Consider the following 57,671-nt stretch of genomic DNA (forward strand, 5'->3'; position numbering starts at 1 on the left):
TTAAAGAACAACCTTCAAGTCGGCTCGTCTTATGCCTGTCGCCGATAAACGGGCGCCTTGCGCTTTTCTTAATAGTAATTTTACATAAGGTCTGTTATAATTTTAGAGGAAAAACTTGGGCTAGCTACCTGAGAAAAGCTATGCCATTGGTGTTTAGTCTGTTATCGTAATAAACTAAACAAGAATATGGAAATCTTAGGGGTAATGAATGATGAAAAAGGATTGGACAATTGTCGATGTTCTGAAGCATTCCCGTCATGATTGGTTGAATAAGATTCAATTAATAAAAGGGAATATCGCTCTTAATAAATATGACCGTGTAAAAGAAATTATTGATGAGATTGTCATGGAAACTCAAAATGAGGCTAGATTGACAAATTTACAGCTTACTGAGCTTGCCTCATTTTTTATGACTTATAATTGGGAAGAGCATAAGTTTCCAATTGAGTATGAAGTGATCGGAACTGCACGAGATTTAGCGAAATATGATGATGAGTTAACTGCTTGGTGTGAACAGTTCTTTCAATTAATTGAAAATAATACTGTGCTGAATGGTGAAAATCATTTAATGATTACAGTTGAATTGTTTGATGAAGAAGTTCGTTTTCTTTTTGATTTTAGTGGAATAATAAATGATACAGAGTTGGTAATTGAATCACTAGAAAAAGGAAATGAATCAGATCAAATTCAACTGATTGAATATGAGGTGCATCCTCATGAGCTAATAGCGAGTATTGCTGTTATTTAGTTGTAGGGTGCTTATTAGACCGGAGGGAAATTATGTTTGTCGATCAAGTCAAAGTGTTTGTAAAAGGTGGCGATGGAGGTAACGGTGTTGTTGCTTATCGTCGTGAAAAATATGTACCAATGGGTGGACCTGCTGGTGGTGACGGAGGAAAAGGTGCTGACGTCATTTTCCAAGTGGAAGAAGGTTTACGTACATTAATGGATTTCCGCTATCAGCGTCATTTTAAGGCGAAGCGTGGAGAACATGGAATGAGTAAAAATCAGCATGGAAAGGCCGCTGAGCCAATGGTTGTTAAAGTTCCACCGGGAACCATTGTAACGGATGTCAATACTGGAGAAGTTATCGCTGACTTAACACAGCATGGACAACAAAAAGTTATCGCTAAAGGTGGCCGTGGTGGAAGAGGAAATTCTCGTTTCGCAACACCAGCAAATCCTGCACCAGAGATTTCTGAGAATGGTGAACCAGGACAAGAACGTGATATCATGCTTGAGCTTAAAGTTTTAGCTGATGTTGGTCTTGTAGGGTTTCCTAGTGTAGGAAAATCGACTCTTTTATCAGTTGTTTCTTCGGCAAAGCCGAAAATTGGTGAGTATCATTTTACAACAATTGTTCCTAACTTAGGTGTAGTAGAAACAGAAGATAATCGTAGCTTTGTTATGGCAGATTTACCTGGCTTAATAGAAGGCGCGCATCAAGGAATAGGATTAGGTCATCAATTTTTGCGCCACATAGAAAGAACGCGTGTTATTGTCCATGTAATTGACATGTCTGCATTAGAAGGGCGTGATCCTTACGAGGATTACTTAACAATTAATTCAGAGCTTAAGGAATATAATCTGCGTTTAACAGAAAGACCGCAAATTATTGTTGCAAATAAAATGGATATTCCAGAGGCAGAAGATAATCTTGAAGCGTTTAAAGAAAAATTACAGGACGATGTTCCAATTTTTCCAATCTCAGCGATTACACGTCAAGGGTTAAGAGATTTATTATTCACAATTGCAGACTTAATTGAAACAACTCCTGAATTTCCACTTGATGTGGTTGAAGAGGATGAGGCTTCAAAACGAGTGCTTTATCGTCATGAAAAAGCAGAAAGTGACTTTTTTATTAGTAGAGATAGTGAAGGTGCATTTGTTCTTACAGGTGATAAAATAGAGAAATTATTCAAGATGACGAACATTGAACGTGATGAATCAATTAAGCGTTTTGCAAGACAAATGCGTGGTATGGGAATTGATGATGCTCTTCGTGAACTTGGGGCAAAACACGGGGATATAGTTAAGCTGTTAGAATTTGAATTTGAATTTATAGAATAAATGTCAGGTGGGGAACTGACATTTATTCATATGGAATGGTAAGTGTGTTTTAGACATAGGGTACCTGTTTGAGGGGTGGGGAGAAACATGACAAATAAAAATAGTTTAGATGAGAAGTTCTATCTGGTACGCGAGGATGTTTTACCAGAAGCGATTAGAAAGACATTACAAGCAAAAGAATTGTTAGAGCGTGGTAAGGCTGAATCAATTGCAATTGCAGCTCAACAGGTTGATTTAAGCAGAAGTGCATTCTATAAATATCGTGATACGGTATTCCCTTTTCATGCTATGGTTAAGGAACAAATTATCTCACTATTTTTTCATTTGGAAGATCGCTCTGGAACCCTTTCAGAATTGCTATCGATTGTGGCAAAGGCAGGATGTAATGTTCTTACCATCCATCAAACCATTCCACTAAGAGGAAAAGCAAATGTAACACTGTCATTGAATACTTCGGGAATGTCTATGGAAATTACTGAACTGATTTCCAAACTGAAACGTCTAGAATTTGTGGACAAGGTAGACATCCTTGGTACAGGCGCATAGGGGAGGAAGTAGGAGTGAGAGAATTAGAGTTAATTGGTTACTTAGGACCAAGAGCAACATTTTCTGAACAGGCTGTTAAAACATTTTTTCCAAACAGTACACGAATTTCATATGATACGATTCCAGCATGTATAGATGCTGCAGAACTGAATGAGGTTGACGCAGCAGTTGTGCCTTGGGAGAATACGATTGAGGGTTCAGTTAATTTAACTTTGGATTATTTGATACATGAGCAACCACTTCGAATTGTAGGGGAAGTGGTTGTTCCAATACGTCAACATTTAATGATTCATCCTAATCATGTTCAACATTGGGAAGACATCGAAAATGTGTACTCACATCCACATGCGATTGCCCAATGTCATAAGTTTTTACATAAGACATGTCCTAGTGCTGCGATTGAATTCACAAAGAGTACAGGAGCAGCTGCAGAGTTTGTTAGTAAACATCCAGAACGACCGATTGCGGCTATTGCAAATGAGTTAGCAGCAGCAGAATATGGATTAACGATTGTTCAACGAGATATTCATGATTTTGATAATAACCATACTCGTTTTGTTGTTCTAAAGAAAACACCATTAGCCCTAGAGGTTGAAGGACTTAAGGTAAAAGGACATAAGACAACCTTGATGATTACATTACCATCAGATCAAGCTGGTGCCTTACACCAAGTGTTATCTGCTTTTGCATGGCGAAAACTAAATCTATCAAAAATAGAATCAAGGCCAATGAAAACAGGATTAGGCAATTATTTCTTTATAGTAGATATTGAACAACAAATGGATGAGGTATTGATTCCAAGTGCTATTGCAGAACTAGAAGTATTGGGTTGTTCTGTTAAGGTACTCGGTAGCTATCCCTATTTCTGAAAGAACCAAAAAGAAGCTGTCCCACTATAAGTAGAGTGGAATAGCTTTTTTTTTTTGCTTTTTCGTAAACTATGTTGCTATTTGACTAGGTTAGGTTGATTTGCACTCCAGGTATGTGCTTTCCGCGGGGCAGGTGATGAGCCTCCTCGTCCCTGCGGGGTCTCATCCTTCCTGCGCATCCCGCAGGAGTCACATACCTTCCGTTCCAATCAACGAGCTCTACCAAATTAAATAAGTATTAAAACAACAATCTTATAGAAAAGAGCCTTTATTTTTCACATAAACGTTATTATGATTCAATCAAAAATCCAGCTTTACCCAATGCCTGGCAAGCTGCATCGAGCTTTGCAAGAGAGTCTGCTTCCAATGTATGCAGATGAGTTCCGTCTGTTAGTTGTGATAAATAAGAAGCATTTGTTTGATTAATTCGTTCAATAAATTGTTCAACTTCTTTCCGGTTACTCACCATAATGGAAGCTGTTAAGTCACCATATACAGGGTGCTCAATGATCACATCCTTGATTGTTACGCCATTATCTACAATTAGATTCAACTCTTCGATTGTTTGCTCAGGTGGATGAATACATGCAACCACTCGTTGGTGCTGTTGCTCTGGGCCTTGATTCAGGTAAAGATATCCTTGACTTGTAGCGATAATGGGTTCATTTCTTGCTTTTAAGAGCGAGATATCTTGGACAATGATTTGTCTGCTCACATTTGTTTGTGAAGAGAGTTCTCCACCTGTGATAGGTGCTTTTCTCTCTTTTAGGAGTCTTAAAAGTAAATCTCTACGTTCTTCTCCTAATATTTTTTTATCAGTCAATCTTATGCACCGTCTTTCCTTTTAACGTTCAGTCAATTGCTTACATAGTGAAATAACTTTGTCGATGGTTTCTATTGTTGTTGATTTTCCAAATGATAACCGAATGAATTGTTTAGCTTCTTCAGGTGTTTTTCCGAGTGCCAGAATGGTTTTTGAAGGTGCTTGTTGCCCTATCGCACAAGCACTTCCAGTTGAAACTGCCAGACCATGTCGATTAAATTCAAGCATTGAGTATTGTCCTTCTATTCCATGGAAACGGAGTCCAACGATCTGTTGAAGCTGGGAGTTTGGATGTTCAATGAGCTCGATTTTTTCAAAATATCGATTGATTCCATTTTTAAGATGCTCTCGTAGCATGGTTACTTTCCTCTGATTCTCTTCCATCTCACTTACTATTTGCTGTGCAGCTGCGACAAAAGAAGCAATTCCAGGCACATTTACCGTTCCTGACCGAAAGCCATTCTCATGTGTAGTATTTGGATATAATGGAATCCAATTAGTGTTTGGATTAATATAAGCTGCTCCCACACCTTTTGGACCATAGATTTTATGACTAGAAATCGAAATACTGTCTAAATTCATTTTTACCACATCAATCGGGATTTTACCAAAGGTTTGCACACAATCACTATGAAATAATACTGAATGCCTTGATAGAATCTCACCAATCGCTTCGAGATCCTGGATGACTCCAATTTCTGAATTAGCATGCTGAATTGAAGCAAGAATAGTTGTTGGTTTTATGCTCTGTTTTAAGTCAGATAAGCTAATTTTTCCGGTATGGTCTACAGGAAGATAGGTTACTTCAAAGCCTTCTTGTTCAAGCTTCCTGAAAAGATTAGACAGTGAGGAATGTTCGATTGATGTTGTAATCAAATGATTTCCTTTACCTTTAAATGATTGGATAAGTGTTTGGACGACTAAATGATTAGATTCAGTACCTCCACTTGTAAAATAAATCCCATCGCTTTTGCTATTAACTAAAGACCCTAACTCTATTCTGCAGCTTTCTAATAGTGAGTGAGCTGTACTTCCTACATCATGTAAGCTATTCGTATTTCCATATATATTTTTTGCTACTTCAGTATAAACATGTATGGCTTCATGGCTCATTGGCGTAGTTGCTGCATAATCTAAGTAAATCATACGAACCTCCTGCAAGAACAATAAGTTCTCAGCAAATTTTATCTATAAAAATTGTAGCAGATTTTCATTTTAAAAAAAGTCTTGTCATTTGGAAAGATATATGTAAATATAGGTGACAAGACACTTGGTATTGGAGGCTTTCATCATGCCTTTTTCGGATGTTGTAATTATTGGAAGTGGAATTGCTGCTTTGTCAGCAGCTAAAGAAATTTGTGAACATAAGAATGTGATTATAATCACAAAGAAAAGTGTAAGAGATAGTAACTCAATGCTCGCTCAAGGTGGAATCGCTGCTGTGATTGACAGACAAGATCATTGGAATGAGCATTTTCGCGATACTGTAGTAGCGGGCTGTTTTCATAATAAAGAAGATGCAGTAAAAGAATTAGTTGTAGAAGGAACGAAAAGTATCCAAAAACTAATCGATGAAGATATGTGCTTTGATAAGGGTGAGACTGGAGCGCTTGACCTAGGTAGGGAAGGTGCACACAGTCGAAATCGAATCTTACATGCTGGTGGAGATGCCACAGGTAGGTTACTAGTTGAGTTTATGTTGGACCAACTTCAAGGAAAAGTAACCTTTGTGGAACAAGAAATGGCAGTTGATCTAATCGTAGAGCAAGGACAATGCATTGGAGTCCTAACGGTGGATGATGCAGGGATGACTAAGGTCTATGCATCAGGTAGTGTCATCTTAGCAACTGGAGGCTGTGGTGGGTTGTTTGAAGTATCATCAAATGTAGAAGGTATAAATGGTGATGGATTCAGTATGGCCTATCGAGCGGGAGCTCAACTAGCAGATCTTGAATTTATTCAATTTCACCCAACTATGCTCTGTACTGAACAAGGTGATAAAGGATTAATCTCAGAAGCGGTAAGAGGTGAAGGTGCAGTCCTTGTGAACGATCAAGGAAATAGATTCATGAAAGGGATTCATGAACTAGAGGATCTTGCACCTAGAGACATTGTGTCACGTGCCATTCAAAATGAACGACTTCAAGGTAGGGCTGTGTTTCTAGATATTTCAATGATCTCGCGATTTAAGGAGCGCTTTCCGACCATTACTTCGTTATGTTGTGAAGCAGGGATTAGAGTGGAAGATGGATTTATCCCAGTCTCTCCTGGAGCACATTTTATTATGGGAGGCATTAAAACCAATTTAGTTGGTGAAACCACACTCCCAGGGTTATATGCAGTTGGAGAAGTTGCTTATACAGGTGTACATGGAGCAAACAGACTTGCGAGTAACTCACTACTCGAGGGTATTGTGTTTGGGCAAAAACTAGGAAGCTATATTCTATCACAAGAGAATAGTATTCTCCCATTCAGTCTAAAGTTGACTAAAAAACGATTGAAAATGGAGTTCGCTCTTCCATCCAAACAAGAAGTTCAAAAAGTCATGACCATGTATGCTGGAATTGAACGAAATCATGAGGGATTAACTCAAGCAAGAGATTGGTTACAAGGATTTATTCGTCCTGAATGGTTTTCTGGTCCGTTGCAGGAAGGTACTAAAGACGACATGATCATGATTAATATGTTAACAACGAGTTGGCTCATCATTACTTCGGCATTAATGCGAACAGAAAGCAGAGGGGGGCATTTTCGAAATGACTACCCGATGACATTGGATAAATGGAGAAACAAAGAGATTATTAGGCAAAACAACAGGGTCTCTACTGAGGCATTAATAGGAGTGAAATAAATGAATACATTAAAAATATCAGAAATGCTGCAGCAATTCTTTAACGAAGATATTGGAGAAGGAGATTTAACAAGTGAATCCATTTTTCCTCGCTCTATGATTGGAGAGGGGAATTTTATTGTAAAGGATCAGGGAGTTTTGGCAGGCTTAGAATTAATCTTAATCGGATACTCTTTATTAGATTCTTCAATAGATATTCAATTACTAAAAAGAGATGGCGATTTTGTTGAAAAAGGAGAGAGGATTGCAACTGTTAAAGGACCGATGGGGCAATTACTTACAGGAGAACGAGTCATTTTAAATTTACTTCAACGTATGAGTGGAATTGCTACACTTACAAACCAAGCGGTAACATTGCTTGATAGTGAATACACAAGAATTTGTGATACGCGTAAAACAACACCAGGTTTAAGAATGTTTGAAAAATACGCTGTGAGGTGTGGTGGCGGTTATAATCATCGGTTTGGCTTATATGATGGGGTCATGATAAAAGATAATCATATTGCATTCGCAGGTTCAATTACGGAAGCTGTACAAAGTGTTAGAGCAAAATTGGGGCATATGGTGAAAATTGAGGTTGAAACCGAAAATAAAGAGCAAGTGCTTGAGGCTATTGCAGCAAAAGTGGATGTAATTATGTTTGATAATCGCTCCCCAGAAGAGATAGAAGAGTTCGTAAGGCTTGTTCCAGAGGGGATTCTTACAGAGGCATCAGGTGGGATCACACTTGATGTGTTATCAGATTACAAGAATACAGGTGTTGATTATATTTCACTAGGTGCATTAACACATTCTGTGAGAGCACTCGATATTAGTTTTAATGTAGGAACAAAGGGGGAGATATGATGAATATTTTAGATGTTTTAAAAAAAGAAACTAGTGGGATGATGCCTGAATCTTATAAAAAGCTAACAATAGAAGAAATGCAAATGCGAGTAACCGCGATAAAAGAAAGACTAGGTAATGCTTTATATATTCCAGGACACCATTATCAAAAAGATGAAGTGATACAATTTGCGGATTCGACCGGGGATTCGTTGCAGCTTGCACAAGTGTCTGCAAAGAACCAAGAAGCAAAATATATTGTTTTTTGTGGTGTGCATTTTATGGCAGAAACAGCGGACATCTTAACAAATGATGAACAAATTGTCATCCTTCCAGATATGCGCGCAGGCTGTTCGATGGCTGATATGGCAAATATGAATCAAACCGAAAAGTGTTGGGAAGTGTTAATGGATACTTTTGGTGATACAATCATTCCTTTGACCTATGTTAACTCTACAGCTGAAATTAAAGCGTTTGTTGGGAAAAATGGTGGGGCAACAGTCACATCTTCAAATGCAACCGATATGGTGAAATGGGCTTTTACCCAAAAAGAAAGAATTCTCTTTTTACCTGATCAACATTTAGGTAGAAATACAGCATATAGCCTAGGTGTGCCTTTAGAGCATATGGCTGTTTGGAATCCGATTCAAGGTTGTTTTGAACATGACGGAGATTTAGAGGATGTGAAAGTGATTCTATGGAAGGGTCATTGCTCAGTTCATGAAAACTTCACTGTTCATAATATTAAAGAAGTTCGTGAAACAAGGCCAAACATGAGGATTATCGTTCACCCGGAATGCTCACGAGAGGTGGTTGCACTTTCTGATGATGCTGGTTCAACTAAATATATTATAGATACGATTAATTCTGCTCCACCTGGTAGTAAGTGGGCAATTGGTACAGAAATGAACCTGGTGAAACGAATTATCAATCAACACCCTGATAAGGAAATCATCTCCCTTAATCAAAGTATGTGCCCATGCCTAACAATGAATCGAATCGATCTTCCTCATTTACTATGGACATTAGAAAATATAGAAAACGGGAAAATCGTAAATCAAATAAAAGTCGATAATGGAATTGCAGTGGATGCTTTGCTGGCTCTAGAAAGAATGCTACATCATTAATTTCTAAATGCAGGAAGGATTAATCAAAGAATAATAAATTTTAAGTAAAAAATCATTTGCTTCTTATAAACAAAAGAATAAATACTGTACAAGGCTAAATCGTTGGTACTTCAAACATTTAGCCTTTTTTAATATCACGATACTCTAGTTATATTAAGAAGTTTGCATGTGAAGTTAATCATATTCTCCTCTTTTTAAGCATAAGTTTTGTTGAAGAATAGTGGCATAATGCCTAACGTCACATACAATGTATAGACTTATGTACAGGAGGGGAAGACACGTGAAAATCCATATAGTTCAAAAAGGGGACACTCTTTGGAAAATATCTCAAAAATATGGCGTTGATTTCGAAGAATTAAAAAAACTGAATTCCCAACTGAGCAATCCTGATATGATTATGCCAGGGATGAAAATCAAAATCCCTAGTGGGAATGTTCATGTGAAGAAAGAAGCTGTTGTGAATAACAGTCCGGTGAAAGAAAATATCCAAAAAGAAGCACAAGTAAAAAAAGAAACTCAGGTAAAAAAGGAAAATATTAAAGCTGAGCATCCATACAAAGATCTATCACCAGAACCTAAACCAGTGATGGATGTTGAAAAAATGCAACCGAAAAAAGAAGTTGCAAATAATGCTCCACCAAAAACTCCATACGTACCAAAGATGCCAACTCAAATTGATGTGGATATTAATAATAGTTGGAACGTCAATGCTCCTGAGATTAATATGCCACAGGCTCCAGCTAATATTTTGCCTGGAATGATGAAGCCAGAATTTGATGAAGTGGAATCTGTTCAAGAAGTAGCTCCACCAAAAATGCCTGAAATGCCAAAGTTGCCTGAGGTACCAGCAGGATACACGCCTCAAATGCCAGTGGCACCTGCTCAAGATACAGATCCATATTGTGAACCGATAACACCTGTAATGCCAGGAGATGGGTTCAATTGTTACCCAGAGGCACCATTTCATGGTGCACCAGCAGGAGTTGGTTTTCCAGAAGGTTATGCACCAGTTCCGCCAGCTCAAGGTTTTCAACCAGCGGTACCTTCAGAATATGATGATGACGATATAGAATTACCACCTGCACCACCTTGGAATTTAGGAGCACCAACGACAGGTGCACCATTCACACCAGCACCATATGGAGGATTTGCGGGTCCACAAGTTCCAGGTGTAGGAGCACCAGGTTACCCAGGTCCAGAGGCTCCAGGTGGATATTCAGGTTACCCAGGTCCACAACAAGTTCCAGGAATGGACTATCAAGGATACCCAGGACCTGTTGATACTGATGAAACAGATCTTGATGAAGTAGGGTATCAGGTTCCTCAAGGGATGCCAATGGGATATCAACCAGCACCGTTTCCACAAGGTGGCCAAATGGGATATCAACCAGCACCGTTTCCACAAGGTGGTCAAATGGGTTATCAACCAGCACCGTTTCCACAAGGTGGTCAAATGGGATATCAACCAGCACCGTTTCCACAAGGTGGTCAAATGGGTTATCAACCAGCACCATACCCACTAGGCGGACCTATGCAGGTACCAGGGCAAGGATTATCACCAGCACCTGGAATGCAAGCTCCACCAGCTACAATGCGTGATTGTGGATGTGGTGGACCACAAGGTTATCCTGGTTACGGTCCTTTGCAAGGAGGATATCCAGAAGCAATGCCAGGATATGGAGCACCAATGCAAGGAGGATATCCAGAAGCAATGCCAGGATATGGAGCACCAATGCAAGGAGGATATCCGGAAGGAGTGCCAGGATATGGACCACCAATGCAGGGTGGTTATCAAGGTGCAACGCCAGGATATCCAACACCAGTGCAAGGTTATCCAGGAGCAGTACCAGGATATGGGGCACCAGTACAAGGAGGTTACCCAGAGGTAGCGCCGGGATATGGAGCACCAACCCAAGGATACGGAGCACCAGTTCAAGGTGGATATCCGGGAATGGCTCCAGGATTTGCAGGTCCGACCCAGGGTTATCCGGGTTTAACACCACAAGGTATGTTTGGAACTAGTCCTTATGATCCAACACGTCATCCTATGTTTGAATTCCCAGACTTTGATGATGAATCTGATGACTAAGATAAGGCAATATATAAGCTAAGCTGAGGAGTAAAATCAGCTTAGCTTTTTTGTTTTTGAAATTGTTTAGGTAATTCGATGTTCTTTGTCCGATAAGTGTCTGTCTCTTTTACATTAAGTTGAAAGACTTGTTCAGTTTGAGGAGCTCTTTTGGAAGGATCCAAATAAGTAAATGCGATGCCTAAAAGATAACCAAATAGCATGATGTATTTTTTTGAATCACGAGAATAGCGCTTTTTTCGTTTAAACAAAGTAAACATCCTTTTCATTAACTTATGTTAACATTTTAAACTAAAAACAATTTTTTATGCCTTAATTAAATCTCCTTTAGCTGGTTTCAAATAACTAACAACTATAAAATTGACCACAATCAGACATGCTAAATATGAGCGTCAAAAGAGACTTTTTGATGTGAAGTCAAAAGGGGGTAATTGCGTTGAGGAAAACACTTTTTACATTGTCTGCAACGGCAATCATGATGGGTGGTCTTGTTGGATGTGCTGGTAACAACGATGGTGCAATGGATGCTAGATATAACGATACTGCAAGTCCATTTGGTTATTACTCAAACGAAAACACGAACCGTAACGGCAATTCACGCACAATGACAGACAATGACGGCCCGATTCCTGAAATGATGGATCGTACAGTTGGCGATAATGAAAATAGTAACAAGGATAACAAGGGGTCAAAAACAAACAGAAATACAAACAGAAACAATTTCGGCACATTAGGTGAAAATCGTGATTCACAAGCACGAATTAATACGACAGAACCGCATTTAAGTAACAATTTCTTTAGTGGGATTAGAAATAATCCTAACAATAGATTTGGAACTGCAGGTGCCGGAAGAGCTGGAGATTATGGGGCAATACCATTTAGTCGAGGATATAACAATTATGCAACACCAGGAAACCCATATGTTAATCATGGTAACCGAACATTAACTCATAATGGCCATGGTTATGCTGACACAAATTATCATGGTCATATCAATGATACAACAGATCAAGCAAGATCTTCAGCATATTATAGCAACTATAATGGTGAATTAACGGATCGAATTGTTGAGAAAGTTGAAGATATTAAAAACGTTGAAGACGCTCATGCTGTCATGATGGGAGACAACGTGTTGGTTGCTATTGACACAAATGATGACAATGATAAAAATGTGATCAACCAAGTTGAGAAAAAGGTTAAATCTTTAGCAAAAGGGAAAGACGTTAGAGTAGTAACAGATGAGGCTACCTATACTCGTGTTCGTGATATCAACAATGACATGAGAAACGGTGAAACAACAAGAGATACAATTAATGAGGACCTTGGTGATTTATTTGAGAATATTGGGCAAACACTTCGCCGTCCTTTTGAAACAAATAACGGATAACGTTGAAAAGTAGTCAACCAAATTGGTTGGCTATTTTTTTACATAATTTTGGATAAAACTATAATTAATGGTCAAACTATCTTTATCAAAGGGTAATTGTAAATAAATATAGCAAATGAACGGGTTAAAGGTTAATGTCTTGTCGTAAAGTACTAATTGTATGAGGTGATAATATGTTACGAACGATTACATATTCAATGATGGTAGGAATCCTTTTGATTTTATCAGGATTTATTTCAGATACAGAGCAACAAAGCTTAAATCAAGATAAAAATCAGAAACAAGTAGAATATGAAGATGGTAACGGATTGAATAATCCTCAAGTCTTAACCGTCATTTTAGAACGAGTGTATTTGGATGGAGAAGTTAGTGAAGAGATTATGGAGGAAACCATTTGGGCTATGGAGGATTTCCTAGCACAATATGAAAACTGGCAGCTCATCTACCAAGATGAAGAACAAGTTGTGTTTCAGCAGCATGTAGATGATATATCTCCACTTTTAAAATCAAATGGATATTTCGGAATTAGCGATGAAGGTGTACTTACGATTTTTGATGGTCGACCAAATTCATCGAACAAAGTAATTCAATCTTTTTTTCAAATTGATATCGAAAGGCTTGAAAGTAGACAGCATGACTTGTTGAAAAAAGGAATTAAGGTCGGAAATAAGGCTGAATATATTAATGTGCTCGAAACCTATCGAACATTTACATCATCCCCATGAAATTCTATTGTGAAGAGAGACTAGCATGTCTAGTCTTTTTTCTATTTCGCTTTCTTTATAGATTGCTACTTTGAAAGCCGCAGGCTGAATACACTTCGCGTCTGGCGGGTGACCAGTGAGCCTCCTCGTCGCTAAAGCTCCTGTGGGGTCTTACTTTGGCCACTAGTCCCGCAGGAGTCTACGTGTATTCAGCCTGCTAGAAGTCAACTTTTCATCGTTTATGTCAATAAAAAGAAATTGTGAGAAAACAGCCTTCTATTTAATCATAACAATTCTTCTCTTATCGTTTTCTATGTCTTTTCTGAATGAATATGATAAAATGGGGTACAGCAAAGAAGAGGAGAGATCATTGTAAGTGATAGAGTTTATTAGAGGTTATATTGACTATGTGAATCCAGAATATATAGTAGTAGAAAATAATGGAATAGGTTATTTGATTTATACGCCTAATCCTTTTGTATTTAGCAAAAATGATAAAGACATAATAACGATTTATACATATCAACATGTACGTGAAGATGTTCTAGCACTCTATGGTTTTAAGACAAGGGAAGAAAGAGCATTATTTATGAAGCTTCTAAATGTGTCTGGTATTGGTCCTAAAGGTGGACTAGCTATTTTAGCTTCAGGCCAACCACAGCAAGTTGTTGCTGCAATCGAAAATGAGGATGAAACATTTCTTGTGAAGTTTCCTGGTGTAGGAAAGAAAACAGCGCGACAGATTATATTAGATTTAAAAGGAAAGCTTACAGACTTACTTTCATATACGGATATTGATTTGTTTTCAGATGATTATGAAGTAGAAACAAAGACACCAGCCTCTTCAACTGCTCTTGAAGAAGCAGTCGAAGCGTTAAAGGTATTAGGATTTGCAGAGCGAGAGCTAAACAAAGTTGTCCCAAAATTAATTGGTGAGGTAATGACAACTGATCAGTATATTAAGAAAGCCTTACAAATGCTTTTAAAATAGGGGGTGAAGAACGTGGAGGATCGCCTAGTATCTGGTGAAACAGACTTTGAGGAATCATCGTTTGAACAAAGTTTAAGACCCCAGACTCTTGACCAATATATCGGGCAAACAAAGGTGAAAGAAAATCTGGCAATCTTTATTAAAGCCGCGAAAATGAGAGAAGAAACTCTTGATCATGTATTGTTATATGGTCCACCAGGCCTTGGTAAGACAACGCTTGCGACTATCATTGCCAATGAAATGGGTGTAAATATACGAACCACTTCAGGTCCAGCGATTGAGCGGCCTGGAGATCTTGCTGCGATTTTAACGGCATTAGAGCCTGGAGATGTATTATTTATAGATGAAATTCATCGCCTGCATCGAACAATTGAAGAGGTGCTATATCCTGCAATGGAAGACTTCTGTTTGGATATAGTCATTGGAAAAGGACCAGGTGCTCGGTCAGTTCGGCTCGATTTACCGCCATTTACGTTAGTTGGAGCGACGACTAGAGCAGGATCTTTGTCAGCGCCTTTACGAGACCGGTTCGGAGTATTAAGTAGATTAGAGTATTATAATGAGCATCAATTATCAGATATTGTTGAGCGAACTGGTGTCATTCTTGATGTGGAAATTGATGAGAATGCTGCAAGTGAAATTGCTAGACGATCTAGAGGAACCCCCCGTATCGCAAATCGCTTATTAAGGCGTGTTCGTGATTATGCGCAAGTAAGTGGCGAGGGGATTATTACGGAAGAAATTGCACAATCCTCCTTAGAATTACTGCAGGTTGACCGTTTAGGATTAGATCATATTGACCATAAATTACTTAAAGGGATCATTGAGAAATTTCGAGGTGGTCCAGTCGGTCTTGATACAATTGCTGCTACCATTGGGGAAGAATCACATACAATTGAAGATGTATATGAACCTTATTTATTACAAATTGGTTTTTTACAGCGCACACCAAGAGGACGAATTGTAACGGAAGAAGTCTATCGACATTTTCAGTTGGACTTGCCAAAGGAGTGAGATAATGGGAAAAATGTTTATCGTCATTGGCATTGTTTTCGTTTTGATCGGATTGATTTGGCAACTAATTGGGAAACTACCAGGAGACATTGTCTTTAAAAAAGGAAATACAACCGTGTACTTCCCGATTGTTACCTCAATTGTCGTTAGCATTGTCTTATCATTAGTCTTTTATGTAATTGGTCGTTTTCGTTAAAATAATAAAGCGGGACTAAATAGGTCCCACAAGTGGTGCCTGGCACCGTTAGTGGGACGGATGTTGTCCCGTCATTAAGGTTATAGGAATAGGTGAACATGATGAAGGTTGAATTATTTGATTTTGATTTACCAGAGGAGTTAATTGCACAGACACCACTTGAAGATCGTGAGGCTTCTCGTCTAATGGTTTTGGATAAGAACTCAGGGCAAATAAGACATTCGCACTTTAGGTCCGTTCTAGACTATTTACAAGAGGGAGATTGTCTTGTTTTGAATGATACAAGAGTCCTTCCTGCAAGATTATTTGGGACGAAAGATGATACTGGTGCGAAGGTAGAAGTGTTATTATTAAAACAAACTGAAGGAGATAATTGGGAGACTCTTGTGAAGCCTGCCAAACGTATTAAGGTTGGCTCGGTTATTTCATTTGGTGACGGATTATTAAAGGCGGTTTGTACGGCTGAAAGTGAACATGGTGGTAGATATCTAACATTTCAGTACGATGGCATCTTCTATGAAGTGTTAGAGCAACTGGGTGAGATGCCATTACCACCATATATTAAAGAGCAGCTTGATGACCGTGAGCGTTATCAAACGGTATTTGCCAAGGAACGTGGGTCAGCTGCGGCACCAACGGCAGGGTTGCATTTTACAGAACAGCTACTCCAAGATATAAGGGATAAGGGTGTTCATGTGGCTTTTATTACCTTACATGTGGGTTTAGGAACTTTTAGACCAATGAGTGTGGAAAATATCGATGAGCACGAAATGCATGCTGAATTTTATCAGATGACTGAAGGCACTGCACGTCTTTTAAATAAGGTGAAACAAGATGGTGGGAAAATAATATCGGTAGGTACGACATCAACAAGAACGCTTGAAACCATAGCTAGAGACAATGAAGGTCAGTTTGTAGAAAGCAGTGGTTGGACCGATATCTTTATTTTTCCTGGATATACATATAAGGCGATTGATGGGTTAATCACCAATTTTCATTTACCAAAATCAACACTTATCATGTTAGTTAGTGCACTTGCAGGAAGAGAAAATGTACTACAAGCATATGAGGAAGCTGTTAAAGAAAGATACCGATTCTTCAGCTTTGGCGATGCGATGTTAATCATTTAGATTAAATGGCTATTAATGCAGGAATCTAAATAAATTATTTTATATGAACGAGCTTTGAAGGGAGAAAAAATAAATTGACAGCAGCAGTTACATACGAGCTTATCAAGACATGTAAGCAAACAGGAGCAAGACTTGGTAAGGTTCATACACCACATGGTTCTTTTGATACCCCAGCATTTATGCCTGTAGGAACAATGGCAACCGTAAAAACAATGGCACCTGAAGAATTAAAAGAAATGGGCTCTAATATTATTTTAAGCAATACTTACCACTTATGGCTAAGACCAGGACACGAAATCATTAAAGGTGCTGGTGGATTACACAAGTTTATGAACTGGGATCGAGCAATCTTAACCGATTCAGGTGGATTCCAGGTATTCTCTCTAAGTCAATTTAGAAAAATTGAGGAAGAAGGCGTACATTTCCGCAACCATCTAAATGGAGACAAGCTATTTCTATCACCAGAAAAAGCAATGGAAATTCAAAACGCTCTTGGTTCAGATATTATGATGGCGTTTGACGAATGTCCACCATATCCGGCTGAGTTTGATTATATGAAGAAATCTGTTGAGCGTACAAGCAGGTGGGCAGAACGTTGTTTACAGGCGCATGCAAGACCACAGGACCAAGGGTTATTCGGTATCATTCAGGGTGGAGAATATGAGGAGCTTCGTAAACAAAGTGCAAAGGACTTAGTTTCAATGGATTTCCCTGGTTATGCAGTCGGTGGTTTATCAGTTGGAGAACCGAAAGATGTAATGAATCGAGTTCTTGAATTTACGACACCACTTATGCCATCAAATAAACCAAGATACTTAATGGGAGTAGGTTCACCTGACTCATTAATTGACGGAGCGATTCGTGGAATTGATATGTTTGATTGTGTATTACCTACTCGTATTGCTAGAAATGGAACACTCATGACAAGTGAAGGTCGACTTGTTGTGAAAAATGCAAAATATGCAGAGGATTATGGTCCAATTGATCCGAATTGTAGCTGTTATACATGTAAAAATTACAGCAGAGCCTATATTCGTCATTTAATAAGATGTGAAGAAACATTTGGAATAAGACTTACTACTTATCATAATCTTCATTTTCTGTTAAAATTGATGGAGCAGGTTAGGCAGGCCATTATGGAAGACCGTCTTGGTGATTTCCGTGAAGAGTTTTTTGAGCAATACGGTTTCAATAAACCGAATGCAAAGAACTTCTAACTTGTTACGGTAGTGGAGCTAACGTTAGTCAATTTCAGTTATACGTAAATTCCGTTATCATCCGATTTTGACTATTCATTTTATAGGTGAAAGTTCAAAGTGAAAAGTATCTTTTGAAAGGGGTGAAAAAGAATGGAAGGAATTTTAGGTACAGTTGGTCCTTTAATCTTAATGTTTGCGATTTTTTATTTTCTATTAATTCGTCCACAACAAAAACGTCAAAAGGCTGTTGCGAAAATGCAATCAGATCTTAAAAAGGGCGATAAAGTTGTGACAATTGGTGGTATGCATGGAATCGTTGATGGTATTGATGAAGAAAAGGTCATCGTTAAAGCAGGCGATGGAGCTCGTCTTACATATGATCGACAAGCAATCCGTGATGTGAAGAACGACTAACATATTAATAAAAAAGAAGCTGATCCATAGGAACAGCTTCTTTTTTATTAAGCATTATTTCTAGTTGGTGGTGTGGTCATATTCACCCCGAAGATTCCACCAATCATTGCTGTAGCCAGGAATCCAAGGTGATAAATGCTTTGCTCTGTTGAAAAGAGGGTATCATGTCCTAAATACTGAAATAAGAAGACGATTAAGCTGTATAGAATTCCTGTGGCACCACCCATTAACCATCCTTTTTCTTTTCCTTTTCCGCCAGACACAAATCCTCCAACAAATAAGGTTAAAAAAGAGATCGCTAGAATAATCCATGTGAGTGATTCTTCTTCTATTGATGTGAATTTTAATAATAATGAGAAGATTAAGCTTGTTAAGATAATAATGATAAAAATCGTCGCAACCCCATAACCTGTAGCCAATCCAATTTTCTTCATTTTTTTTCCTCCTCCCCAACCGTCATTTCTATTTAGACAAACAGAACTGTCCTAGTACGAGCATATTCATGTGCAAAAAAAAATAGAATACAAATATTTTTTGGGACTACCATCATATGATGTAGAAGGGAATAGTTTTGAATGATCATGAGACTGTCCCAAAAGCAAAGTGTCGGGCACTTATGGGACGGCCTCATTTATTTTTGAAGTGATGTGGACATGGAAGGGGATCGAAGAATGGTTACAACGTTGGCGCTAGTGATATTTGTCCTAAGTTACATAATTATTATGTCTGAGAAATTTGATCGAGTCTTAATTGCATGTACTGGTGGCGTGTTAATGCTGATTGTTGGAATTTTCACAGTGGAAACAGCATTTGTAGAATATATAGATTGGGGTACAATCGCATTATTATTTTCAATGATGGTTATTGTAACCATTACGAGTAAAACAGGGGTGTTTGAATTTATTGCGATTAATTTAGCTAAATTGGTGAATGGAAGAGGTGTACCTCTTTTATTTGTGGTTTCGATTCTTACAGCAGTAGGCTCTGCTTTTTTAGCTAATGTAACGACCGTTTTATTACTGGTTCCAATTGTTTTAACATTAGTGAAAATTCTTCAGGTGCCAGCTGTGCCTTACTTAATTGCAATTATTATTTCTTCTAATATTGGTGGTGCAGCAACATTAATTGGTGATCCTCCAAACATTATGATTGGTCAGGCTGTCGAGCACCTCACATTTAACGCGTTCTTAATCCATCTTTCGCCAATTGTTACCCTGATTTTTTTTCTCACTTTAGCAGGGCTATCTCTTCTTTATTGGAAGAGACTAAAGGTATCAAGAGAAAATCAGTTAAAGTTACAAAAAATTAATGCGCTGGAATATGTCACTTTTGACTCAGTATTGGTTAAATCTTTAAGTGTGCTTGTACTTACGATTTCTGGATTTATCTTTCATCCTTTCATACACGTCGAATTAACGAGTGTCGCTATGGCTGGTGCGCTACTTCTATTGCTTTTAACACATCAAGAGCACCGTACTGACGAGGTTTTTAAACAGGTTGATTGGGGAACCTTATTCTTCTTTATAGGCCTATTTCTACTTGTTGGTGGATTGGAAGAGGTAGGAGTAATTGATGAAACAGCAAGAGGAATTATTTATTATACTGAAGGAGATTTGCCAAAAACGGCTATGCTTGTGCTTTGGTTAACTGGAATCTTATCTGGTGTTGTTGATAATATCCCGTTTGTAGCTGCAATGATTCCTGTCATACTGGAATTTAAGGAATATGGGATGACCAACCTTGATCCTTTATGGTGGTCGCTAGCATTAGGAGCATGTTTAGGTGGGAACGGCACCCTTTTAGGAGCTTCTTCAAATTTGGTAGTAGCCGGTTTAGCTGCAAAGGCAAAAGAAGAGGTAAATTTTTTAGAATTCATTAAAGTAGGTTTTCCAGTTGTCATCGTTTCGCTTATTATCTGTTCGGTATATGTCTATTTCCGCTACTTAGTTCCGTTTCTTTAGGGAAGGTGAAATAATTGGTAAATCCTGAGGCTTATTTTTTATGTATAGATGCTTAAACTATGATAGGAATATTCGTATTCTGTAGCTTATTATGTGTTAAGGAGTGCAAACTTTTGGAATTGTATATCGCGATTGTGGCTAGGACGCTTTTTCTGTATGTATTAATTGTCATTATTTTTCGTTTAATGGGTAAGCGGGAGATAGGTGAGCTTAGTATATTAGACTTGGTTGTTTTTATAATGATTGCAGAAATGGCCGTACAAGCGATAGAATCCCCTGAGGATCCATTACTTCACACCATTTTTCCGATGATAATCTTAATGAGTATTCAAATCCTCTTAGCCTATATTTCCCTAAAGAGTCAAAAATTTAGAGAAATCATGGATGGAAAGCCTGCCGTTATTATTAACCAAGGAAAAATTGATGAAGAAGAGATGAAGAAACAGAGGTATAACTTTGATGATTTGCTCATTCAACTTCGTGATAAAAATGTGAAGAATGTATCTGATGTGGAATTTGCAATACTAGAACCATCTGGAAAGCTATCAGTGTTAGAGAAGAATAAAAAGACATTAGAATGGCCTCTTATTTTGGATGGAAAGGTACAAGAAGAGAACTTAGGCAAAATCAATAAAACAAACTTGTGGCTAAGGCAGCAACTGCGAGAGCTTGGGCATAGAGACTTAAAACAGATCTCGTACTGTACGTATACCAATGGAACATTGTTTATCGATTTAAAAGATGAAAAATAAAACAAGTAACCAGATTATGTGGTTACTTGTTTTTATTGTGCGGAAGAAAAACGGATAAGGGACGCCCTATATAAGGAATTTTGAGCATTTCTTCCTTTTTAATTAAATTAAAGACGAATAATAAGACGCAATAAACAACTGAACAAACAGTAAGGGAGATTAATGTCTTGGACGAAAGCGCAAGTTCACTAGAGAGAGAAACATAGGTGTAATGTCCAGCAATTCCTGAGCCTACCATTGTGAAGAAGCTCTTAATATAATCTCTTACATAGAAACTATAAGATATGACTTTAACGATTGTTGTGAAATGTAATAAAGTAACCAAAATCATGCCAACCATGATTCCTAAGGCAGCACCCATAATACCAAGTGAAGGTTGAGATGCTAGGATAAAGATCAGTGCTGTTTTAACAACAGCTCCAATAATACTATTAATCATTGCTGCTCTTGCTAAGTCTAAAGCCTGAAGGGTGGCTTGCAAGGGTCCTTGAAAATAATAAAAGATACAAAACGGCGCCATTACCTTAATAAAAATTGCCGCGTTACTAGTTCCGTACATTAACTCCATAACTGGATCAGCAAAGACATATAAAACAACAACCGCCAACCCACCAGTTACAAGTGATAAGCGAAGGGCCTGCTTCAGACGATGTTCAATTAACAACGTTTGTTTTTGTGCTACGGCCTCACTAATAGCTGGAACAAGAGAGGTTGATAAAGCAGCAGTAATGAAAGATGGCAAAAACAGTAATGGTAGTGCAAAACCAGTAAGCTCACCATATTGCCTTGTAGCAAGATGGGTGACGACACCAGCAATTGCCAAACTTTGTGCCACTACTATAGGTTCAAAGAACCAAGATAATGATCCGACAAGTCGGCTACCAGTTGTAGGAATGGCAATTCTCATTAAATCATGGAAGGTTGATTTTCCTGCTTTGACCGCTTGAAAAAAGTTTGTCCGTACTTTAATCCTCTTTTTGGTTTTAAACATCCAGAACATATACAAGAGGGATACTAGTTCCCCAATCACAGCTGAAATCATTGCACCTGCTGCAGCATATTCAATTCCATAAGGTAAAAAGGCCTTCGTACAAATAGCAACTAATGTGATTCTCACAACCTGCTCGATCACCTGAGAATAAGCGGCAGGTCTCATGTTCTGACGCCCTTGGAAATAGCCACGTAAGACAGACGAGAGTGCGATAATTGGAACAATAGGTGAGATTGCTAAAAGCGGATAATACACACGAGAATCTGTAAATAAGGTTTCCGATAGGACAGGTGCTAGGAAAATCATTCCTGGTGTAAAGATTAGGCTTAATGCACCAGTAATCGATAAGGAGACAACAAGAATTTTCTTTATTTTCCCACGATCACCCTTGGCCTCAGCTTCTGCAATTAATTTTGAGATGGCAACAGGAAGCCCAATTTGGGTTAAAGTAATGGTTAGGACGAATGTTGGGACAGCCATCATATAAAGACCAACACCCTCTTCACCTATTAACCTTGCAACCACGATTCGATTAATGAACCCTAAAACCCTGGTAATGAGACCAGCTATTATTAAAATTAGCGTTCCTTGTAAAAATGATTGTTTCGACATTCAATTCCCTACCTTCTCAAAAAAGGTGTTATCATTTACAATTAACTATATGCATTATAGGGGGCCAAGCATGACAAGTATTATTTGAAACGATAATGAATACGAATAAAAAGAGTAATCTTTTTATGAGGTGATATAATGAAGGAAGCGTTGAGAGATTTTCTAGTCAAACATTTAGATTTTTTACCCCCAGAGTTAATTGTAATTGTCATATCAGCAATGCCTATTCTTGAGCTTAGAGGAGGTCTACCGTTAGCATACATATATTATGAGTTTGATATAATTTACTCTGCAGTTATAAGTATAGTAGGGAATATTTTACCAATAGCTCCATTATTATTGCTCTTCAAGCCAATAAGTTCACAACTAATGCGATTTAATTGGTACAAAAAATTGTATGATTGGTTATATCATAGAACGATGAATAAGAGTGGGAACGTCGAAAAATATGGTGCCATTGGCTTAATCTTATTTACAGCCTTACCATTACCAACAACAGGTGCTTGGTCTGCTTGTGTAGCCGCATCGCTATTCGCTATTCCATTTCGATATGCATTCATTTCAATTTCAATTGGTGTACTGATAGCTACAATCTTAGTAAGCCTAGGTCTACTATCATTTTCGATTTTTTAAAAAGAAAAGGAGGATCGAGTATATGGAGAATTTTTTCGATCAATATAGGGATGAAGTACAACCTGCATTAAAAAGTAAATTGGAGGAGTTTATTCTATTTGGCTATGATTCTGTGACAGAAGAAGAACTATGGCAATATCTTTGTAAGAAAAAGTGGAAGAGAGAACGTGAGGCTAAGCTTTTATATCAAATAGTGAATGATATTTTATCTGTAAAAATAGGGGAATATATGAATTTTGCAACAGTTGAAGCGTTTAAATCGCCAGATTGGTTTGGCAATCAAGGGAAAGATGAATTAAGTAAGCTTTTATAAATATATACAGTGGCCTTTCCCTGTTTGATTGACAGGGAAAAACCGTTGTTTCATAATGGGATTATTGACGCAAGTTGGAAATCATTCGTTTTCTTACATATTAAAGGAGGCACTAAATCGTAATGGTTAAAAGAGGACGCATTGTTGCGTTTTTCCTTATTGTATTGTTACTTGCTGGGACAATGGGATTGACGACGAACAACATTTTAAAGAACATTAAGCTTGGACTAGACTTACAAGGTGGCTTTGAAATCTTATATGAAGTCTCCGAAGCGAATGAAGGAGATGTAATTGACAGAACTGCCCTTGTTAGTACTGTTAATGCACTTGAAAAGCGTGTGAATGTTCTTGGCGTTAGTGAGCCGAATATTCAAATCGAAGGCGAAGACCGTATTCGCGTTCAATTAGCTGGTGTAACTGATCAAAATAAAGCAAGAGAAATTCTTTCAACTGAAGCTACACTAACCTTTCGTGATATTAATGATCAGGTTTTACTAGATGGGACTGATTTAGTAGAGGGTGGAGCGAAACAGGAATTTGATCAAGAAAACCGTCCAGCCGTAAGTATTACCTTAAAGAGTGCAGACAAATTTAGACAGGTGTCTGAACAAGTATACAACATGGGAGAAGGTAGTAACCTTCTTGTTGTCTGGTTGGATTTTGAAGAGGGTGTTGATTCCTTTGCAGCTGAAGCAGCAAAACCACAGCCTAAATATCTATCAGCACCAAGGGTTGGTGAAATCTTTAACCAAACCAGCGTACAAATTCAAGGTAATTTCACCATTAAAGAGGCACAAGAACTTGCTGCATTATTGAACGCAGGTTCACTACCAGTTAAACTCGATGAAATGTACTCTACTTCTGTTGGAGCAAAGTTTGGTGAACAAGCCTTAGATAAGACGGTATTTGCAGGTATTATTGGTATTCTTATTGTTTTCTTATTTATGTTATTGGCATATCGATTACCAGGTGCAATTGCAATCGTTACTCTTAGTGTGTATATATACTTGATTTTACTTGTATTTGACTGGATGAATGGGGTCTTAACTCTTCCAGGAATTGCAGCATTAATACTGGGTGTGGGGATGGCAGTAGATGCCAATATCATTACCTATGAACGAATTAGAGAAGAGTTAAAGCTTGGGAAAACAGTCATGTCAGCTTTTCGAGCTGGTAATAGAAGGTCTTTAGCTACGATACTTGATGCTAATATTACAACTCTATTAGCTGCAACAGTATTGTTTATGTTTGGAACAAGTTCGGTAAAAGGCTTTGCAACAATGTTAATCATTAGTATTTTGGTTAGCTTCATTACAGCGGTTTATGGTACCCGCCTATTACTAGGCTTAATCGTTAATAGCCGTTTTATGGACAAGCGTTTAGGACTATTCGGTGTTAAGAAGTCAGAGGTAGCCAATATAGCTGATATTGATGATGATACGGAAGTGCCTACTAGATTTGATAAGGTAGACTTTGTTAAGCATCGTAAAAAGTTTTTCGTATTTTCTGCTCTCTTAGGGGTTGTGGGGATAGGATTATTATTAACGTTGAAACTTAACTTAGGGATTGATTTTGATAGTGGTACAAGAATTGAAATCCTTTCTGATCAATCACTGACAACTACTGAGGTTAAGGCTGAGTTAGCAAAACTAGACTTAGAACCTAGAGATGTGATCCTATCAGGTAATAACAATGAAATAGGAGTGGCTCGTTTTCTAGGGGTACTTACAAAAGAAGAGATTGCAGAGGTTAAAGAACATTTTAATGAAGTGTATGGTGCCGAGCCAAGTGTAAGCACAGTTTCACCTACAGTAGGTAAGGAACTTGCACGTAATGCGTTCATTGCTGTAATGATTGCTGCTATTGGGATCATCATTTATGTAACCATTCGCTTCGAAATGGTGATGGCCATTGCTGCAATTGTAGCGTTATTTCATGATGCCTTCTTCATCATTATTATGTTTAGTATTTTTAGGTTCGAGGTTGACATTACCTTTATTGCGGCAGTGCTTACGATTGTTGGTTATTCGATTAACGATACAATTGTTACATTTGACCGAATTCGAGAATTATATAAGAAGAAAAAGAAAGTTAAAACATTTGATGATCTTGCTGAGATTGTTAATAAAGGGTTACGTCAAACCTTTACACGTTCCCTTTATACAGTGTTAACAGTCGTCATTACGGTTGTGGCATTGCTTATCTTTGGTAGTGAATCAATTCGTAATTTCTCACTCGCTCTTCTGATTGGTCTAATATCTGGAACGTATTCTTCACTTTTCATTGCTTCACAGCTATGGCTTGTGTGGAAAAGTAAACAATTAGGAAAAAGCCAACAAAAGAAATCTGATGAAACTGAATTAGAGCCTGAAGTCTAAAAATAATCACTAAAAGTCGTGGAAGATTCCACGACTTTTTGCATGATAAATGCTAAAAGTATACTTAATGTAGTGATGAACCTCTTTTTTGGATACAATAATCAGATGAGCTAAGCATACAAACCAAGGGGTCAAACACATTAGGATTTTCATGAGGGAAGGAAGGTTGGATGTTGGAAAAAGATCGTTTTAAACAAGCCGAATTTGCTGCCATCCTCGGTGTAATAGGAAATATTGTACTAGCTGTTATCAAATACATCGTGGGTGTTATGTCAGGAAGTAAGGCATTAGTAGCAGATGCGGTTAACTCTGCTTCAGATGTAGCTGGTTCCATTGCGGTATATATAGGTGTACGTGCTGCCAAACAGCCACCTGATGAGGACCATCCTTATGGTCATGGTAAAGCTGAGTCAATTGCTGCGATCGTTGTTGCAGTTTTGATGTTCCTCGTTGGAATTGAAATTGGAAAATCCTCTATCGAATCCTTTTTCATACCGATTGAAGCGCCGAAATCATATGCAATCTATGCACTCGTATTTTCGATCATAATTAAAGAAGCGATGTTTAGATATAATTATAAATTGGGTAAGAGAATTAAGAGTGATGCGATAATCGTAAACGCTTATGACCATCGTTCAGATGTTTATTCATCTCTTGCTGCTCTAATAGGGATTATTGGTGCCATTATTGGAGAAAGAATCGGGATATCTTGGCTCGTTTATAGTGATCCCGTGGCTGGTGTATTTGTATCACTTCTAATCTTAAGGACAGCCTATAAATTAGGGAAAGAGTCCATACATACTTCATTAGATCATGTATTACATGATGAAGATACAAAGGAATTAAGAGATGCCATTCTGACAATTCCAGAAGTGAAGACAATAAATGCATTACAAGCAAGAGAACATGGACATTATGTGATTGTTGATTTGAAAATCTCAGTCGATCCTTATATGACAGTGGAAGATGGACATAAAGTAGGGAAAAAGGTAAAAGGAAAATTATTACAAGTTGATCATGTTCACGATGTTTTTGTTCATATTAATCCATACTCAGAGGATGATAATCAGGTTAGTCAGGGAGTTGATTCAAATTAAAGGACAATGGAGTTTAATTCTAGCTTTTTTATTCGCTTTAATCGTGGCAATCTTTGCTGTGATTAACGTTGATTCAGTAGAGGTTAACTATTTATTTGGCACAGCGTACTCGCCATTAATTCTAGTTATTCTAACCTCGGTATTTATGGGAGGAATTATTGTTGCGTCAGTAGGAGTATTTCGCTATTTCCGATTAGCAAGAAAAGTTAAGCAACTTGAAAAAGAAAACCTGTTACTCAAAGAACAAGCACAACAGAACACAATCGAGGAACATGAAGAACCACTTTCATTGGAAAAACCTGATAACGAATAACTGGAAATAATCCGATTCAATTGAAACCCCTCAGTCCCTCTAGTATAATAAGAGGGTTGAGGGGTGAACTTATGTTAAAGTCAAAAACACGTTGGGAAGTTAATCCTGTTGAGCAAGAAGTAGTAAATTTATTAGTCACTGAATTAAATATTGCACCTCTTGTTGCATCGTTGCTCGTTAACCGTGGAATAAGTACGGTTGAAGATGCACGAGATTTTTTATTTATAGAGAACTCTGAATTTCATGACCCATTCCTATTAGATGAAATGGACATAACAATAGAGAGAATACGAGCTGCCATAGAAAACAATGAAAAGATTCTAATCTTTGGGGATTATGATGCTGATGGAGTAAGCAGTACAACGGTACTCTTAACGGCTTTAAGAGAACGTTCAGCACAAGTAGACTTCTATATACCTAATCGATTTACAGAAGGATATGGGCCTAATGAGGCAGCATTTAGGTGGGCAAAGGAAAGTGGCTACACATTAATCATTACAGTTGATACCGGAATCTCAGCACTACATGAAGCACAGGTAGCAAAAGACCTAGGTATAGATCTGATTATTACGGATCACCATGAGCCAGGCCCCGAATTGCCTAATGCTTTTTCCATTATCCATCCGAAAAAAGAAACATGCTCATATCCATTTAAGGAACTTGCTGGAGTGGGTGTTGCGTTTAAGGTGGCACATGCCCTACTTGGTAGAGTACCAGAAGAGTTACTAGAAATAGCTGCGATTGGAACGATTGCAGATCTTGTTCCATTGCATGGAGAAAACAGGCTTTTAGCGAAAAAGGGAATTTCTGCATTAAGAAAAACTACACGCCCTGGGATAAGAGCGCTACTTAAGGTATGTGGAACAGAGCAAAGTGATGTAAGTGAAGAAACCATTGGATTTGCTATTGGTCCAAGAATAAATGCTGTAGGTCGATTAGACTCTGCCGATCCTGCAGTACATCTCTTGATGACAACTGATCCTGAAGAAGCTAGAGAATTAGCAGAAGAAGTAGATTCCTATAACAAGCAGCGTCAACAATTAGTGAATGAAATGACGAAAGCTGCTATTGAAGAAGTGGAAAGCAACTTTCCACCTGACCAAAATAGTGTTTTAGTAATAGCTAAAGAAGGTTGGAATGCAGGTGTCGTTGGAATAGTTGCATCACGCCTCGTGGATCGTTTCTATCGTCCGACAATTGTTCTGAGCATTGATCATGAAAAGGGGACAGCTAAAGGTTCTGCTAGAAGCATAGAGGGATTCAATCTGTATGAAAATCTATCATTATGCCGAGAAATCCTTCCACATTTTGGGGGACACCCAATGGCTGCAGGAATGACCCTTGGGCTAGAACATGTTGACGAACTTCGGAATAGACTAAATGGACTTGCAAAAGAACAACTAACGGAAGAACACTTTATTCCTGTCACAAAGGTAGATGTTGATTGTGAACTGTCAGAAGTTTCTCTTGAAACAATTAGTGAAATGGAGCTCTTAGCGCCATTTGGTATGAATAATCCTAAGCCGAAAGTTAGGTTAAAGAACGTTTCAATTGGAACAATAAGAAAAATTGGTTCTGACCAAAATCATTTAAAAATTACATTTGAAGATAATGGTTTATCTCTTGATAGCATTGGTTTCGGTCTTGGAGAAGCATATAATGATGTTTCACCAAGTGCAAAAATGTCAGTCATTGGTGAGCTCTCAATTAATGAATGGAACAATTTCCGAAAACCACAAATTATGCTACAAGACATAGCGATTAATGAATGGCAATTATTTGATTTTCGTGGAAATAAGAAGTTAAACGAGTCTATGTTACAAATCTCAAAAGAAAAACGAAAATTAATAGCATTTAGTGAACACATATTAACGAATCCAGTCTATCGTGAGCACAAAGATGAAATAATAGTTATAAAAGAGACCGAGCAGGCTCGTCATTTTTCTTGTGAGGATATGTATCTATGCTTGTTAGACCTTCCAAATGATGAAGAATTGATCAGATTGCTCCTAGAACCTGTTTTACCTAATCGGATCTATACCTTTTTTAATAGTAATAGTAACGAAAGCCATTTCTTTAGTACAATTCCAACGAGAGAGCATTTTAAATGGTTTTATGGATTCTTGGCTAAAAGAGGAACTTTTGATATGAATAGACATGCTTTTGACCTTGCGAAGCATAAAGGTTGGTCTAAAGAAACAATTGATTTCATCTCAGAGGTGTTTTTTGAATTAGAATTTGTTAAGATAGACAAGGGAATCATCTCATTATCAAATCATGGCCAAAAACGAGATTTGACTGAATCGAAAACTTACCAATTAAAACAACAACAAATTGAATTAGAAAATAAATTTTTGTATTCATCTTATCAGCAACTTAAGCATTGGTTTGATTCTATTAACAATGGTTCGCTTAAATTTGAGGAGGCAATGAAGTAATGGATCTAAGGAATTATGTCACAATTGTACCAGATTACCCGAAGGAAGGGATTTTGTTTAAGGATATCACTCCGTTAATGAACGATGGAGCTGCATATAAATATGCGACAGACCAAATTGTTAAATATGCACAAGAACGAGAAATTGATCTTGTGGTAGGCCCTGAAGCAAGAGGGTTTATCATTGGTTGTCCTGTTGCTTATTCTCACGGAGTAGGTTTTGCTCCTGTTCGTAAAGAAGGGAAACTTCCACGTGAGGTAATTAGACAAGAATATGGTCTTGAATATGGTAAAGATGTTCTAACTCTTCATAAAGATGCGATTCAGCCTGGCCAACGTGTATTAATTACAGATGATTTATTGGCAACAGGTGGTACAATTGAAGCGACAATCAATTTAGTAGAAGAGCTTGGTGGAATTGTTGCTGGTATTGCGTTTATCATAGAGCTTACCTATTTAGATGGTAGAGATAAATTAGATGGATATGATGTACTAACTTTAATGCAATTTTAAAAAGGTAAAGAAATGAGCGCTCAATCAAGAGTGCTCTTTTTCTAATTATCTTTTTGTGAGGCATGGTTTGTAGGAATGGGCTCAATAAGTAAAGTAAATATAATATATATAAAGAGATTCATCAATTATGAAAAATTGTTTTTTTACACAATAATATTATCTAAATATCGTATTTACCCTAGTAAATGTTTGGAATAATAGGGGTAGGAAGAATTTTTCCTTCTATTTCCCTTTACATATTCCGAAATATTCATGATAATAAGTACAATAATTATTTTTACTTTATACTAAGTTTTATAAAAAAAGGTGATTCCATGGCAAATGAACAGGTACTAACCGCTGAACAAGTCATAGACAAGGCAAAGCGTTATTTACCAGAAAAAGATATAGAGTTTGTTGAAAAAGCGTATAAATTTGCAGAATACTCTCACAGAGAGCAATATCGAAAATCAGGAGAGCCTTATATCATCCATCCTATTCAGGTAGCAGGAATACTTGTTGATTTGGAGATGGATCCTTCTACGATTGCTGCGGGGTTCTTACATGATGTTGTAGAGGATACAGATGTAACCCTTGTTCAAATGAAGGAAGCGTTCAATGAGGAAGTGGCAATGCTTGTTGATGGTGTTACAAAGCTGGGGAAGATTAAATATAAATCCCATGAAGAACAACAAGCAGAGAACCACCGAAAAATGTTTGTTGCCATGGCCCAGGATATTCGAGTGATTTTAATTAAGCTAGCAGACCGCTTGCATAATATGAGAACACTCAAGCATCTGCCTCAAGAAAAGCAACGCCGTATCTCTAATGAGACCCTTGAAATATTTGCGCCACTTGCACATCGTCTAGGTATTTCTAAGATAAAATGGGAACTTGAGGATACAGCACTTCGTTACTTAAATCCACAGCAATATTATCGTATTGTTAATTTAATGAAAAAGAAGCGTGCAGAACGTGAGCAATACTTATCAGATGTGATTAATGAGGTAAAAGATAGGGTAGGGGAGGTTTCCATTAAAGCAGAAATTAATGGAAGACCTAAACATATCTATAGTATTTACCGAAAAATGGTCTTACAAAATAAACAATTTAATGAAATCTATGATTTACTTGCAGTCCGTATTATTGTTAGTAGTATTAAGGATTGTTACGCAGTGCTAGGTATAATTCATACCTGTTGGAAGCCAATGCCTGGACGTTTTAAGGATTATATTGCGATGCCAAAACCGAATATGTACCAATCGTTGCATACGACTGTAATTGGACCTATGGGTGATCCTCTTGAAGTACAGATTCGTACAACTGATATGCACCAAATTGCAGAATTTGGGATTGCAGCGCATTGGGCATATAAGGAAGGTAAGACAGTTGACGAGTCTTCATCGTTTGAGGATAAACTCACTTGGTTCCGTGAGATTCTTGAATGGCAAAATGATACTAGTGACGCTGAAGAGTTCATGGAATCCTTAAAGATTGATTTATTTTCTGATATGGTATTTGTGTTTACACCAAAGGGAGATGTTATTGAGTTACCTGCGGGATCTGTACCAATCGACTTTGCATATCGGATACATTCAGAAATTGGCAATAAAACGATTGGTGCTAAAATCAATGGGAAAATGGTGACATTAGACTATCATTTGAAAACTGGAGATATCATTGAAATTTTAACTTCAAAGCATTCTTATGGTCCAAGTCAAGATTGGTTAAAGCTTGCGCAAACTTCTCAAGCGAAAAATAAAATTCGTCAATTTTTCAAGAAGCAACGCCGAGATGAGAATCTTGAAAAAGGAAGAGAACTTGTTGAAAAAGAGATTAAAAATCTCGATTTTGACTTGAAAGAGGTTTTAACTTCAGAAAATATTAAACGTGTAGCTGAGAAATTCAACTTCTCAAATGAGGAAGATATGTATGCAGCAGTTGGGTATCACGGAATTACTGCAGCTCAAATTGCTACTCGTTTAACCGAAAAGTGGCGGAAAAAGCGTGATCAAGAACAGGACAAGCATGTAACAGAAGCTGTCTCAGATCTTAAACAGTTTGGCACTGGTAAGAAACGGGATTCCGGTGTGCAGGTTCAAGGAATCGATAACTTACTAATTAGATTATCTAAATGCTGTAATCCAGTTCCGGGTGATGATATCGTTGGATTCATTACGAAGGGTAGAGGTGTTTCAGTGCATCGAAATGACTGTCCGAATGTCCACTCTACTGATGCACAGCAACGACTTATACCTGTAGAGTGGGAAAGTAGTATAAATGACCGCCGTGAGTATAATGTCGAGATAGAGATTAGTGGGTATGACCGTAGAGGGCTGCTCAATGAAGTCTTACAGGCTGTAAATGAGGCAAGAACAAATATATCCTCAGTCTCTGGTAAGTCAGATCGAAATAAAATGGCAACAATTAATATGGCGATTAGTATCCAAAACATTAGTCATTTACAAAAGGTAGTTGAAAGAATTAAGCAAATACCAGATATTTATTCCGTTCGTCGGGTTATGAGTTAAAGGGGAATGTTTAATGAGGGTTGTTGTACAACGTGCGAAGAATGCAAGTGTAGTTGTTAGTGAAGAAACAATTGGACAGATATCAAATGGATTCATGTTATTGGTAGGTATCACACACAATGATACATTTGAGGATGTAAAATATTTGGCCGACAAAATTGTAAACCTTCGTATCTTTGAAGATGAAAATGGCAAAATGAATTTATCCCTTCTTGATATAGGAGGGGAAATTCTTTCAGTATCACAATTTACTCTTTATGGTGATTGTCGCAAAGGTAGACGACCAAACTTTATGGAAGCCGCGGCTCCTGATTATGCTAATGAACTTTATGAGGCCTTTAATCAAGAGTTGAAACTAAGAGGGGTTCATGTTGAAACTGGAAAGTTTGGAAGTATGATGGATGTGCAATTCACAAATGTAGGTCCTGTGACATTAATTCTTGAAAGTTAATAAGAAAAGAGCAAGGCGCCCGCTTATCGGCGACAGGAGCTAGACACAAAAAATATGTAACAACATTAATCCGTCTTAAACTAGTTAAAAAAAGGAGGCTGAAATTTCAGCCTCTTTTTATTTTGCCTTGAAATATTGCGCAAGTCCGTAAAAAATACCACTAGATACTTTTTCTTGATAACTGCTAGTATTAATCGTTAATTCCTCTGAGAGATTACTTAGATAACCTAGTTCTAGCAGTACACTAGGTTGTCGATTGGACCGGAGAACTTGATAGTTCCCACTTCTATGTCCACGATCCTTTAGACCAGTATATTTAATGATTTCAGTCTGCAGTGCTGAAGCAACAGGAACATCAATGTTCTTATAATAATAAGAAGTGACTCCGCGAACACTACTATTGTTAATACTATCATAATGTACACTTACAAATGCATCTGCATTTCGATAATGAGAAATACTAACTCTTGATGCTAAACTTACATATGTGTCACTACTTCTAGATAAATAAACATTCGCACCAGCAGCTGAAAGTTTGTCATATACAAGCTTTGCTGTTCGTAAGGTTAACGTTTTTTCATACGTCCCTCTTACTCCGACAGCACCACCGTCCCTTCCACCATGACCTGGATCTATGATAATTGTTTTGTTTTTCAAATACTGGTTAACTCCTGGTTTTTGAACAGCAGGCGTATCTCCAATCACTTGGACAATCCAACCAGCAATATAACCTACTTTGCCAGTTGAGATTTCAATTTTGTACCAGTCACCTTCCGTACCAAGGATTTTAAATGTATCGCCCTCATTTGCTCGTGCAATTACACTAGTAGAGGTAGACGCTGATGAACGGATATTTGTTCCATTATGAAGAATTTTGATCGTACTTACATTACTATCCTCTGAATGATCTGAAGAAGGAGGCACCGGGCTTTCTTTTCGTTCTATGAACCAACCAGCTACCCAACCTTTTGTGCCGTTATTAAGCTTAATTTCATACCATTTATTAGATTCTGAAAGAATAGTTACTGACTCACCTTTTTTTAAGGTGGAGACGAGCTTTCCACTTAATGTATTTTGATCTCTTACATTTAAAGTAGACGCTGTGACAATTCCAGTGCCAAGACCATTTCCGGTATTTGAATCCGTATTATTGTTAGAAGGTGCTGCTGCAATATTAATATAATCTTTATGAACAAACGCTTTCTGATTTTTGTAGCTAATTTCAATCCAATCACCTGTCGCATTTGTCACTGGAACAGTTTCACCGTTATTTAACTTTCCAATGATGCTAGCGGTTTGGCTAGGTTGACTTCGCACATTAAGGTTATTCGTTGTAATTTTGCCAGTTTTACCTGTGTTACTACTCGTCTCAGTAGGAGTGGGAGAAGTAGCCTGAGACGCTGACAAATACTGTGATGACACCCAACCAACGGTATTATTAAGTTTGATTTTTGTCCAGTTTTCATTTTTTTCAATGAATGTAGCTGATTGTCCTTTATTAATAAAGCCTGTTATTTGAAAGCTAGTGCCTGGTCCTGTACGGATTCGTAAATCATCCACAGTCGAAGTTACCGATGATGAGCTTGTAGGCTGTGGAGTAGCAGCTTCACTTGTCTTGACTAACCATGAAGCAACCCAGCCATTTAAGTTATTAGATAATTTCAATTTGTACCAGTCATTTTTCGTTTCAGTGATTGAGAATTTTTCACCCATTTTTACCTTTTTGATGACCTTATATGATAAACCAGGACCTTCCCGTACATTTAAAATTGTAGTGTTAATAGTAGCCGTTGAAGATGACGCACTAGCCCAATGATTAAAATGATTGAGCGGTGATATGGAAATAAGTATGAAGCAGAGTGCGACTTTTACTAGATGTCTTAGCAATGATAATATCCTCCTTCGTTCAAAAAACAATGTTCATTTACATTACTTCGGTAGATGTGTAAAAAAATCCTTGTAAAAATTGAAAATAAATTCAAGAAAAAGGGCAAGATACAAGTAGAGCTTTTCAATTTAAAAAAGGAGCGGATCGGTTCTATGAGATTTAGTGAAAAGGGACAGCATTCACATCAAGCAAATAACGGATTATTTGGAGTCGATCTCCATCATTTTGTGAAATCTGAACAAGATGCAACATATGTGGAATTAGCATCTGAATTTGGTATCTCAATTAAAGATGTTCGAAAACTAAAAAAGCAATTAAATCGATCTTAATAGATAGCTTTGATTAAATAAAGAGTTGCTCTTGACAAGACGATAGTTCATACGTATGATAATATAAAATTATACATATGAAAAGCTAAATATTAATAATAGAACCAGTGATGAGGAATAGTAGGTAAGATAACACATGAAAAGAGAAGAAATGCCCAAGGCTGAAAGCATTTCTGCATGATGACTTAGTGAAAGAACACCTCTTAGGTTTCACTCTGAAAAAGAGAAAACTCTTTAGTAGGAGATGGACGTATCAGGCGTTAACTGATTGAGTGGAGATTTTTCTAAAAAATCTCAACTAGGGTGGTACCACGGGAATTTAAACTCTCGTCCCTACATGAATATGTAGGGATGGGAGTTTTTTTATTTTATTTAAGAAATGCCTTTAAAAAGTAAGAAAGCAATTAGGAGGATGGCAATGTCAATGAATATACCAAGAGGCACCCAGGATATTCTTCCAGGTGAAGTTGAGAAATGGCAATATATTGAAAGAGTAGCGAGAGACGTTTGTCGACGTTTTAATTATAAAGAAATTAGAACCCCGATCTTTGAACACACAGATTTGTTTTTACGAAGCGTTGGAGACACGACAGATATCGTTCAAAAGGAAATGTATACATTTAAGGACCGTGGTGACCGAAGTTTAACATTACGTCCAGAAGGGACAGCAGCGGTCGTTCGTTCTTTTGTTGAGCAGAAAATGTTTGGACATCCATCACAACCAACGAAACTCTATTATATTGGTCCTATGTTTCGCTATGAGCGTCCACAGGCTGGTCGATATCGTCAATTTGTTCAGTTTGGTATAGAGGCACTAGGGAGTAACGATCCTGCGATTGATGCAGAAGTAATTGCTCTTGCAATGGAAGTATATCAATCACTAGGTTTGAAGAAATTAAAACTTGTAATCAATAGTCTAGGTGATAAAGATAGTAGAACAGCTCACCGTGAGGCATTAATCAAGCACTTTGAACCCCAAATAGAAGAATTCTGTGGAGATTGTAAATCACGTTTAGAAAAGAATCCAATGAGAATTCTAGATTGTAAAAAAGATCGAGAACATGAGTTGATGAAGTCCGCTCCTTCGATTTTAGAATATTTAAATGTAGAATCTAAAATCTACTTTGAGAAGGTACAGGCGTTTTTAGCTGATTTTGGTATTGAATATGAAGTTGATCCCGGATTGGTAAGAGGTTTAGATTATTACAATCATACAGCGTTTGAAATTATGAGTGATGCTGAAGGTTTCGGGGCAATTACAACACTTTGTGGTGGTGGAAGATATAACGGCCTAGCAGAGGAGATTGGTGGCCCAGATACTCCAGGTATTGGTTTTGCATTAAGTATTGAGAGATTACTTTCTGCACTTGATGCTGAAGGTGTGATACTACCATTGGAAGATTCAATTGATTGTTATGTTGTTGCTTTAGGTGATCAAGCTTCTGCAAAAGCCGTTTCACTAGTCCAGCAACTAAGAGTAAATGGAGTAAGTGCAGAAAAAGATTATTTAGATCGAAAAGTAAAAGCACAATTTAAAGCAGCTGATCGCCTTCAAGCGAAACTGGTTGGTGTCCTTGGTGATGATGAATTAGAACGTAATGTCATTAATATAAAGAATATGGATTCTGGTCTGCAGGAAGAAGTATTACTTACAGATTTTATAAACGTTGTTAAAGAAAAACTAAAATAGAGGTGGATGTATAATGTACGGTCGATCGTATTACTGTGGAGAAGTTCCTATAGAAGCAATTGGTGAAAAAGTGAAATTAAAAGGGTGGGTTCAAAAGCGTCGTGATTTAGGTGGACTTATTTTCATAGACCTTCGTGACCGCTCAGGTGTTGTGCAGGTTGTATTTAGTCCAGAGGTATCAAATGAAGCATTAACAATTGCTGAGGGAATTCGAAATGAATTTGTTGTTGATATTGAAGGTACTGTTATAGCGCGTGAAGAGGGTACGATCAATGAAAATATTAAGACTGGTCAAATTGAGGTAAAAGCAGAGAAGATTGTCATATTGAATGCTGCTAAAACGCCGCCATTTAGTATTAGTGATAAAACAGAAGTATCTGAGGATGTCCGTTTAAAATATCGTTATTTAGATTTAAGACGTACAGCAATGTATGAAACGTTCAAAATGCGTCATGATGTAACAAAAACAATTCGAAATTATCTTGATGGTGAAGGGTTTTTGGATGTCGAAACTCCTATTCTTACGAAAAGTACACCAGAAGGTGCGAGAGATTATCTAGTACCAAGTCGTGTACATCCAGGTGAATTTTATGCTTTACCACAATCACCACAGATTTTCAAACAATTACTTATGGTTGGTGGTTTTGAACGATACTACCAAATTGCCCGTTGTTTCAGAGATGAAGACCTACGTGCAGACCGCCAGCCAGAGTTCACTCAAATAGATATTGAGACTTCCTTTATGAGTCAAGAAGACATTATCGCGATGATGGAAGAAATGATGGCAACGGTTATGACTGAGGTTAAAGGACTTAAGGTTGAGACTCCGTTTCCACGCATCAGCTATGATGATGCGATGAATCGATATGGCTCAGATAAGCCAGATACACGTTTCGAAATGGAGATTGTTGATCTTTCTGAACTAGTTAAAGATAGTGGTTTTAAAGTTTTCAGTGGTGCTGTTCAAAGTGGAGGACAAGTAAAGGCTATTAATGTAAAAGGTGGAGCAGAGCAATATTCTCGTAAAGATATTGATGCATTAACAGAATTCGTTAAGGTGTATGGAGCGAAAGGATTAGCTTGGTTAAAGGTAGAAGAAGGAGAATTAAAAGGTCCGATTGCTAAGTTCTTTGACGAAAATGAACAACAGTCACTTACACAGCTGTTAGACGGTGCTGCTGGAGACCTTTTCTTATTTGTGGCAGATAAGAAATCAGTTGTTGCTGACTCATTAGGAGCACTTAGATTAAAATTAGCAAAAGAGTTAAAGTTAATCGATGAAACGAAATTCAATTTCCTTTGGGTAACAGACTGGCCATTGTTGGAGTATGATGAAGGAGAAGGACGTTACTTTGCAGCACACCATCCATTCACGATGCCAGTAAGAGAAGATTTGGACTTACTAGATTCTGATCCAGGAAAAGTAAGAGCGCAAGCCTATGACCTTGTGTTGAATGGCTATGAGCTTGGTGGTGGATCATTACGTATTTTTGAACGTGAGGTTCAAGAAAAGATGTTTAAAGTTCTTGGGTTTAGTGAAGAAGAAGCTAGAGAGCAATTTGGATTCCTCCTTGAGGCATTTGAATATGGTACACCTCCACATGGAGGAATTGCACTTGGTTTGGACAGAATGGTTATGTTGTTTGCAGGCAGAACTAATCTACGTGATACAATTGCTTTTCCGAAAACAGCGAGTGCAAGTGACTTACTAACAGATGCACCAGGAGAGGTAAGTCAATCCCAATTAAATGACTTAAGTTTGTCATTAAATGTTGAAAAATAGAGGAAGATTGTAGGTTTAGTAACCTTGAAAATCAGGTGTTTATATGTTATTATTTTGACATAAGTTAATGGCGTAAAAGTCCTGATTTGTTCGTCGTATAACCTATTGTTTTGACCGAACAATAAGTTATACGGGAGCCCGGAGTTTTTATACTGAGTACATGCCTTATCACTCTGATTAGAGGACGTATGATGATGAAACAGGGCACCCACCTGCGCGATGCGGGTTCAAAACTAAGGCAGCGACGGCAGGATTGGGACTTTTATGAAACTCTATTTTAAAATAGTTATGCCTGTGTGGAATTAACATTCTCACAGGTTTTTTATTTTTTTGGAAACAACCCTCTTATGAAATGGACTAAAAGTATGATATAGTCATAATCGGGCAAAATACATCAAACTAATAAATTACATATTGGTGCCAGGCACCTGCACCGGGATGGTTTACGTCCCGCGGGAGATCTCTGGTTCTAGTCTAAGTTATCGGTAATGGAGTGATAGAATGTTACATCAATTTTCGAGAAATGAGTTAGCGATTGGTAAGCAAGGTTTAGAAACAATGAAAAATAGCACAGTTGCGGTGCTTGGAATAGGTGGAGTTGGTTCCTTTTCAGCAGAGGCGTTAGCTCGCTCTGGAGTGGGAAGACTGATTCTTGTTGATAAAGATGATGTAGATATTACAAATGTAAATCGACAAATCATTGCTCTTTTGTCAACGGTAGGTAAACAAAAGGTGGACGTAATGAAGGATCGTATTGCGGATATTAATCCGGAGTGTGAGGTTATTGCGTTAAAGATGTTTTATACGGAAGAAACGTATGAGCAATTTTTCGAATATGGGATTGATTATGTAGTGGACGCTTCAGATACAATCTCTTATAAAATTCACTTAATGAAAGAATGTTTACAAAGGAAGATCCCTATCATTTCAAGCATGGGCGCGGCTAATAAAATGGATCCTACAAGATTTCAAATTGCAGATATCTCAAAAACTCATACAGATCCAATAGCCAAAGTTATCCGTACTAGACTTCGAAAAGAAGGGATTCGAAAGGGCATAAATGTTGTATTCTCTGATGAAAGTCCTATTGTGATTAGAGAAGAAATTCGTCAGGAAATAGCCAATGATCAGGCAAAAATTCGAAAAGCAAAGATGCCACCATCTTCGAATGCATTTGTTCCCTCTGTAGCTGGATTAATAATGGCAAGTAGAGTAATAAGTGACTTGTTAGGTGATGTTAAAATTACACGAGTAAGCGATGAAAAGAAATAGTGACTTTTTTGAACTCGGTGATTTACCGGGTTCTTTTTTTAAAAAAAAGCGATGTTATTAAGTTGAATAAAGATGTTCTACTAGACAAAAAGATTCTCATTCCCCCGGTTTTGCTTACCAACATAGTTAAAGAGGCTATCAAATCGATTGGTGCCTGACACCTATCTTGTTTGAATAGCCTCTAGATATGTTATTTTGCAAGTTGTTCAAGATTCCCGTTCTTATCCATCCTAAATGTTGGATTATTTCTGTCTTCATTATCTTCGAACATGACCATGCGACGAGCGCGGTCCATGATTTGTACAAGTGCTTGATAATCCTCTTGAATGGTAGTTTGCTCTTGAGTTAGTTTTTCAATTCTCTTTTCTAGTTGCTTATTTTTAGTGTGTAATTGTTCGTTTTCTCTTTTTAATTGGTCATTTTCCATTTTGAAGATATAGGATTGTCGATCTTCATTCCTTAAATTTGATAGAAAGGAAATGCAATCTTCGAGCGTAATAGATTCATTCGAAACCCTTGCTCCATTCGAAACCATTGATTGATCCACTGGTAATAGTTCAGTAGAAAACTCCTCAATGTGTTGTGTAGGTTCTTCTTGAGTCACCTCGTGAATCGGTTGACTACTACTCATAAAGATTGGAGTAGATATTGGTGTTGGATTGTGCTCTTTTTTGACACGATCAAGTGCTCTTTTTCTTTCTTTGCGTTGTCTCTTAGCAATGCTAATAGCTTGATCATAATTTTTTCTTACTTCAGCATTCCAGCGAAATCCACATGCTGCTGATGTCCGATTAAGTCGATCTCCAACTTCTTCAAATGCACCTAACTGTGTTCCACCCTCACGAATATATCGTAAAACTGTTTCAGCTAATAATAAATCATCTTCATGTGACCATGCATCTTGTCTAACTTTCATTCCTCTTACAACTCCCAACATTTAACTTTTCTCGTTATGTATCTATCTCTATCATGACCAGTGTTAAAGCGTTTTATACATTTTAGTAGTTTTATAAATGTATAAAGAAATAAAAATACATATAGTATTGTAAATTTTTGGTTAAAGTTGGGAACTTTTAACCGAATGACTCGTAAAAGACATATAATCTATTTAAGTTTGTTCATATGAATGAGGAGGATGACAATGGAACCGGTCATGCAATTAAAAGATGTAACAAAGAAGATTGGAAAGAAATCAATTATTAAGGGGATTTCATTTGATTTATATCCAGGTGAGGTATTTGGTTTCTTGGGTCCAAATGGTGCAGGTAAAACGACGACGATTAGAATGCTCGTAGGATTAATGAAAATTACTACAGGTGATGTTTTAGTAAAGGGATATGATATTACAAGGAACTTCGAAGAAGCTATTAGACATATTGGAGGGATCGTTGAAAATCCAGAGATGTATAAATTTCTGACTGGATATCAAAACCTTGTTCATTACGCAAGAATGGTTAGTAGTGTAAAGGAAGACAGAATTCAAGAGGTTATAGAGTTAGTAGGATTACAAAATGTAATTAAAGATAAGGTGAAAACCTATTCTCTAGGAATGAGACAGAGGTTGGGTATTGCGCAAGCACTTCTCCATCGTCCATCTGTCCTTATTCTTGACGAACCTACAAATGGGCTTGATCCTGCTGGAATAAGAGAAATACGAGATTATTTACGAAAGCTTGCTAGAGAAGAAGGGTTGTCCGTGATTGTGTCAAGTCATTTACTTTCTGAGATGGAAATGATGTGTGACAGAATTGGTATTATTCAACATGGTGAGTTAATAGGAGTAGAAACCGTGACAAACTTTGTTAATGATAGCTTAACCATGAGAGTAGAATTCTCTGTAGATGCTATTGAAAATGCTCAAGAGGAGCTTCGTTACAGCTTTCCTGAACTCTCCTTTGAAGTGAACAAAGGATTGCTTCTCATAACACTAGAGTTAGACAAGATCCCAGTCATAAATGAATTCTTAGTACATAAAGGGATCAAAGTATATGGAATTAAGCAAATTTCTAAGACGTTAGAAGATCGATTCTTGGAAGTGACTGGAGGTAATCAAATTGTTTAATTTAATATTAAATGAGAATATGAAGATCTATCGCAAAGTTTCGACTTGGATTATGATCGCATTAATTATCGTTGCTGTCATTTTGTTTGGTGTAATCTTGAAAATAGAAGACAAGCAAAATATTGAAGAACCAGATTGGAAGGTAAGTTTACAACAGCAAAATGCCCAGCTTGAAAAAGACATTGCAGAAGGATATATGCCAGAACAATTTGTTCAAATGCAAGAGAGAACCATCTTAATCAATGAATATCGACTAGAGAATGAGACTCCTCCAATGACCAAATCAGTTTGGAGTTTTACGCTTGAAGCTACTCCAGTCATTGCGCTAATCACACTATTCACAATTATTGTTGGAGCTAGTAGTGTGGCTTCTGAATTTTCTTGGGGTACGATAAAGTTATTATTGATCCGTCCTGTTAGTAGAACAAAAATCTTATTATCAAAATATCTATCAACTATTCTTTTTGCTCTATTTTGTCTACTTATTTTATTTGTGATTTCATTAGCGGTAGGAGCGATTCTATTTGGATTCGATGGTTTTGCACAGCCATATTTGACCGTTATTGATGGGGTTGTTGTAGAGAAGACGATGCTTGCGCATGTACTTGGACAATATGGGTTAAGCTCGATTAACTTAATTATGATGTCAACGTTTGCTTTTATGATATCTAGTATTTTTAGAAGTAGTGCTTTATCGATAGGGTTAGCGATCTTTTTAATGTTCACTGGAGTAAATGTTACCAGTTTTATAGCGATGAAGTTTGATTGGGCTAAATATATCTTGTTTGCTAATACAGATCTTTCACTATATTTAGAGGGAATGCCGGTTGTGGAGGGGATGACGATGTCATTTTCAATTACAATGCTTATCATTTATTTTGTTGTGTTTAATGCACTTTCTTGGTGGATGTTTAATAAAAGAGATGTTGCGGCTTAAATAAATGAGAAGAGGCTTCCAAAAAAGGGAGGCCTTTTCTCATATTAAAATCGTCTAACGATAAAACTGTGCCTTATGCTATTTACCTAATTTCGTGAGTTTTTCATAAACCTGAGCTAAGGCTTGTTCAAATTTACCTGTTAATTTCGGAATATAATACTTTTTATTTTTTATACGATCTGGTAGATATTGTTGTTTGACCCAACTATTTTCATAATCATGAGGATATAAGTATTCTATACCACGACCGAGTGCTGCAGCACCTTTATAATGTGCATCTTTGAGATGATCTGGTATATCACCTGTTGAACCTGAACGAACGTCAGAGAGGGCTGCATCAAGTGCTTTATATGCCGAATTTGACTTTGGTGATAAACATAATTCAACTACAATATTAGCAAGTGGTATACGTGCCTCAGGAAATCCAACCCTTTCGGCGACAGTAATGGCATCTAGGGCCCGCCCACCTGCTTGTGGATTAGCAAGTCCAATGTCTTCATAAGCAATTACTAATAACCGTCTACTTATACTAACTAAATCTCCAGCTTCAATTAAACGTGCTAAATAGTGTAGAGCGGCGTTAACATCACTACCTCGTATTGATTTTTGAAAAGCAGATAAGACGTCATAGTGAGCATCACCGTTCTTGTCATGAACAAAGCTTTTTTTCTGGATACATTCCTCTACAGCTTCTACATCAATTTTGATAATTCCTTCTTCATTTTGGTCTGTTGAAAGAACAGCTAGCTCAATTGCACTTAATGCGGAACGAACATCTCCTCCGCATGAATGAGCAATAAAAGTTAACGCTTCTTCACTAGTCTCAATCTTCATCCCACCTAGACCATTTTCTTTATCAGTAATCGCTCTTTTTAATGCCAACACAATCTCATCGGGAGAAAGTGGTTTAAGTTCAAAGATTTGGCATCTACTTCTAATCGCAGGGTTGATGGCATGATACGGATTACTTGTTGTTGCACCAATTAATGTAACAAGTCCACTTTCTAAGTGTGGTAATAGGAAATCTTGCTTAGCCTTATCTAATCGATGAACCTCATCTAAGATAAGGATGATTTTCCCTGACATTTTTCCCTCTTGAACAACAATTTCCATGTCTTTTTTATTGTTTACAACAGCATTAAGGGTACGAAAGCTGACCTTTGTACTTCCCGCAATAGCAGTAGCAATCGATGTTTTACCAATTCCAGGGGGACCATATAGGATCATGGAGGTAAGGTGCTTTGCTTTAACCATTCGAGATAGAATTTTCCCTTGACCAACTAAATGTTGTTGCCCAATAATTTCATTTATTTCTTTAGGGCGCATGCGAAATGCTAACGGCTTTTGGTTCATTGTTTTAACTCCTATATAAAACTTTAATAAAGGCTTTTTTAAAAAGTAAGTTTGTTAATTGAAAGGAACGGACAAGATTTTAGAAAATAAGACAAACTCTAAATTTTACTTTATCATAGATAGACTCGTTGTTAAAATGTATAGTTTTGTGAATTTATGCTATAATGGCAGATGCTTACTAATTAAATGACTGTAAAATTAATTTATATCTTAAGGCTTAAAGAAGTAATTCACCAAAAGGTGATTAACGACGGAGAGAGTGAAACAACTTTGAAAAAGCAGCGAAGCGTTAATGAAATAACACTTAAATGGGGTATCTATTTTATTGGATTGCTTATTATGTCACTGGGAATTGTACTAACTATTAAAGCAGATCTCGGAGCTTCTCCTTGGGATGTACTTCACATTGGATTATTTAAACAATTAGGTTTAACAATCGGATCTTGGTCAATCATTGTAGGTTTTCTCGTTTTGTTTATTAGTGCGCTTGTGTCGAAAAGAGTTCCACAAATTGGCGCATTTGTTAATATGCTAACGGTTGGGATTTTTATCGATATGTATATGGCTCTTCCATTTCTAACGATACCAGATTCTATTATTGGAAAAATGATGATGCTTACGGCTGGGATTATTATAAATGGATATGGGATGGGGTTATATATTTCAGCTAGGTTAGGTGCAGGTCCAAGAGATAGTTTAATGATCGCATTAACAGAGAAGATTGGGTGGAAAATTCAATACATTAGATCAAGCATGGAATTGATTGTGCTAATAGTTGGATGGCTACTAGGTGGTCCTGTTTTCATTGGAACGATTATATATAGCTTAGTGATAGGAAATGTTGTAGGTTATGCTTTACCACAATGTACAAGATTGGCAGACCGCTTGATAGTAAAAATGGGGAAGACTAAACATCAAACAATTCAAGCGAATCATTTTAATTGAAATAGGGGTGTGAGGATGAAAATTTCTACAAAAGGTAGATATGGATTAACAATCATGATAGAACTAGCGAAAAAGCATGGGGAGGGACCAACCTCATTAAAATCAATTGCACAAACTCATAATTTATCAGAGCATTATTTAGAGCAATTAATTGCACCACTTCGAAATGCAAGGCTTGTTAAAAGTATTCGTGGTGCGTATGGTGGCTATATATTAGGTGAAGAACCAATGAATATTACAGCTGGGGATATCATTCGTGTATTAGAAGGGCCAATTAGTCCAGTTGAAGTAATGGATGATGAAGAGCCTGCTAAGCGTCATCTATGGATTCGAATCCGTGACGCAGTAAAGGACGTAATTGATAATACGACGTTAGAGGATCTTGCGAACTATACAGACAAAGATGGTGAACAGGAAAACTATATGTTTTATATATAATTAATGATAGGAGGGTGCGTTATGGAGAGAATTTACATGGATCATGCGGCAACATCACCGATGCATCCGGAAGTCATTGAAAAAACGGTTCCATATATGTCAGGAATATTTGGTAACCCTTCAAGTATTCATTCATTTGGTCGTGAAAGTCGACAGACGTTAGATGAAGCTCGCAACCAGGTTGCTCAAAGCATTGCTGCAAAAGAGCATGAAATCCTGTTTACGAGTGGTGGTACTGAAGCTGACAACACAGCAATTATTGGGTATGCATTAGCAAACAGAGAAAAAGGAAATCATATTATTACAACAGTGGTTGAACACCATGCAGTACTACATACATGTGAATACTTAGAAACACAAGGTTTCAATGTTACGTACTTACCAGTTGATGACAAAGGACAAGTTAGCGTCTCCCAAGTTGCAAATGCTTTGACAGATGAGACAATTCTTGTCACAATCATGTTTGGTAATAATGAAGTAGGGACCATTCAGCCTATCGAGGAAATCGCCAATTTATTAAAAGATCATCAAGCTGTTTTTCATACAGACGCTGTACAAGCCTATGGGATCATCCCGATTAATGTTGATGAGTTAGGAATTGATATGATGTCTGTATCAGCACATAAAATAAATGGACCAAAAGGGACAGGCTTTTTATTTATTCGCCAAGGGCTTAAATTAAAGCCTCAACTTCATGGTGGAGAACAAGAGCGAAAGCGTAGAGCAGGAACTGAAAATGTTGCTGGTGCTGTGGGATTAAGTAAAGCTGTATGGATTGCACAATCAACGATTGAAGAGCGTAGGAATAAATACATTGGGTTTCGCGAAGCCTTCGTCTCAATGCTTGAGGATAGTGGTATTTCATATCATATTAATGGTAAACCCGAAGAATCGTTACCGCATATTTTAAATCTAAGTTTTCCTGGGACCAATGTTGAGTCTATGTTAGTAAACTTAGATCTCGCAGGAATAGCCGTATCAAGTGGTTCTGCTTGTACGGCAGGTTCAATTGAACCGTCCCATGTGTTGGTAGCGATGTTTGGAAAAGAATCTGAGAAAACTCAGAACTCAATTAGATACAGTTTTGGTTTGGGTAATACATTAGAACAAGTAGTTAAAGCGGCAGAGGAAACAATTCGAATTGTTAAACGCCTGACAAAACAGTAAGTAACGTAAGGAGGTGTTCGTTCATGAACACGAAAGCACCAAAAGACACACGTGTTGTTGTAGGTATGTCTGGTGGAGTAGATTCTTCTGTAGCAGCACTTTTATTAAAGCAGCAAGGCTATGATGTGATTGGAATCTTTATGAAGAACTGGGACGACACAGATGAAAATGGATTTTGTACAGCAACTGAAGATTATGAAGATGTAATAAAGGTATGTAATCAAATTGGAATCCCTTATTATGCGGTTAATTTTGAAAAACAATATTGGGACAAGGTGTTTACATATTTCTTGGAGGAATATAAAGCAGGACGGACACCGAATCCAGATGTAATGTGTAATAAGGAAATTAAATTCAAAGCCTTTTTAGAACATGCATTAACATTGGGAGCAGATTACCTTGCAACAGGTCATTATGCTAGAGTTGAGTACCGCGATGGTGAATACAAAATGCTACGTGGAATCGATGAGAACAAAGATCAAACATACTTTTTGAATCAACTAGGTCAAGAGCAGCTTTCAAAGGTTATGTTTCCAATTGGGAATATCGAAAAGTCAAAGGTTCGTGAGCTTGCTAAAGAAGCAAATCTTGCAACTGCTACAAAGAAAGATAGCACAGGAATTTGTTTTATCGGGGAACGCAATTTCAAGGAGTTTCTAAGTGGTTATCTTCCTGCTCAACCTGGCAATATGCAAACACTCTCAGGTGAAGTTAAAGGGAAACATGATGGACTTATGTACTATACGATTGGCCAGCGCCACGGTCTTGGTATCGGTGGAAGCGGGGATCCTTGGTTTGTTGTTGGAAAAGACCTTGAGAAAAATATTCTCTACGTTGATCAAGGATTCCATAATGATTTATTATATTCAGAATCAATTGTAGCCACGAATATCGCTTGGGTATCTGATAAAAAACCAAACGAACCATTTAAATGTACGGCCAAATTTAGATACCGTCAACAGGATAATGTGGTAACTGTTCATATCATTGACGATCATAATGTCCGTATCATTTTTGATGAGCCAATCCGAGCAATTACTCCTGGTCAAGCGGTTGTATTTTACCATGATGAAGAATGCTTAGGCGGCGGAACCATTGACCAAGTATTTAAAGGAAATGAAGAAATTTGGTATGTTTGATGATAAAAAGGGCAACTTCGAATTAAGAAGAGTGCCCTTTTTACGTTCGTTAGTAAGTTTTGGTGTCTAACTCAAGCACGAAAAGTAGCGGTTACTCATTTCTGAATTGGTTAAAAAGCAGTAGTGAGGCACCATAATCAATATGCTATAATGAAAAAATAGATTGAAAAGTGGAGTGTAAAAATATGGATAAGAACAAATTAGGTATTCAATATATGCAAGAAGCGAAATATGAGGAAGCCGCTAAAGCATTTTCAGAGGCTATAGAAGAAAATCCGAATGAACCACTATATTATGTAAACTTTGGAAACTTATTATCTGCGGTTGATGAATTAGACAAAGCTATTGCGTTCTATCAAAAAGCAATTGGAATTGATGAAACTATGGCAACGGCTTACTATGGACTAGGAAATGCTTATTATAATCAAAGCGATTTTAAGAGAGCTCAAAAAAGCTTTGAAGAGGCAACGAAAAAAGGGTTAGGAAATAGTGACACCTATTTCATGTTAGGGATGACTTTTCTACAAATGGAACAGGAAAATAAAGCACTAGCTCATTTTCAACGATCGGTTGAATTAAATGAAGAGGATGCAGAAGCAAGGTTTCAATTCGGTTTATGTTTAGCAGGACAATCAATGATTGATGAAGCAATTGACCAATTTCAAACTGTCATTAAGCTAGATCCAACACATGCTGACGCTTATTATAACCTTGGGGTAGCATATGCTGGGTTTAAAGAGGATGGGGTAAAGGCGTTAGAAATGTTTGATAAAGCTTTAAATATTCAGCCTGATCATCTATTAGCAGGTAATGGGAAGAAAATTGTAGAAGAAGCCCTTAACCAATAAATCTAACTACGCTAAAGGGGGGGAATTAACTTGTCGCAACAAAACTTAGATTTATTTGATGAACAACAAAAGTTTATGAAAGGCACACATTTAGTAACCGTCTTTCATAATGAAAGTAATTTATATTCAGTTGTTCGTATTCGACTCGAAGAAACAAATGAAAATTATGATGAAAAAGAAGCGGTTGTGACAGGGTACTTCCCCCGAATTCACGAAAACGAGACATACACGTTCTTTGGTACTTTAAAAGATCATCCGAAATTCGGACTTCAATTTCATGTTGAGCATTTTAGAAAAGAAATTCCTCAGTCTAAGCAAGGAATTATCCAATATCTATCAGGTGATTTATTTAAAGGAATCGGAAAGAAAACAGCCGAGAAAATCGTCGATGTTCTAGGAGAAAATGCGATTTCTAAGATTTTAGCAGACCCTTCTGCATTACAAAAAATACCAAAGCTTCCTAGTGATAAAGCAAAAGAAATTTATGAGACCTTGATTGAACATCAAGGGCTTGAACAGGTCATGATTGGTTTATCACAATATGGATTTGGTCCCCAAACGTCAATGAAAATTTACCAAATTTATAAAGAAGAGACGCTAGAAGTCATCCAATCCAATCCTTATCGTTTAGTTGAAAATATAGAAGGGATTGGCTTTGGTAGAGCGGATGAACTAGGACATGCACTCGGTTTGTCTGGAAATCACCCCGACCGAATTCGTGCAGGTATCTTATACATATTAGAACAAGATTCACTTCAAGAAGGACATGTCTTTTTGACAGCCGAGCAATTAATAATTAAGGTAAGGTCTTTGTTAGAAAATAATCAAAGGGATACGATCTCTGAATTAGATATCTCCCAAGAGATTATTCATTTAACAGAAGAGGGTAAAATTGTTACAGAGGAAAGTAGAATCTACGTACCGTCTCTCTACTTCTCCGAAAAAGGTGTAGTGTCAAATATAAAAAGAATTCTGGGACAAACAGAGTATGATGAACAATTTCCGGAATCTGAATTTTTACTTTCATTAGGTAATCTTGAGGAAAGATTAAAGGTTCAATACGCTCCATCACAAAAGGAAGCCATCCAAACGGCTCTAATGTCTCCAATGCTCTTGTTAACAGGTGGACCGGGTACAGGTAAAACAACGGTGATCAAAGGGATTGTTGAGCTTTATGGGGAATTACACGGCTGTTCGCTTGACCCAAAGGATTATAATGATGAAAATCCTTATCCTATTCGTTTAGTTGCACCGACAGGTAGAGCGGCGAAAAGAATGAGTGAAGCAACAGGGCTACCTGCCGTGACCATTCATCGTTTATTAGGTTGGAATGGGGTAGAAGGTTTTCAACATGACGAAGACAATCCAATCAGTGGAAAGATTTTAATTGTAGATGAGGTTTCCATGGTTGATACTTGGTTGGCTAATCAGCTTTTTAAATCTCTACCTGATAATATTCAAGTCATTTGTGTGGGTGATGAAGATCAGCTGCCTTCTGTTGGCCCTGGGCAGGTCTTAAAGGATTTACTAAAGTCTACGATTATTCCTACCGTTAAATTGACGGATATTTATCGTCAATCGGAAGGATCATCCATTATTGAGCTAGCACATGATATTAAAAGAGGAACACTGCCGAGGGATATATCCTCTCCAAAAGCAGATCGTTCATTTATAAAATGTGGACCAGGCCAAGTGCTAGAGGTGGTCAAAAAGGTAGCAGCAAACGCAAAAAATAAAGGGTACAATGCCAGGGATATACAAGTTCTTGCTCCTATGTATAAAGGACCAGCTGGTATTGACAATCTAAATGTGGCCTTACAAGAGTTATTTAATCCACCTTCTCAAACAAGAAGAGAAATTCCTTATGGTAATATTGTCTACCGGACAGGAGATAAAGTATTACAGCTAGTGAACCAACCAGAAAGTAACGTCTTTAATGGGGATATTGGTGAAGTAGTGTCCATTTTTTTTGCAAAGGAAAATACTGAAAAACAAGATTTAGTTGTTGTATCTTATGATGGGAATGAAGTGACATATACTAAACAGGATCTTAATCAAATCACTCATGCCTACTGCTGTTCTATTCACAAATCACAAGGTAGTGAATTCCCAATTGTAATCTTGCCACTCGTAAAAAGCTATTATAGGATGTTAAGAAAAAATTTAATTTATACTGCAATCACGAGAAGTAAGGATTTCTTAATTTTGTGTGGTGAAGAGGAAGCTTTTATACAAGGCATTAACAGAGCGGACGATGGGTTTAGACAAACTAGTTTATGTTCTAAGCTTCAAGAAGAACTTGAGGGATCAGTAAAGATGACTTCTGGAGATGGTGCTGAATCGTTACCTAATGAAAATGATAGGTTGGACATTTTCTTAACAGATCCAAATGTTGGAATGGAAAACGTTACACCGTATGACTTTATGGAAGAAGACAAATGATAAGTATTGTTCGGAAAGGCGGGAGTCACCTTGCGAACATTCTCTTTATTAAAAGGACAACCCATTTATCAGTCTGATAAAGGAAAAATTATCGGGCATGTTTCTGATATTTGTTTAAATGAATATGGAAGTATTGTTGGAATCTTAATGGATAGTAAAGGTCTTTTTCAGCGGGATCGCTTAATTCCAGTTGAATCGATCTCTTCATTTGGAAACGATGGGATTATGATAGACAGTCATGTTGAATTAAAGCCAATTCCAAAAGATGCTTCAACGCACTTTTTATACTCACATCACGGTTTATTTAGAAAACCTGTTATCACTTCTGAAGGTGAAAAACTAGGTTTATTAGAAGATGTATATTTTATGGAAGAAGTGGGCACTATTATAGGGTATGAATTAACGGATGGATTTTTTGCTGATATTACTGAGGGGAAGAAAGTAATAAAAACGACCGAACCTCTTACGATCGGTGAAGAAGTCCTCGTCGTACAAGTAAAACCGTGATGTGAGGTGTGCCCTTTGTTAAAGTGCCCGAATTGTAAATCAAAGGATATTGGGAAAATTGGTGTGAATCAATATTATTGTTGGGGATGTTTTATTGAGCTTTCAATCTCAAAAGGACAAATTAATACCCATCAGGTAGAAGAGGACGGGACATTAAGTTCACTGGATGATCTCTTTGCTGAAGAAGACAGAAGCATTAGTATGTAATCTACAGCTAGGGGTGAAAAGTATGAATAAAATGTTTACTTCGCTAGTTACTATAGGATTAGGTGCTGCAGCTTATAATATGGCACAACGTAACAACCTAATGAATGGTCGTAAAATGAAAAAAATGCGTAAGAGAATTTCAAAAGCAATTTCTTAATTGAACGAAAGGGACTGCCTAAAAAGGTAGTTCCTTTTTTGCTGTCCTGGTTCTGTTATCTAGCTCCGTACGCCTTGCGCAACTTAAGAATGTATAAATTTAGCTAATTTCCTTACACTAGAAAAAGTGGAGGAGTGATCTGTTTGAATAATGTTCAATTAAGGTGGATTTTTCGAATTACGCTATTTTTATTAGTCTCATTGTTAGTCCTAATTTTGGTTAAACTCTCTCCAATATGGGTTCCCATTTTAATGCTATTAAAAGTTATTTTTGTTCCGTTCTTTATCTCCATTTTTATTACGTATTTATTACATCCACTAATAGAAAAAATTCATGGACGGGGATTGCCAAGGGCATTAGCCATTTTATTTATATATCTGTTATTTTTCGGTGGCCTTTCTTATGGAGTATATTTGGTCATTCCAATATTACTTAATCAACTTCGCGATTTAGTTGAGAGTGTTCCTGAATTAATGAATTCATACAGAGTATGGTTACAACAAATTGAATACTCTACATCTCGCCTTCCAACAGGACTTCATGCACGTATTGATGAAGCGTTTGTGAGTTTTGAAAATAGTATGGATCAGCTGATTACAAGGGTTGTTACAATGGCTAAGGGATTATTGAATTCTATTGTGATTATCGCTATCATCCCGTTCATCGTCTTTTACATGTTAAAAGACTATGACCAGATGAAAAAAGCATTATGGTATTTAACACCAAGAAAATGGCGACAACCTATTCAATTCTTTCTTAAGGATGTTGATGAGTCACTTGGAAATTATATTAGAGGCCAACTCTTGGTTTGCTTGCTCATGGCGGTAATCGCATCTCTCGCGTTATGGTTAAGTGGAATGAAATATCCCGTTTTATTAGGTTTTATTATTGGAATAACGGATATTATTCCTTACTTTGGACCTGTTATTGGTGCAATACCTGCCGTTATTATTGCAGCAACGATTTCAAACCAGATGATCATCATTGTCATTATTATCGTCTTTGGTCTCCAATTCATTGAAGGAAATTTATTATCGCCCTTAATTGTTGGGAAAAGTCTTCATATGCATCCAATCATGATCATGGTGGCTCTATTACTTGGTGGTGAAGTAGGGGGAGTCGTGGGTCTTTTAGTTGCAGTTCCAATACTCGCGATCGTAAGGGTAATCTTACTACATGTAAAATCTCATTTGTCTGTATATAGAAAAAATAAAAACTTCGAGGATAAGCGTTCTAACGCTTAATTCATAGCTAACCTTCCGCAAAGATTGACAAACATTTTTAGCTTGTCTATAATTGGCTTGAAGTTGATATAATAAACAATATATTTTGAAATCAATGAAGGAATCAGTACGCTACAGCCCATTTAACAGTGTGAACAACACATTTCAGAGAGAGGTCTTCTAGGGTGGAAGAGACCTCAAATGAAGAGTAGCAGAAAGCTAATCCAGAGTGTAGGAAAAAATCCTACCGGGTCATCCCGTTATCATGTTCATGAGGTGATGAACTAGAGGTAGGTTCATAATCAGGGTGGTACCGCGAGAATACTCTCGTCCCTGCTATAGGGATTAGAGTATTCTTTTTTATTTCCTTATAAATAATATTCGCAGTAAAACATAGGAGGAAAGTTGAATGACGACGAAATTAACATCTGCAGAAGTAAGGCAAATGTTTCTTGATTTCTTTAAAGAAAAAGGACATGCTATTGAACCTAGCGCATCCCTAGTTCCACATGAAGATCCAACATTATTGTGGATAAATAGTGGGGTAGCTACGTTAAAAAAATATTTTGATGGACGTGTTGTTCCAGAAAACCCACGTATTTGTAACGCGCAAAAATCAATCCGTACAAATGACATTGAAAATGTAGGGAAAACAGCGCGTCATCACACATTTTTTGAAATGCTAGGTAACTTTTCAATTGGTGAATATTTTAAAGAAGAAGCGATTCATTGGGCATGGGAATTCCTAACAAGTAAAGATTGGATTGGATTTAACCCTGACAACTTATCTGTAACGATTCATCCTGAGGATGAGGAAGCATTCCAAATCTGGAGAGAAAAAATTGGGATTCCAGAGGAACGCATTATAAGACTTGAAGGTAACTTCTGGGATATTGGTGAAGGCCCAAGTGGACCTAATACGGAGATTTTCTATGACCGCGGAGAAAAGTATGGAAATGATCCATCAGACCCTGAGTTATATCCAGGTGGAGAAAATGAACGTTATCTGGAAGTATGGAACTTAGTATTTTCTCAATTTAATCATAATCCTGATCATACATATACACCGCTCCCGAAGAAGAATATTGATACGGGAATGGGTCTTGAAAGAATGGTCTCTGTCATTCAAGATACCCCGACTAATTTTGAAACAGATTTATTTATGCCAATTATTAAAGCAACAGAAGTAATTGCAGAAGTTAAGTACGGAACAAGTAAAGAACAGGACACTGCCTTTAAGGTTGTAGCAGATCATATCCGAACAGTTGCTTTTGCTGTAGGAGATGGAGCACTCCCATCAAATGAAGGGCGCGGATATGTGCTAAGACGATTACTAAGAAGAGCTGTTCGTTTTGCAAAGGTAATCAATATTAATCGACCATTCATGTTTGAACTGGTACCGGTTGTAGCAGATATTATGGTTGATTTTTACCCTGAAGTGAAAGCAAAAACAGATTTTATCCAAAAGGTTATCAAAAATGAAGAAGAAAGATTCCACGAAACTCTGCATGAGGGTCTTGTTATTCTATCCAATGTAATTGAGAAACAAAAAGCTGAAGGTAGTAGCATTGTTCCTGGTTCAGATGTTTTTCGTTTGTACGATACATATGGATTCCCAGTAGAATTGACAGAAGAATATGCGGAAGAAGAAAACATGACAATCGATCATCAAGGCTTCGAAGAAGAAATGGACAACCAACGTTCACGAGCTCGTGCAGCTAGACAGGATGTTGGATCTATGCAAGTACAAAGTGGTGTGCTTGGAGAGGTCAAAGCTGAAAGTACATTTGTTGGTTATGATCAACTTCAAGCACAATCAACTGTTTTAATTATTGTAAAAGATGGAGAGATTGTTGATACGGCAAATGAAGGTGAGGATGTACAAATAATCCTTGATCAAACTCCTTTCTATGCAGAGAGCGGAGGGCAAATCGCGGACGAAGGTATACTTGAAAGTGATAATAGTGTACTGACTGTTAAGGATGTACAAAAAGCTCCAAATGGTCAAAATCTTCACAGAGTAGTCGTTGAAAAAGGTTCACTAAAAGCAGGTGATCAGTTTTCTTCAACAGTAAATCACGAGAATCGTAACGGAATCATTAAAAACCATACGGCCACACATCTTCTTCATCAAGCATTAAAGGACGTACTTGGAAGTCATGTTAATCAAGCAGGTTCACAAGTTACAGCACAGCGTCTTCGTTTTGACTTCTCCCACTTTGGACAAGTGAAGCAAGAAGAGTTAGAACAAATTGAAACGATTGTAAATGATCAAATTTGGAAAAGCTTAGAAGTAGAGATTGAAAACAAATCATTAGATGAGGCAAAAGCAATGGGAGCAATGGCTTTATTCGGTGAAAAGTACGGTAAAGTCGTACGTGTTGTCCAGGTAGGTGATTATAGTCTTGAATTATGTGGTGGCTGTCATGTACCAAATACAGCAACAATTGGCTTATTCAAAATTGTATCTGAGGCTGGAATCGGTGCAGGTACGCGAAGAATTGAAGCAGTCACAGGTCGTTCTGCCTATAAGTTAATGAATGATCAAGTGAAGTTGCTTCATGAAGCTTCTAACGTGTTGAAGACAAGCCCTAAAGAAGTTCCTGTTAAGATTGAATCATTATCAAATGAGCTTCGCCAATTACAACGTGAAAATGAATCACTGTCAACTAAATTAGGAAATATAGAAGCTGGAAGTCTTGTCGAACAAGCGAAAACAATTGGTGATGTAACAGTGTTATATCACATTGTTAATCCAACTGATATGAATAATTTAAGGACGATGGTAGATGATTTAAAGCAGAAGCTTGGATCTGCAGTCATTGTTTTAGGGTCTGTAAATGAGGGGAAAGTTAATATAACTGCAGGAGTGACTAAAGATTTAATCGAGCGCGGTTTTCACGCAGGAAAGCTAATTAAAGAAGTAGCAACCCGTTGTGGTGGTGGTGGCGGTGGACGCCCAGATATGGCCCAAGCAGGTGGGAAAAATCCAGAGCAATTACAAGACGCCCTTAACTTTGTACAAGATTGGGTGAAATCCATTTTATAATCCTCTCAGTTAGTGTAAAATGGTAATATGAATCAACATGACAGGTTCAGCTTAAAAGAATCTGAGAATGAGGTGTTAGCAAATGAGTTCATTTGATAAAACAATGAAGTTTAATTTTCCAGAGGAACCGTTTGAGACGAATGTGAATGAAGTGTTGAACACAGTATATGATGCACTTCAAGAAAAAGGTTATAATCCAATTAACCAGATTGTTGGGTATTTATTATCTGGTGACCCAGCGTACATTCCTAGGCACAATGACGCTAGAAATATTATCAGAAAGCTAGAGCGCGATGAATTAATTGAGGAGTTAGTGAAATCCTACTTAAATTCTCATCGTGAGGGGTAAACTAACATGCGTGTTCTTGGTTTAGATGTAGGCTCAAAAACAATTGGTGTTGCAATCAGTGATGAGATGGGTTGGACAGCCCAAGGACTCGAAACGATTAAAATCAATGAAGAACGACAGCAATTTGGCCTACAGCGATTAGGTGAAATCATAACGGAATATCAGGTGGAATCGGTTGTTATAGGACTCCCTAAAAACATGAATGGAACGATTGGCCCTAGAGGTGAGGCAAGTGAAACTTTTGCAAAGCTGATAGAGAGTACATTTAACATTCCCACTATTTTATGGGACGAGCGTCTTACAACAATGGCGGCTGAGCGTGTCCTCTTGGAAGCGGATGTTAGTCGAAAGAAAAGAAAAAAAGTCATAGACAAAATGGCAGCAATGATGATATTACAAGGCTATTTGAATAGCAAAAACTAATGAGGTGAACATAATGGAAAACGGCGAAAAGCAAATTACAGTTATAGATGAACAAGGAAATGAACAACTTTGTGAGGTATTATTTACATTTGAATCAGAGGAATTTAAAAAGTCTTATGTACTTTATTACCCAGTAGGTGCTGAAAATGATGATGAAGAGGATATTGAAATCCATGCTTCTAGCTTCAACAGCAATGAAAATGGTGAAGACGGCGAATTACAACCGATCGAAACAGATGAAGAATGGGATATGATTGAGGAAATGTT

55 protein-coding genes, 1 other RNA gene and 2 other annotated features (1 of these 58 running past the window's edge) are annotated in these 57,671 nt (G+C 37.4%); of the genes, 48 read left to right on the top strand and 8 right to left on the bottom strand.

The annotated features are described in order from the left end of the window. Window positions 1–211: 211 nt before the first annotated feature. From BLQ56_RS12760 to pheA, 4 genes are all read left to right on the top strand, one after another. A complete protein-coding gene (locus BLQ56_RS12760) occupies window positions 212–748 on the top strand; it encodes a sporulation initiation phosphotransferase B (RefSeq protein ID WP_090854793.1) in 537 nt (178 codons plus the stop codon). Between the two features lie 32 nt (window positions 749–780). Continuing rightward, the gene (gene obgE / locus BLQ56_RS12765) at window positions 781–2,070 is read left to right on the top strand and encodes a GTPase ObgE (protein WP_090854799.1); all 1,290 of its coding nucleotides are present in this window, start codon (window positions 781–783) and stop codon (window positions 2,068–2,070) included. A gap of 87 nt (window positions 2,071–2,157) precedes the next feature. Next, entirely contained in the window at window positions 2,158–2,616 is a 459-nt protein-coding gene (locus BLQ56_RS12770) for an ACT domain-containing protein (RefSeq protein ID WP_090854802.1), read from the top strand. Window positions 2,617–2,630: 14 nt separating this feature from the next. Further along, window positions 2,631–3,485 carry a prephenate dehydratase gene (gene pheA, locus BLQ56_RS12775; RefSeq protein ID WP_238457256.1) on the top strand — a complete coding sequence of 285 codons (855 nt, stop codon included), beginning with the start codon at window positions 2,631–2,633 and terminating at the stop codon, window positions 3,483–3,485. 289 nt (window positions 3,486–3,774) lie between these two features. Here the strand turns inward: pheA and BLQ56_RS12780 are convergent, their stop codons facing one another. Together BLQ56_RS12780 and BLQ56_RS12785 are read right to left on the bottom strand one after the other, a co-directional pair. After that, complete coding sequence (locus BLQ56_RS12780) at window positions 3,775–4,308, bottom strand: transcription repressor NadR (protein ID WP_090854805.1); 534 nt, start codon at window positions 4,306–4,308, stop codon at window positions 3,775–3,777. Between the two features lie 21 nt (window positions 4,309–4,329). Then, window positions 4,330–5,454, bottom strand: coding sequence for an IscS subfamily cysteine desulfurase (locus BLQ56_RS12785; protein ID WP_090854808.1), 1,125 nt, complete (start codon window positions 5,452–5,454; stop codon window positions 4,330–4,332). A gap of 145 nt (window positions 5,455–5,599) precedes the next feature. Here BLQ56_RS12785 and nadB point away from each other — a divergent pair, with 145 nt between their 5' ends. From nadB to safA, 4 genes are all read left to right on the top strand, one after another. Then, window positions 5,600–7,159 (top strand): L-aspartate oxidase, encoded by a 1,560-nt coding sequence (gene nadB, locus BLQ56_RS12790; protein WP_090854812.1) that lies wholly within the window; start codon window positions 5,600–5,602, stop codon window positions 7,157–7,159. Next, on the top strand, window positions 7,160–8,005 hold the full coding sequence (gene nadC / locus BLQ56_RS12795) for a carboxylating nicotinate-nucleotide diphosphorylase (RefSeq protein WP_090854815.1): 846 nt from the start codon (window positions 7,160–7,162) through the stop codon (window positions 8,003–8,005). Then, window positions 8,005–9,111: a quinolinate synthase NadA gene (nadA, locus tag BLQ56_RS12800; protein ID WP_090854818.1), complete on the top strand. Its 1,107-nt coding sequence runs from the start codon at window positions 8,005–8,007 to the stop codon at window positions 9,109–9,111. The genes nadC and nadA overlap by 1 nt, the downstream gene beginning before the upstream one ends. 280 nt (window positions 9,112–9,391) lie before the next feature. Continuing rightward, the gene (safA, locus tag BLQ56_RS24075) at window positions 9,392–11,200 is read left to right on the top strand and encodes a SafA/ExsA family spore coat assembly protein (RefSeq protein WP_139163093.1); all 1,809 of its coding nucleotides are present in this window, start codon (window positions 9,392–9,394) and stop codon (window positions 11,198–11,200) included. A gap of 41 nt (window positions 11,201–11,241) precedes the next feature. Here the strand turns inward: safA and BLQ56_RS12810 are convergent, their stop codons facing one another. Next, window positions 11,242–11,451, bottom strand: coding sequence for a hypothetical protein (locus BLQ56_RS12810; RefSeq protein ID WP_090854820.1), 210 nt, complete (start codon window positions 11,449–11,451; stop codon window positions 11,242–11,244). A 185-nt stretch (window positions 11,452–11,636) separates the two neighbouring features. On the opposite strand from BLQ56_RS12810, the gene BLQ56_RS12815 reads away from it, so the two are divergent. The 8 genes from BLQ56_RS12815 (at window position 11,637) to yajC (ending at window position 18,235) form a co-directional block, all read left to right on the top strand. Beyond that, a complete protein-coding gene (locus BLQ56_RS12815) occupies window positions 11,637–12,587 on the top strand; it encodes a YhcN/YlaJ family sporulation lipoprotein (protein WP_139163094.1) in 951 nt (316 codons plus the stop codon). Window positions 12,588–12,760: 173 nt separating this feature from the next. Then, window positions 12,761–13,312, top strand: coding sequence for an intercompartmental signaling factor BofC (locus tag BLQ56_RS12820; RefSeq protein ID WP_238457257.1), 552 nt, complete (start codon window positions 12,761–12,763; stop codon window positions 13,310–13,312). Between the two features lie 355 nt (window positions 13,313–13,667). Further along, window positions 13,668–14,282 (top strand): Holliday junction branch migration protein RuvA, encoded by a 615-nt coding sequence (gene ruvA, locus BLQ56_RS12825; RefSeq protein WP_090854822.1) that lies wholly within the window; start codon window positions 13,668–13,670, stop codon window positions 14,280–14,282. Between the two features lie 12 nt (window positions 14,283–14,294). Further along, complete coding sequence (gene ruvB / locus BLQ56_RS12830; RefSeq protein WP_090854825.1) at window positions 14,295–15,296, top strand: Holliday junction branch migration DNA helicase RuvB; 1,002 nt, start codon at window positions 14,295–14,297, stop codon at window positions 15,294–15,296. Between the two features lie 4 nt (window positions 15,297–15,300). Continuing rightward, window positions 15,301–15,492: a DUF2905 domain-containing protein gene (locus BLQ56_RS12835; RefSeq protein ID WP_090854827.1), complete on the top strand. Its 192-nt coding sequence runs from the start codon at window positions 15,301–15,303 to the stop codon at window positions 15,490–15,492. A 101-nt stretch (window positions 15,493–15,593) separates the two neighbouring features. After that, a complete protein-coding gene (gene queA / locus BLQ56_RS12840; RefSeq protein ID WP_090854830.1) occupies window positions 15,594–16,622 on the top strand; it encodes a tRNA preQ1(34) S-adenosylmethionine ribosyltransferase-isomerase QueA in 1,029 nt (342 codons plus the stop codon). Window positions 16,623–16,696: 74 nt separating this feature from the next. Continuing rightward, entirely contained in the window at window positions 16,697–17,839 is a 1,143-nt protein-coding gene (gene tgt / locus BLQ56_RS12845) for a tRNA guanosine(34) transglycosylase Tgt (RefSeq protein ID WP_090854833.1), read from the top strand. Window positions 17,840–17,971: 132 nt separating this feature from the next. Then, window positions 17,972–18,235 (top strand): preprotein translocase subunit YajC, encoded by a 264-nt coding sequence (gene yajC, locus BLQ56_RS12850; RefSeq protein WP_090854835.1) that lies wholly within the window; start codon window positions 17,972–17,974, stop codon window positions 18,233–18,235. 47 nt (window positions 18,236–18,282) lie between these two features. Here the strand turns inward: yajC and BLQ56_RS12855 are convergent, their stop codons facing one another. Then, on the bottom strand, window positions 18,283–18,669 hold the full coding sequence (locus BLQ56_RS12855; RefSeq protein WP_090854838.1) for a TIGR04086 family membrane protein: 387 nt from the start codon (window positions 18,667–18,669) through the stop codon (window positions 18,283–18,285). 237 nt (window positions 18,670–18,906) lie between these two features. Here BLQ56_RS12855 and BLQ56_RS12860 point away from each other — a divergent pair, with 237 nt between their 5' ends. Continuing rightward, window positions 18,907–20,196, top strand: a complete 1,290-nt coding sequence (locus tag BLQ56_RS12860) for an ArsB/NhaD family transporter (RefSeq protein ID WP_090854841.1) — start codon at window positions 18,907–18,909, stop codon at window positions 20,194–20,196. 113 nt (window positions 20,197–20,309) lie between these two features. After that, window positions 20,310–20,948 carry a DUF421 domain-containing protein gene (locus tag BLQ56_RS12865; RefSeq protein ID WP_090854844.1) on the top strand — a complete coding sequence of 213 codons (639 nt, stop codon included), beginning with the start codon at window positions 20,310–20,312 and terminating at the stop codon, window positions 20,946–20,948. A 22-nt stretch (window positions 20,949–20,970) separates the two neighbouring features. On the opposite strand, the gene spoVB is transcribed toward BLQ56_RS12865, so the two are convergent. Then, the gene (gene spoVB / locus BLQ56_RS12870) at window positions 20,971–22,551 is read right to left on the bottom strand and encodes a stage V sporulation protein B (RefSeq protein ID WP_090854846.1); all 1,581 of its coding nucleotides are present in this window, start codon (window positions 22,549–22,551) and stop codon (window positions 20,971–20,973) included. A 138-nt stretch (window positions 22,552–22,689) separates the two neighbouring features. Here spoVB and BLQ56_RS12875 point away from each other — a divergent pair, with 138 nt between their 5' ends. The 9 genes from BLQ56_RS12875 (at window position 22,690) to dtd (ending at window position 33,196) form a co-directional block, all read left to right on the top strand. Beyond that, complete coding sequence (locus BLQ56_RS12875) at window positions 22,690–23,184, top strand: COG2426 family protein (protein ID WP_238457258.1); 495 nt, start codon at window positions 22,690–22,692, stop codon at window positions 23,182–23,184. A 22-nt stretch (window positions 23,185–23,206) separates the two neighbouring features. Continuing rightward, window positions 23,207–23,497 (top strand): post-transcriptional regulator, encoded by a 291-nt coding sequence (locus tag BLQ56_RS12880; RefSeq protein WP_090854849.1) that lies wholly within the window; start codon window positions 23,207–23,209, stop codon window positions 23,495–23,497. 122 nt (window positions 23,498–23,619) lie between these two features. Continuing rightward, entirely contained in the window at window positions 23,620–25,875 is a 2,256-nt protein-coding gene (gene secDF, locus BLQ56_RS12885; RefSeq protein ID WP_090854850.1) for a protein translocase subunit SecDF, read from the top strand. A gap of 170 nt (window positions 25,876–26,045) precedes the next feature. Further along, window positions 26,046–26,972 (top strand): cation diffusion facilitator family transporter, encoded by a 927-nt coding sequence (locus tag BLQ56_RS12890; RefSeq protein WP_090854853.1) that lies wholly within the window; start codon window positions 26,046–26,048, stop codon window positions 26,970–26,972. Then, window positions 26,968–27,285, top strand: coding sequence for a LapA family protein (locus tag BLQ56_RS12895; RefSeq protein ID WP_090855431.1), 318 nt, complete (start codon window positions 26,968–26,970; stop codon window positions 27,283–27,285). Before BLQ56_RS12890 ends, BLQ56_RS12895 begins: the two co-directional genes overlap by 5 nt. A 71-nt stretch (window positions 27,286–27,356) precedes the next feature. Beyond that, window positions 27,357–29,723, top strand: a complete 2,367-nt coding sequence (gene recJ, locus BLQ56_RS12900) for a single-stranded-DNA-specific exonuclease RecJ (protein WP_090854856.1) — start codon at window positions 27,357–27,359, stop codon at window positions 29,721–29,723. Next, window positions 29,723–30,235 (top strand): adenine phosphoribosyltransferase, encoded by a 513-nt coding sequence (locus BLQ56_RS12905; RefSeq protein WP_090854858.1) that lies wholly within the window; start codon window positions 29,723–29,725, stop codon window positions 30,233–30,235. Before recJ ends, BLQ56_RS12905 begins: the two co-directional genes overlap by 1 nt. A 314-nt stretch (window positions 30,236–30,549) precedes the next feature. Then, entirely contained in the window at window positions 30,550–32,745 is a 2,196-nt protein-coding gene (locus BLQ56_RS12910; RefSeq protein ID WP_090854860.1) for a RelA/SpoT family protein, read from the top strand. A gap of 13 nt (window positions 32,746–32,758) precedes the next feature. Further along, complete coding sequence (gene dtd, locus BLQ56_RS12915; RefSeq protein WP_090854863.1) at window positions 32,759–33,196, top strand: D-aminoacyl-tRNA deacylase; 438 nt, start codon at window positions 32,759–32,761, stop codon at window positions 33,194–33,196. A gap of 117 nt (window positions 33,197–33,313) precedes the next feature. Here dtd and BLQ56_RS12920 read toward each other — a convergent pair whose 3' ends face one another. Next, window positions 33,314–35,083: an N-acetylmuramoyl-L-alanine amidase family protein gene (locus tag BLQ56_RS12920; RefSeq protein WP_175490290.1), complete on the bottom strand. Its 1,770-nt coding sequence runs from the start codon at window positions 35,081–35,083 to the stop codon at window positions 33,314–33,316. A gap of 153 nt (window positions 35,084–35,236) precedes the next feature. Here BLQ56_RS12920 and BLQ56_RS23545 point away from each other — a divergent pair, with 153 nt between their 5' ends. The 5 genes from BLQ56_RS23545 (at window position 35,237) to BLQ56_RS12940 (ending at window position 40,158) form a co-directional block, all read left to right on the top strand. Beyond that, window positions 35,237–35,413 carry a hypothetical protein gene (locus BLQ56_RS23545; protein WP_175490291.1) on the top strand — a complete coding sequence of 59 codons (177 nt, stop codon included), beginning with the start codon at window positions 35,237–35,239 and terminating at the stop codon, window positions 35,411–35,413. A gap of 98 nt (window positions 35,414–35,511) precedes the next feature. Continuing rightward, window positions 35,512–35,751 (top strand) — a binding site (T-box leader). Window positions 35,752–35,831: 80 nt separating this feature from the next. After that, complete coding sequence (hisS, locus tag BLQ56_RS12925; RefSeq protein WP_090854868.1) at window positions 35,832–37,103, top strand: histidine--tRNA ligase; 1,272 nt, start codon at window positions 35,832–35,834, stop codon at window positions 37,101–37,103. 13 nt (window positions 37,104–37,116) lie between these two features. Further along, window positions 37,117–38,886, top strand: coding sequence for an aspartate--tRNA ligase (gene aspS, locus BLQ56_RS12930; protein WP_090854871.1), 1,770 nt, complete (start codon window positions 37,117–37,119; stop codon window positions 38,884–38,886). Window positions 38,887–38,961: 75 nt separating this feature from the next. Further along, window positions 38,962–39,150, top strand: a non-coding RNA gene (gene ssrS / locus BLQ56_RS12935) — 6S RNA. 237 nt (window positions 39,151–39,387) lie between these two features. After that, window positions 39,388–40,158 carry a tRNA threonylcarbamoyladenosine dehydratase gene (locus BLQ56_RS12940; RefSeq protein ID WP_090854874.1) on the top strand — a complete coding sequence of 257 codons (771 nt, stop codon included), beginning with the start codon at window positions 39,388–39,390 and terminating at the stop codon, window positions 40,156–40,158. A 190-nt stretch (window positions 40,159–40,348) separates the two neighbouring features. On the opposite strand, the gene BLQ56_RS12945 is transcribed toward BLQ56_RS12940, so the two are convergent. Next, window positions 40,349–41,074: an RsfA family transcriptional regulator gene (locus tag BLQ56_RS12945; protein ID WP_090854877.1), complete on the bottom strand. Its 726-nt coding sequence runs from the start codon at window positions 41,072–41,074 to the stop codon at window positions 40,349–40,351. Between the two features lie 225 nt (window positions 41,075–41,299). Here BLQ56_RS12945 and BLQ56_RS12950 point away from each other — a divergent pair, with 225 nt between their 5' ends. Both BLQ56_RS12950 and BLQ56_RS12955 read left to right on the top strand, forming a co-directional pair. Further along, window positions 41,300–42,220 (top strand): ABC transporter ATP-binding protein, encoded by a 921-nt coding sequence (locus BLQ56_RS12950; protein ID WP_090854879.1) that lies wholly within the window; start codon window positions 41,300–41,302, stop codon window positions 42,218–42,220. Then, on the top strand, window positions 42,213–43,157 hold the full coding sequence (locus tag BLQ56_RS12955) for an ABC transporter permease (RefSeq protein ID WP_238457259.1): 945 nt from the start codon (window positions 42,213–42,215) through the stop codon (window positions 43,155–43,157). The genes BLQ56_RS12950 and BLQ56_RS12955 overlap by 8 nt, the downstream gene beginning before the upstream one ends. Before the next feature lie 78 nt (window positions 43,158–43,235). On the opposite strand, the gene BLQ56_RS12960 is transcribed toward BLQ56_RS12955, so the two are convergent. Beyond that, window positions 43,236–44,510 carry a replication-associated recombination protein A gene (locus tag BLQ56_RS12960; protein ID WP_090854882.1) on the bottom strand — a complete coding sequence of 425 codons (1,275 nt, stop codon included), beginning with the start codon at window positions 44,508–44,510 and terminating at the stop codon, window positions 43,236–43,238. A 186-nt stretch (window positions 44,511–44,696) separates the two neighbouring features. On the opposite strand from BLQ56_RS12960, the gene BLQ56_RS12965 reads away from it, so the two are divergent. The 14 genes from BLQ56_RS12965 to BLQ56_RS13030 form a co-directional block, all read left to right on the top strand. Beyond that, window positions 44,697–45,455 carry a YczE/YyaS/YitT family protein gene (locus BLQ56_RS12965; RefSeq protein WP_238457260.1) on the top strand — a complete coding sequence of 253 codons (759 nt, stop codon included), beginning with the start codon at window positions 44,697–44,699 and terminating at the stop codon, window positions 45,453–45,455. Between the two features lie 15 nt (window positions 45,456–45,470). Then, entirely contained in the window at window positions 45,471–45,893 is a 423-nt protein-coding gene (gene cymR, locus BLQ56_RS12970) for a cysteine metabolism transcriptional regulator CymR (protein ID WP_090854885.1), read from the top strand. Between the two features lie 21 nt (window positions 45,894–45,914). Next, window positions 45,915–47,060, top strand: a complete 1,146-nt coding sequence (locus BLQ56_RS12975) for a cysteine desulfurase family protein (protein ID WP_090854888.1) — start codon at window positions 45,915–45,917, stop codon at window positions 47,058–47,060. Between the two features lie 23 nt (window positions 47,061–47,083). Beyond that, complete coding sequence (mnmA, locus tag BLQ56_RS12980) at window positions 47,084–48,199, top strand: tRNA 2-thiouridine(34) synthase MnmA (protein WP_090854891.1); 1,116 nt, start codon at window positions 47,084–47,086, stop codon at window positions 48,197–48,199. A 185-nt stretch (window positions 48,200–48,384) separates the two neighbouring features. Then, window positions 48,385–49,047, top strand: a complete 663-nt coding sequence (locus BLQ56_RS12985; RefSeq protein ID WP_090854894.1) for a tetratricopeptide repeat protein — start codon at window positions 48,385–48,387, stop codon at window positions 49,045–49,047. A gap of 75 nt (window positions 49,048–49,122) precedes the next feature. Further along, window positions 49,123–51,489, top strand: coding sequence for an SF1B family DNA helicase RecD2 (recD2, locus tag BLQ56_RS12990; protein WP_090855440.1), 2,367 nt, complete (start codon window positions 49,123–49,125; stop codon window positions 51,487–51,489). A gap of 30 nt (window positions 51,490–51,519) precedes the next feature. Beyond that, window positions 51,520–51,996: a PRC-barrel domain-containing protein gene (locus tag BLQ56_RS12995; protein WP_090854897.1), complete on the top strand. Its 477-nt coding sequence runs from the start codon at window positions 51,520–51,522 to the stop codon at window positions 51,994–51,996. 15 nt (window positions 51,997–52,011) lie between these two features. Continuing rightward, on the top strand, window positions 52,012–52,203 hold the full coding sequence (locus tag BLQ56_RS13000) for a hypothetical protein (protein ID WP_090854900.1): 192 nt from the start codon (window positions 52,012–52,014) through the stop codon (window positions 52,201–52,203). Between the two features lie 22 nt (window positions 52,204–52,225). Further along, on the top strand, window positions 52,226–52,360 hold the full coding sequence (locus BLQ56_RS13005) for a YrzQ family protein (RefSeq protein ID WP_090854904.1): 135 nt from the start codon (window positions 52,226–52,228) through the stop codon (window positions 52,358–52,360). A 143-nt stretch (window positions 52,361–52,503) separates the two neighbouring features. After that, on the top strand, window positions 52,504–53,604 hold the full coding sequence (locus tag BLQ56_RS13010) for an AI-2E family transporter (protein WP_090854907.1): 1,101 nt from the start codon (window positions 52,504–52,506) through the stop codon (window positions 53,602–53,604). Window positions 53,605–53,689: 85 nt separating this feature from the next. Further along, window positions 53,690–53,921: a binding site (T-box leader), on the top strand. A gap of 71 nt (window positions 53,922–53,992) precedes the next feature. Beyond that, the gene (gene alaS / locus BLQ56_RS13015) at window positions 53,993–56,632 is read left to right on the top strand and encodes an alanine--tRNA ligase (RefSeq protein ID WP_090854910.1); all 2,640 of its coding nucleotides are present in this window, start codon (window positions 53,993–53,995) and stop codon (window positions 56,630–56,632) included. A gap of 82 nt (window positions 56,633–56,714) precedes the next feature. Further along, window positions 56,715–56,981, top strand: a complete 267-nt coding sequence (locus BLQ56_RS13020; protein ID WP_090854913.1) for an IreB family regulatory phosphoprotein — start codon at window positions 56,715–56,717, stop codon at window positions 56,979–56,981. 6 nt (window positions 56,982–56,987) lie between these two features. Further along, window positions 56,988–57,404, top strand: a complete 417-nt coding sequence (gene ruvX, locus BLQ56_RS13025; RefSeq protein ID WP_090854915.1) for a Holliday junction resolvase RuvX — start codon at window positions 56,988–56,990, stop codon at window positions 57,402–57,404. Between the two features lie 13 nt (window positions 57,405–57,417). Beyond that, window positions 57,418–57,671, top strand: the 5' portion of a protein-coding gene (locus BLQ56_RS13030; RefSeq protein ID WP_090854918.1) for a DUF1292 domain-containing protein. The gene runs 37 nt beyond the window's last position; 254 of the gene's 291 nt are visible here — the first part of the coding sequence; the start codon lies at window positions 57,418–57,420; the stop codon falls past the right edge of the window.

The sequence above is a fragment of the Litchfieldia salsa genome, from assembly GCF_900104555.1.
GTDB lineage: Bacteria > Bacillota > Bacilli > Bacillales > Bacillaceae_L > Litchfieldia > Litchfieldia salsa.

Bases quoted from the DNA above. Each gene is read 5' to 3' on its own strand.
- BLQ56_RS12760 (WP_090854793.1), top strand. From the start codon at position 212: ATGAAAAAGGATTGGACAATTGTCGATGTTCTGAAGCATTCCCGTCAT.
- obgE (WP_090854799.1), top strand. From the start codon at position 781: ATGTTTGTCGATCAAGTCAAAGTGTTTGTAAAAGGTGGCGATGGAGGT.
- BLQ56_RS12770 (WP_090854802.1), top strand. From the start codon at position 2,158: ATGACAAATAAAAATAGTTTAGATGAGAAGTTCTATCTGGTACGCGAG.
- BLQ56_RS12785 (WP_090854808.1), bottom strand. From the start codon at position 5,454: ATGATTTACTTAGATTATGCAGCAACTACGCCAATGAGCCATGAAGCC.
- nadB (WP_090854812.1), top strand. From the start codon at position 5,600: ATGCCTTTTTCGGATGTTGTAATTATTGGAAGTGGAATTGCTGCTTTG.
- nadC (WP_090854815.1), top strand. From the start codon at position 7,160: ATGAATACATTAAAAATATCAGAAATGCTGCAGCAATTCTTTAACGAA.
- nadA (WP_090854818.1), top strand. From the start codon at position 8,005: ATGAATATTTTAGATGTTTTAAAAAAAGAAACTAGTGGGATGATGCCT.
- BLQ56_RS12820 (WP_238457257.1), top strand. From the start codon at position 12,761: ATGTTACGAACGATTACATATTCAATGATGGTAGGAATCCTTTTGATT.
- BLQ56_RS12835 (WP_090854827.1), top strand. From the start codon at position 15,301: ATGGGAAAAATGTTTATCGTCATTGGCATTGTTTTCGTTTTGATCGGA.
- queA (WP_090854830.1), top strand. From the start codon at position 15,594: ATGAAGGTTGAATTATTTGATTTTGATTTACCAGAGGAGTTAATTGCA.
- yajC (WP_090854835.1), top strand. From the start codon at position 17,972: ATGGAAGGAATTTTAGGTACAGTTGGTCCTTTAATCTTAATGTTTGCG.
- BLQ56_RS12855 (WP_090854838.1), bottom strand. From the start codon at position 18,669: ATGAAGAAAATTGGATTGGCTACAGGTTATGGGGTTGCGACGATTTTT.
- BLQ56_RS12860 (WP_090854841.1), top strand. From the start codon at position 18,907: ATGGTTACAACGTTGGCGCTAGTGATATTTGTCCTAAGTTACATAATT.
- spoVB (WP_090854846.1), bottom strand. From the start codon at position 22,551: ATGTCGAAACAATCATTTTTACAAGGAACGCTAATTTTAATAATAGCT.
- BLQ56_RS12875 (WP_238457258.1), top strand. From the start codon at position 22,690: ATGAAGGAAGCGTTGAGAGATTTTCTAGTCAAACATTTAGATTTTTTA.
- BLQ56_RS12880 (WP_090854849.1), top strand. From the start codon at position 23,207: ATGGAGAATTTTTTCGATCAATATAGGGATGAAGTACAACCTGCATTA.
- secDF (WP_090854850.1), top strand. From the start codon at position 23,620: ATGGTTAAAAGAGGACGCATTGTTGCGTTTTTCCTTATTGTATTGTTA.
- BLQ56_RS12890 (WP_090854853.1), top strand. From the start codon at position 26,046: ATGTTGGAAAAAGATCGTTTTAAACAAGCCGAATTTGCTGCCATCCTC.
- recJ (WP_090854856.1), top strand. From the start codon at position 27,357: ATGTTAAAGTCAAAAACACGTTGGGAAGTTAATCCTGTTGAGCAAGAA.
- BLQ56_RS12905 (WP_090854858.1), top strand. From the start codon at position 29,723: ATGGATCTAAGGAATTATGTCACAATTGTACCAGATTACCCGAAGGAA.
- BLQ56_RS12910 (WP_090854860.1), top strand. From the start codon at position 30,550: ATGGCAAATGAACAGGTACTAACCGCTGAACAAGTCATAGACAAGGCA.
- dtd (WP_090854863.1), top strand. From the start codon at position 32,759: ATGAGGGTTGTTGTACAACGTGCGAAGAATGCAAGTGTAGTTGTTAGT.
- BLQ56_RS23545 (WP_175490291.1), top strand. From the start codon at position 35,237: ATGAGATTTAGTGAAAAGGGACAGCATTCACATCAAGCAAATAACGGA.
- hisS (WP_090854868.1), top strand. From the start codon at position 35,832: ATGTCAATGAATATACCAAGAGGCACCCAGGATATTCTTCCAGGTGAA.
- aspS (WP_090854871.1), top strand. From the start codon at position 37,117: ATGTACGGTCGATCGTATTACTGTGGAGAAGTTCCTATAGAAGCAATT.
- BLQ56_RS12940 (WP_090854874.1), top strand. From the start codon at position 39,388: ATGTTACATCAATTTTCGAGAAATGAGTTAGCGATTGGTAAGCAAGGT.
- BLQ56_RS12945 (WP_090854877.1), bottom strand. From the start codon at position 41,074: ATGAAAGTTAGACAAGATGCATGGTCACATGAAGATGATTTATTATTA.
- BLQ56_RS12950 (WP_090854879.1), top strand. From the start codon at position 41,300: ATGGAACCGGTCATGCAATTAAAAGATGTAACAAAGAAGATTGGAAAG.
- BLQ56_RS12960 (WP_090854882.1), bottom strand. From the start codon at position 44,510: ATGAACCAAAAGCCGTTAGCATTTCGCATGCGCCCTAAAGAAATAAAT.
- BLQ56_RS12965 (WP_238457260.1), top strand. From the start codon at position 44,697: ATGACTGTAAAATTAATTTATATCTTAAGGCTTAAAGAAGTAATTCAC.
- cymR (WP_090854885.1), top strand. From the start codon at position 45,471: ATGAAAATTTCTACAAAAGGTAGATATGGATTAACAATCATGATAGAA.
- BLQ56_RS12975 (WP_090854888.1), top strand. From the start codon at position 45,915: ATGGAGAGAATTTACATGGATCATGCGGCAACATCACCGATGCATCCG.
- mnmA (WP_090854891.1), top strand. From the start codon at position 47,084: ATGAACACGAAAGCACCAAAAGACACACGTGTTGTTGTAGGTATGTCT.
- BLQ56_RS12985 (WP_090854894.1), top strand. From the start codon at position 48,385: ATGGATAAGAACAAATTAGGTATTCAATATATGCAAGAAGCGAAATAT.
- recD2 (WP_090855440.1), top strand. From the start codon at position 49,123: ATGAAAGGCACACATTTAGTAACCGTCTTTCATAATGAAAGTAATTTA.
- BLQ56_RS13005 (WP_090854904.1), top strand. From the start codon at position 52,226: ATGAATAAAATGTTTACTTCGCTAGTTACTATAGGATTAGGTGCTGCA.
- alaS (WP_090854910.1), top strand. From the start codon at position 53,993: ATGACGACGAAATTAACATCTGCAGAAGTAAGGCAAATGTTTCTTGAT.
- BLQ56_RS13020 (WP_090854913.1), top strand. From the start codon at position 56,715: ATGAGTTCATTTGATAAAACAATGAAGTTTAATTTTCCAGAGGAACCG.
- ruvX (WP_090854915.1), top strand. From the start codon at position 56,988: ATGCGTGTTCTTGGTTTAGATGTAGGCTCAAAAACAATTGGTGTTGCA.